The organism is Streptomyces sp. NPDC059255 (genome assembly GCF_042752355.1).
GTDB lineage: Bacteria > Actinomycetota > Actinomycetes > Streptomycetales > Streptomycetaceae > Streptomyces.
In genome coordinates this window covers 115,344-161,461 of the sequence record NZ_JBHYZP010000008.1, presented here as the reverse complement: position 1 = coordinate 161,461, position 46,118 = coordinate 115,344, and the positions used below count along the sequence as shown (strand labels likewise).

General features: G+C 71.7%; 44 protein-coding genes (1 of these 44 only partly in view). 18 read left to right on the top strand and 26 right to left on the bottom strand.

The features are described 5' to 3' along the window. Window positions 1-212: 212 nt before the first annotated feature. A complete protein-coding gene (locus ACFXKG_RS13540) occupies window positions 213-1,565 on the bottom strand; it encodes a M14 family metallopeptidase (RefSeq protein WP_384836904.1) in 1,353 nt (450 codons plus the stop codon). A gap of 239 nt (window positions 1,566-1,804) precedes the next feature. Here ACFXKG_RS13540 and ACFXKG_RS13535 point away from each other — a divergent pair, with 239 nt between their 5' ends. Both ACFXKG_RS13535 and ACFXKG_RS13530 read left to right on the top strand, forming a co-directional pair. Further along, the gene (locus ACFXKG_RS13535; protein WP_384836901.1) at window positions 1,805-2,221 is read left to right on the top strand and encodes an MmcQ/YjbR family DNA-binding protein; all 417 of its coding nucleotides are present in this window, start codon (window positions 1,805-1,807) and stop codon (window positions 2,219-2,221) included. A 113-nt stretch (window positions 2,222-2,334) separates the two neighbouring features. Next, the gene (locus ACFXKG_RS13530) at window positions 2,335-3,069 is read left to right on the top strand and encodes a ribonuclease H (protein ID WP_384836898.1); all 735 of its coding nucleotides are present in this window, start codon (window positions 2,335-2,337) and stop codon (window positions 3,067-3,069) included. 58 nt (window positions 3,070-3,127) lie between these two features. On the opposite strand, the gene ACFXKG_RS13525 is transcribed toward ACFXKG_RS13530, so the two are convergent. From ACFXKG_RS13525 to ACFXKG_RS13510, 4 genes are all read right to left on the bottom strand, one after another. Further along, window positions 3,128-4,276 (bottom strand): aromatic ring-hydroxylating dioxygenase subunit alpha, encoded by a 1,149-nt coding sequence (locus ACFXKG_RS13525; protein ID WP_384836895.1) that lies wholly within the window; start codon window positions 4,274-4,276, stop codon window positions 3,128-3,130. A 14-nt stretch (window positions 4,277-4,290) separates the two neighbouring features. After that, complete coding sequence (solA, locus tag ACFXKG_RS13520) at window positions 4,291-5,451, bottom strand: N-methyl-L-tryptophan oxidase (protein WP_384836893.1); 1,161 nt, start codon at window positions 5,449-5,451, stop codon at window positions 4,291-4,293. A gap of 54 nt (window positions 5,452-5,505) precedes the next feature. Then, the gene (locus tag ACFXKG_RS13515) at window positions 5,506-7,962 is read right to left on the bottom strand and encodes an FAD-dependent oxidoreductase (RefSeq protein WP_384836890.1); all 2,457 of its coding nucleotides are present in this window, start codon (window positions 7,960-7,962) and stop codon (window positions 5,506-5,508) included. Between the two features lie 345 nt (window positions 7,963-8,307). Then, entirely contained in the window at window positions 8,308-9,117 is an 810-nt protein-coding gene (locus ACFXKG_RS13510; RefSeq protein WP_384836887.1) for an IclR family transcriptional regulator, read from the bottom strand. A gap of 149 nt (window positions 9,118-9,266) precedes the next feature. Between ACFXKG_RS13510 and ACFXKG_RS13505 the strand changes: the two genes are divergently transcribed. Then, window positions 9,267-9,665, top strand: coding sequence for a bifunctional 3-phenylpropionate/cinnamic acid dioxygenase ferredoxin subunit (locus tag ACFXKG_RS13505; protein WP_384836884.1), 399 nt, complete (start codon window positions 9,267-9,269; stop codon window positions 9,663-9,665). Continuing rightward, the gene (locus tag ACFXKG_RS13500) at window positions 9,662-10,828 is read left to right on the top strand and encodes an NAD(P)/FAD-dependent oxidoreductase (protein WP_384836881.1); all 1,167 of its coding nucleotides are present in this window, start codon (window positions 9,662-9,664) and stop codon (window positions 10,826-10,828) included. The genes ACFXKG_RS13505 and ACFXKG_RS13500 overlap by 4 nt, the downstream gene beginning before the upstream one ends. A 31-nt stretch (window positions 10,829-10,859) precedes the next feature. On the opposite strand, the gene ACFXKG_RS13495 is transcribed toward ACFXKG_RS13500, so the two are convergent. From ACFXKG_RS13495 to ACFXKG_RS13470, 6 genes are all read right to left on the bottom strand, one after another. After that, window positions 10,860-11,552: a GntR family transcriptional regulator gene (locus tag ACFXKG_RS13495; RefSeq protein WP_382896906.1), complete on the bottom strand. Its 693-nt coding sequence runs from the start codon at window positions 11,550-11,552 to the stop codon at window positions 10,860-10,862. An 85-nt stretch (window positions 11,553-11,637) separates the two neighbouring features. Beyond that, on the bottom strand, window positions 11,638-13,134 hold the full coding sequence (locus ACFXKG_RS13490) for an aldehyde dehydrogenase (RefSeq protein ID WP_384836878.1): 1,497 nt from the start codon (window positions 13,132-13,134) through the stop codon (window positions 11,638-11,640). Then, window positions 13,134-13,967: an alpha/beta fold hydrolase gene (locus ACFXKG_RS13485; RefSeq protein ID WP_384836875.1), complete on the bottom strand. Its 834-nt coding sequence runs from the start codon at window positions 13,965-13,967 to the stop codon at window positions 13,134-13,136. The genes ACFXKG_RS13490 and ACFXKG_RS13485 overlap by 1 nt, the downstream gene beginning before the upstream one ends. Further along, window positions 13,964-14,515, bottom strand: a complete 552-nt coding sequence (locus ACFXKG_RS13480) for an amino acid synthesis family protein (RefSeq protein ID WP_384836872.1) — start codon at window positions 14,513-14,515, stop codon at window positions 13,964-13,966. Before ACFXKG_RS13480 ends, ACFXKG_RS13485 begins: the two co-directional genes overlap by 4 nt. Window positions 14,516-14,575: 60 nt before the next feature. Beyond that, complete coding sequence (locus ACFXKG_RS13475; protein ID WP_384836869.1) at window positions 14,576-15,211, bottom strand: amino acid synthesis family protein; 636 nt, start codon at window positions 15,209-15,211, stop codon at window positions 14,576-14,578. Next, entirely contained in the window at window positions 15,204-16,382 is a 1,179-nt protein-coding gene (locus tag ACFXKG_RS13470; protein ID WP_384836866.1) for an LLM class flavin-dependent oxidoreductase, read from the bottom strand. The genes ACFXKG_RS13475 and ACFXKG_RS13470 overlap by 8 nt, the downstream gene beginning before the upstream one ends. A 212-nt stretch (window positions 16,383-16,594) precedes the next feature. Here ACFXKG_RS13470 and ACFXKG_RS13465 point away from each other — a divergent pair, with 212 nt between their 5' ends. The 3 genes from ACFXKG_RS13465 (at window position 16,595) to ACFXKG_RS13455 (ending at window position 20,320) form a co-directional block, all read left to right on the top strand. Then, window positions 16,595-17,512: a flavin reductase gene (locus ACFXKG_RS13465; RefSeq protein WP_384836863.1), complete on the top strand. Its 918-nt coding sequence runs from the start codon at window positions 16,595-16,597 to the stop codon at window positions 17,510-17,512. 79 nt (window positions 17,513-17,591) lie between these two features. Further along, window positions 17,592-19,034 (top strand): purine-cytosine permease family protein, encoded by a 1,443-nt coding sequence (locus ACFXKG_RS13460; RefSeq protein ID WP_384836861.1) that lies wholly within the window; start codon window positions 17,592-17,594, stop codon window positions 19,032-19,034. Between the two features lie 83 nt (window positions 19,035-19,117). Then, complete coding sequence (locus ACFXKG_RS13455; protein WP_384836858.1) at window positions 19,118-20,320, top strand: cytochrome P450; 1,203 nt, start codon at window positions 19,118-19,120, stop codon at window positions 20,318-20,320. A gap of 41 nt (window positions 20,321-20,361) precedes the next feature. Here the strand turns inward: ACFXKG_RS13455 and ACFXKG_RS13450 are convergent, their stop codons facing one another. After that, the gene (locus tag ACFXKG_RS13450; RefSeq protein WP_384836855.1) at window positions 20,362-20,772 is read right to left on the bottom strand and encodes an organic hydroperoxide resistance protein; all 411 of its coding nucleotides are present in this window, start codon (window positions 20,770-20,772) and stop codon (window positions 20,362-20,364) included. Between the two features lie 107 nt (window positions 20,773-20,879). On the opposite strand from ACFXKG_RS13450, the gene ACFXKG_RS13445 reads away from it, so the two are divergent. Further along, the gene (locus ACFXKG_RS13445) at window positions 20,880-21,383 is read left to right on the top strand and encodes a MarR family winged helix-turn-helix transcriptional regulator (RefSeq protein ID WP_384836852.1); all 504 of its coding nucleotides are present in this window, start codon (window positions 20,880-20,882) and stop codon (window positions 21,381-21,383) included. A gap of 109 nt (window positions 21,384-21,492) precedes the next feature. Here ACFXKG_RS13445 and ACFXKG_RS13440 read toward each other — a convergent pair whose 3' ends face one another. Further along, the gene (locus ACFXKG_RS13440; RefSeq protein ID WP_384836849.1) at window positions 21,493-22,161 is read right to left on the bottom strand and encodes a TetR/AcrR family transcriptional regulator; all 669 of its coding nucleotides are present in this window, start codon (window positions 22,159-22,161) and stop codon (window positions 21,493-21,495) included. A gap of 121 nt (window positions 22,162-22,282) precedes the next feature. Here ACFXKG_RS13440 and ACFXKG_RS13435 point away from each other — a divergent pair, with 121 nt between their 5' ends. Further along, entirely contained in the window at window positions 22,283-22,840 is a 558-nt protein-coding gene (locus ACFXKG_RS13435; RefSeq protein WP_384836846.1) for an NAD(P)H-dependent oxidoreductase, read from the top strand. 152 nt (window positions 22,841-22,992) lie between these two features. Here ACFXKG_RS13435 and ACFXKG_RS13430 read toward each other — a convergent pair whose 3' ends face one another. Then, a complete protein-coding gene (locus ACFXKG_RS13430) occupies window positions 22,993-23,418 on the bottom strand; it encodes an SRPBCC family protein (protein ID WP_384836843.1) in 426 nt (141 codons plus the stop codon). Between the two features lie 120 nt (window positions 23,419-23,538). Between ACFXKG_RS13430 and ACFXKG_RS13425 the strand changes: the two genes are divergently transcribed. Continuing rightward, window positions 23,539-24,993, top strand: a complete 1,455-nt coding sequence (locus ACFXKG_RS13425; protein WP_384836840.1) for a glyceraldehyde-3-phosphate dehydrogenase — start codon at window positions 23,539-23,541, stop codon at window positions 24,991-24,993. A gap of 25 nt (window positions 24,994-25,018) precedes the next feature. Here the strand turns inward: ACFXKG_RS13425 and ssuE are convergent, their stop codons facing one another. The 10 genes from ssuE to ACFXKG_RS13375 all read right to left on the bottom strand — a co-directional run bounded on the left by ssuE (window position 25,019) and on the right by ACFXKG_RS13375 (window position 35,065). Continuing rightward, entirely contained in the window at window positions 25,019-25,576 is a 558-nt protein-coding gene (gene ssuE, locus ACFXKG_RS13420) for an NADPH-dependent FMN reductase (RefSeq protein WP_384836837.1), read from the bottom strand. Between the two features lie 87 nt (window positions 25,577-25,663). Next, on the bottom strand, window positions 25,664-26,431 hold the full coding sequence (locus ACFXKG_RS13415; protein ID WP_384836834.1) for an alpha/beta hydrolase: 768 nt from the start codon (window positions 26,429-26,431) through the stop codon (window positions 25,664-25,666). 1 nt (window position 26,432) lies between these two features. Continuing rightward, window positions 26,433-27,770: an NtaA/DmoA family FMN-dependent monooxygenase gene (locus ACFXKG_RS13410; protein WP_384836831.1), complete on the bottom strand. Its 1,338-nt coding sequence runs from the start codon at window positions 27,768-27,770 to the stop codon at window positions 26,433-26,435. A 51-nt stretch (window positions 27,771-27,821) separates the two neighbouring features. Then, a complete protein-coding gene (locus ACFXKG_RS13405; RefSeq protein WP_384836828.1) occupies window positions 27,822-28,694 on the bottom strand; it encodes an ABC transporter ATP-binding protein in 873 nt (290 codons plus the stop codon). Further along, complete coding sequence (locus ACFXKG_RS13400) at window positions 28,691-29,653, bottom strand: ABC transporter ATP-binding protein (RefSeq protein WP_384836825.1); 963 nt, start codon at window positions 29,651-29,653, stop codon at window positions 28,691-28,693. The genes ACFXKG_RS13405 and ACFXKG_RS13400 overlap by 4 nt, the downstream gene beginning before the upstream one ends. Next, a complete protein-coding gene (locus ACFXKG_RS13395; protein ID WP_384836821.1) occupies window positions 29,653-30,540 on the bottom strand; it encodes an ABC transporter permease in 888 nt (295 codons plus the stop codon). The genes ACFXKG_RS13400 and ACFXKG_RS13395 overlap by 1 nt, the downstream gene beginning before the upstream one ends. A 2-nt stretch (window positions 30,541-30,542) precedes the next feature. Next, window positions 30,543-31,583 carry an ABC transporter permease gene (locus tag ACFXKG_RS13390; protein ID WP_384836817.1) on the bottom strand — a complete coding sequence of 347 codons (1,041 nt, stop codon included), beginning with the start codon at window positions 31,581-31,583 and terminating at the stop codon, window positions 30,543-30,545. 74 nt (window positions 31,584-31,657) lie between these two features. After that, entirely contained in the window at window positions 31,658-33,205 is a 1,548-nt protein-coding gene (locus ACFXKG_RS13385) for an ABC transporter substrate-binding protein (RefSeq protein WP_384836814.1), read from the bottom strand. 511 nt (window positions 33,206-33,716) lie between these two features. Further along, window positions 33,717-34,634: a DsbA family protein gene (locus tag ACFXKG_RS13380; protein ID WP_384836811.1), complete on the bottom strand. Its 918-nt coding sequence runs from the start codon at window positions 34,632-34,634 to the stop codon at window positions 33,717-33,719. After that, a complete protein-coding gene (locus ACFXKG_RS13375; RefSeq protein WP_384836808.1) occupies window positions 34,631-35,065 on the bottom strand; it encodes an RrF2 family transcriptional regulator in 435 nt (144 codons plus the stop codon). The genes ACFXKG_RS13380 and ACFXKG_RS13375 overlap by 4 nt, the downstream gene beginning before the upstream one ends. A 139-nt stretch (window positions 35,066-35,204) precedes the next feature. Here ACFXKG_RS13375 and ACFXKG_RS13370 point away from each other — a divergent pair, with 139 nt between their 5' ends. After that, window positions 35,205-35,711, top strand: coding sequence for a cupin domain-containing protein (locus ACFXKG_RS13370; RefSeq protein WP_384836805.1), 507 nt, complete (start codon window positions 35,205-35,207; stop codon window positions 35,709-35,711). A gap of 51 nt (window positions 35,712-35,762) precedes the next feature. On the opposite strand, the gene ACFXKG_RS13365 is transcribed toward ACFXKG_RS13370, so the two are convergent. Further along, window positions 35,763-36,335 carry a hypothetical protein gene (locus ACFXKG_RS13365; protein WP_384836802.1) on the bottom strand — a complete coding sequence of 191 codons (573 nt, stop codon included), beginning with the start codon at window positions 36,333-36,335 and terminating at the stop codon, window positions 35,763-35,765. A gap of 157 nt (window positions 36,336-36,492) precedes the next feature. On the opposite strand from ACFXKG_RS13365, the gene ACFXKG_RS13360 reads away from it, so the two are divergent. The 3 genes from ACFXKG_RS13360 to ACFXKG_RS13350 all read left to right on the top strand — a co-directional run bounded on the left by ACFXKG_RS13360 (window position 36,493) and on the right by ACFXKG_RS13350 (window position 38,028). After that, complete coding sequence (locus tag ACFXKG_RS13360) at window positions 36,493-36,933, top strand: helix-turn-helix transcriptional regulator (RefSeq protein ID WP_384836799.1); 441 nt, start codon at window positions 36,493-36,495, stop codon at window positions 36,931-36,933. Window positions 36,934-36,943: 10 nt separating this feature from the next. After that, on the top strand, window positions 36,944-37,354 hold the full coding sequence (locus ACFXKG_RS13355) for a VOC family protein (protein ID WP_384836796.1): 411 nt from the start codon (window positions 36,944-36,946) through the stop codon (window positions 37,352-37,354). A gap of 224 nt (window positions 37,355-37,578) precedes the next feature. Beyond that, the gene (locus tag ACFXKG_RS13350) at window positions 37,579-38,028 is read left to right on the top strand and encodes a spore-associated protein (RefSeq protein WP_384836793.1); all 450 of its coding nucleotides are present in this window, start codon (window positions 37,579-37,581) and stop codon (window positions 38,026-38,028) included. Window positions 38,029-38,208: 180 nt separating this feature from the next. On the opposite strand, the gene ACFXKG_RS13345 is transcribed toward ACFXKG_RS13350, so the two are convergent. Then, entirely contained in the window at window positions 38,209-39,330 is a 1,122-nt protein-coding gene (locus ACFXKG_RS13345; protein WP_384836790.1) for a DUF5937 family protein, read from the bottom strand. Between the two features lie 58 nt (window positions 39,331-39,388). Here ACFXKG_RS13345 and ACFXKG_RS13340 point away from each other — a divergent pair, with 58 nt between their 5' ends. From ACFXKG_RS13340 to ACFXKG_RS13325, 4 genes are all read left to right on the top strand, one after another. After that, window positions 39,389-41,260 carry a CocE/NonD family hydrolase gene (locus tag ACFXKG_RS13340; protein WP_384836787.1) on the top strand — a complete coding sequence of 624 codons (1,872 nt, stop codon included), beginning with the start codon at window positions 39,389-39,391 and terminating at the stop codon, window positions 41,258-41,260. After that, window positions 41,257-42,582 carry a CapA family protein gene (locus ACFXKG_RS13335; protein ID WP_384836784.1) on the top strand — a complete coding sequence of 442 codons (1,326 nt, stop codon included), beginning with the start codon at window positions 41,257-41,259 and terminating at the stop codon, window positions 42,580-42,582. Before ACFXKG_RS13340 ends, ACFXKG_RS13335 begins: the two co-directional genes overlap by 4 nt. Before the next feature lie 30 nt (window positions 42,583-42,612). Beyond that, the gene (locus ACFXKG_RS13330; protein ID WP_384836781.1) at window positions 42,613-44,160 is read left to right on the top strand and encodes an AbgT family transporter; all 1,548 of its coding nucleotides are present in this window, start codon (window positions 42,613-42,615) and stop codon (window positions 44,158-44,160) included. Window positions 44,161-44,651: 491 nt separating this feature from the next. Continuing rightward, window positions 44,652-46,118, top strand: partial view of an MFS transporter gene (locus ACFXKG_RS13325; protein ID WP_384836778.1) — the 5' portion only. It continues 72 nt past the right edge of the window; the window shows 1,467 of its 1,539 coding nt (coding positions 1-1,467); the start codon lies at window positions 44,652-44,654; the stop codon falls past the right edge of the window.

Genomic DNA, 46,118 nt, shown 5'->3' with positions numbered 1-46,118 from the left:
GGCTTTAGTGGTGCGGGGGCTGTGCTGCAATCTTCGTGGTGCGGGGGCGGGCCGGGCCGGGTGCCGCGGCGGGGCCGCCCCTTTGACCGCCGGGGGCCCCCCCCGGGGGTGGCCCCACCCCTGCGTTCATCGGGCCGGCCCGTCGGCGTCACGCTGCCGGACGCGCACCGTCAGCAGTACGTTGCCAGCAGCGCGCCGTCAGCAGTACGGCGTCAGCAGTACTGCGACTCCTTGCCGATGGACCGGTACATGCAGTCCGCGTTCTCCAGGAGCTGGAGCACCGCGTCGCGGTTCCTGCTCGTCTCCCGGGTGATCACCTCGTCGGGCGGGTAGAAGCCGCCGCCCGAACTCGACGACGGATACATCTCGAAGGTGTACGCGAAGATCTTCTGCGCACCCCACAGCCAGTCGTCGATCGAGCCGTCCGTGATGTACAGATCGCTGGACTGCTCCGGGGTGTAGCCGTTGCTCGCGGCCATCTTCCGCCCCACCGTGGCGAACGCGTTGCGGTCGTCCGTGGTCATCCCGGTCGTGGTGTCCGCGGTGGTGTAGCCGAAGGGCCACAGCACCAGCTCGCTGTAGGTGTGGAAGTCGATCGCGGCCTTGATCTGCTGGCTGCCGCCGACGACCCGGCTCCGTACGAAGTCCGCCACGACCTTCACCTCGGGCGCGGACTCGGCGGCGGCGCCCCGGTAGGTCTCGGAGGAGGCGCTGCCGGAGGAACCGCCGCAGCAGCCCCAGCGGTAGGCCCAGTTGCGGTTGAGGTCGGTACCGACCGCGCTGGACGAGGAGTTGGGCTGACGGTTCTTGCGCCAGCTCCGGTACGAGCCGGTGGCGATGTCGTACTCCCCGCCGTCCGGGTTGAGGTCCGGGACGATCCAGATCTCGCGGTTGTTCACGATGTCGGTGACGCGCGAGTCGGTGCCGTACCCGGACGTCAGGTTCTTCAGCAGGTACAGCGCCATCTCGACGGTGAGGTGTTCGCGCGCGTGCTGGTGGTGGGTGAACAGGACCTCGGGCTCGTTCTCGTCGGTGGCGACATTGTCGCTGATCTTGATGGCGACGATGTCGCGGCCCTGGTACGAGGTGCCGATGACGCGCCGGCTGACGATGCCGGGGTTCGCCGCGATGACGGAGCTGATCTCGCTCGTCATCTCGGCGTAGTTGTGGTAGTTCGAGTCGGCCGAGGGGAAGTCGAAGGGCACGGCCTCGGCCCCGGCGGAACGGTCGGGCACGGCGCCCAGCGGCGTGGGGTCGTACCCCAGCGCGCGCAGCTTCCGCAGTTCGGCGGCGCGGGCGGAGACGACCACGGTCTCGCTGTCCGACTCGTCGATGGTCACACCGGTCCTGGCGAGCGCCGTACGCGTCGCGGAGGTGGAGTGCGTGCGGATCTCGTACTGCTGGAGGTCCTCGCCGGCGGCGGCCCGGGCCGCGGCGGCCGAGGGGGTGTCGTCGGCGCCGCTGGCCGTGGCACCGGCGCCGAGGGCGAGGGTCAGCGCGAGGGCGGTGAGGGTGACGGTCCGTCTGCGGCGGACGGCACCGCTTCCGCGGATACGCAGTCGCATGGGGGCTCCTGGAGATGGAGGTGTGGGGGAGCGGGAGCCGTGAGGCCCCTTGTGCCGTGCTGGTGGCACGCACGGGCCCGGCCCGTGTGCGGGCCATCCTGAATGCATGACATGAACCGGTCAAGAGCGCGAATGAGGCAACCCCGGTGCGGCGTCCGCCGGCGGGCGGGAGGGGGCCCGGCCGCGGCCCGCTCCCTCAGCCGGCCCCGCTGTCAGTGCCCCCGTCTACGCTGACGAGCGTGATCGATTCTGACGATGTTCGCCGTATCGCGCTCTCCCTGCCGGAGACGGTGGAGAAGGAAGCCTGGTCCATGCCGACCTTCCGGGTCGCGGGAAAGATGTTCATCACGGTCCCGGACGACGAGACGTCGTTCGCGGTCCGCTGCCCCCGGTACGAGCGGGTGGAGCTGATCGCCGCGGAGCCGGAGAAGTTCTGGGTGCCGCCCCACGAGGCGGGCTCCGCGTGGGTCCGGGTGCGGCTGCGCGCCCTGGACGATCTCGACGAGCTGTACGACATCCTGGTGGACTCCTGGAAGCAGGCCGCGCCGCCGCGCCTGCTGGAGTCCTTCCCCGGCCGGGAGCCCGGCCCGGGCGATACGCCGGGGGACGCGCCGGGATCCGGCCCGGGAGCCCCGGAGGGTCCTCGGGCCGGCTGACCCCGGGCCGGTCCTCGGGCCCGCCGCCCCCCGGCCAGGTCCCCGGGCCTGGGGGAGCCGGGCCGCGGGGCGCCCGCCCGGGGGTGTGGCGGTCGGCGGCCCGGAGTCCTGGCATGATCTGCGGCATGGCTGAACGCGTAATCGCCGCGTGTGACGGGGCGTCGAAAGGAAATCCCGGGCCCGCCGGCTGGGCCTGGGTCATCGCCGACGGCGAGGAGACACCCGTCCGCTGGGAAGCGGGCCCGCTGGGCACGGCGACCAACAACGTCGCCGAACTCACCGCGCTGGAGCGGTTGCTGGCCGCCACCGACCCCGAGGTCGCGCTGGAGGTCCGGATGGACTCCCAGTACGCGATGAAGGCCGTCACGACCTGGCTGCCCGGCTGGAAGCGCAAGGGCTGGAAGACCGCCTCGGGCAAGCCGGTAGCCAACCAGGAGCTGGTCGCCCGGATCGACACCCTGCTCGGTGGCCGCTCCGTGGAGTTCCGCTACGTACCCGCCCACCAGGTCGACGGCGACCGGCTCAACGACTTCGCCGACCGCGCCGCCAGCCAGGCCGCTCTCGCCCAGCGGGCCGCGGGCAGCGAGCACGGCTCCCCGCAGCCGCCGCCCGCGCCCGGTCCCGTACGCGCCGGTGGGTCCCGTACGGGACCGGCGTCGAAGACCCGCGGAGAACGCGCGGCGAGATCCGGGTCGAAGTCCGGGGCGAATTCCGGGGCGCGCAGGACCCTCAACGCCAAGTTCCCCGGCCGCTGCCGCTGCGGACGCTCCTACGCGGCGGGCGAGTCCATCGCCAAGAACCCCGACGGATGGGGCCACCCGGCCTGCGCCACCACCCCCGCGACCTGACCCGCCCGCGATCTGATCCGTCCGGTGGCCGTCCCGTCCGGTGGCCGCCCCGGAGCCGTCAGCCCGGTCGGTCCGCCAGCCGCTCCGTCACCCAGTGGTGGAAGGCGCCGATGTGGTGTTCCGACGGGACGAGCACACCGCCCTCGCGGTAGACCCGGGAACTCATCCCCGGCTGGGTGCGCTCACACGCCTCGAAGTCCTGGGCGTTGACCCGGTGGAACAGCTCCACCGACTTGGAGAGATCCGCGCCCCGGGCCACCACCTCGGGCGCGTACAGCCAGTCGCACTCCACCACCGTACGGTCCGCGGCCAGCGGGAACATCCGGTGCAGGATCACATGGTCGGGGACCAGGTTGACGAAGACGGTCGGCTTCACGGTGATCGCGTAGTACCGCCGGTCCTGCTCGTCGGCGATCGACGGAAGCCGGCCCGGCCCCGCGCTGCCGTCCACCGTGAAGCCCCGGGCCTCCGGCGCGAACTCCGCGCCGTGTCCCACGTAGTACTGGGCCGCGAAACCCTCCGCGAACTCCGGCAGGATCTCGGTGAGTTCGGGGTGGATCGTCGCGCAGTGGTAGCACTCCATGAAGTTCTCGACGATGAGCTTCCAGTTGGCCCGCACGTCGTAGGTGATGCGCCTGCCGAGCGCCAGCTCCTCGGTGCGGTACCGCTCGATGGACGCGGCGTCCCCCAGCCGCTCCACCGCCGCGCCGAGCACCGTGTCCTCGAAGGACGGCGGCTCCTCGGCCAGGCACAGCCACGCGTACCCCAGCCACTCCCGCAGATGGACGGGGCGCAGCCCGTACGCGACCCGGTCGACATCCGGCATCCTCACCAGGTTGGGCGCCGCGATCAGCCTCCCGTCCAGGTCGTAGGTCCAGGCGTGGTACGGACACTGGAGGGTGCGGCGCACCTCGCCCGACTCCTCCGTGCACAGCCGGGCCCCCCGGTGTCGGCACACATTGAGGAAGGCGCGCAGCTCACCCGTTCTGTTCCGGGTGACGAGCACCGACTCCCGCCCGATCCGTACGGTACGGAACGCGCCGGGTCCCGCGAGATCGGCGCCGCGCACCGCGCAGAACCAGAGCGACTCGAAGATCCTCTCCTGCTCCAGGGCGAAGATCGCGGGGTCGGTGTAGCAGGGGCCCGGGAGCGTGGAGATCAGGCTCGGGGCCGTGCCGCTCCGCACGGACGGAGGCGTGGTCGTCATGGCGGTTCTGCCTCTCAGGTGGCCGCGGCGGAGAGCCGGCGCGGATCGAACAGCTCGATGGGGTGACCGGTGGTGCCGGTGAGCGCCAGATCGGCGAGGATCTCGCCGACCACGGGGACGAACTTGAAGCCGTGCCCCGAGAATCCGCAGGCCACGGTCACGGTCGCCGGATGGGCCGGATGCCGGGTGATGACGAAGTGCTCGTCGGGGGTGGTGGAGTACATGCACGTCGCGGCCTGCAGGAAGGTGCCCGGCAGGGCCGGGATGTGGCGGCGCATGTGCGCGGCCATCGCCTCGGTCTCCTCCTCGCGCACGGTCCGGTCGATGGTCTCCGGGGTGCACACCGTGCCCTTGCGGAAGAAGGCGACCTTGGCGCCGCCGCCGGGGCCGTCGATGGCGGGGAAGCCGTACACCTGCACACCGTCGGCGTCCTCCCAGATGTAGATGGGATGGTTCTCGGGGAGGAAGGGAGTGATCCCGCCCTCCGGCCGGAACCAGTACATGACCTGCCGCTCGATGGTGAACGGCACCCCCAGGTCGGCCAGCAGCTCCGGCGCCCACGCGCCGGGGCAGATCACCAACTGGCCCGCGGTGTACGCGTTCTCCGGTGTGTGCACCCGTACGCCCGCGCCGCCCGGCAGCTCCTCCCAGCGGGTCACCGGCTCCTCGAAACGCAGCTCCGCCCCTGCCTGGGTGGCCAGTTGGACATGGACGGCGACGGTGTTCTCCGGGCGGACCAGGCCCGCGCGTGCCTCGAACAGGGCGACCTCGTCGTCGCGCGGTGTCAGGGTCGGGAAGCGCCGCCGGATCTCCTTCGCGTCGAGCATCTCGTGCGGCAGATCCCACTGCCGCGCCGAACGCAGCGAACCCGACACGGCGAGACTCTCCGGACGGCCCACCATCACACCGCCGCACAACGTCGCCACCCGGCGCCCGGTGTCCCGCTCCAGCCGCTCGTACAGCTCGTAACTGCGCAGCAGCAGCGGCACGTACGCCGGGTCCTCGAAGTAGGACTGCCGGGTGATCCGGGAACCGCCGTGGCTGGAGCCCCGGTTGTGGACCGGACCGAACTTCTCCAGGCCCAGCACCCGGGCGCCGCGCGCGGCGAGGTGGCAGGCGGCGGCCGAACCCATACCGCCGAGTCCGAGAACGATCACGTCATACGTCGGTGCCATGGGTTCCTCCAGGGACGAGCGGGGGCGAGCGGTGCGGGCCGGGGCGTCGGCGGGTCAGCGGCGGATACGGGACATGCCCGGGTCGAAGAGCGGCTCCGCCGCCACCGTCGCGGGGATCTTCTCCCCGAAGTACTCGACGGACACCGCCGTCCCCGGCACCGCGTGGGCCGCGGGCAGCCAGGCGTACGCCACGGTCCTGCCGATCGAGTAGCCGTACCCGGCGCTGGTGACGTACCCGACCACCGTTCCGTCCACCTGCACCGGCTCTTTGCCGAGCACCACCGCCGCGGGATCGTCCAGTGTCAGACAGGCCAGGGCGCGTGTGCGGCTCTCCGGGGAGCGGCCCACCAGGGCGTCCCGCCCGGCGAAGTCGCCCTTGTCCATCCGCACGGCGAAGCCGAGGCCCGCCTCGTACGGGTCGTGTTCGGTGGTCATGTCCCGGCCCCAGGCGCGGTACCCCTTCTCCAGCCGCAGGCTGTCGAAGGCGCTGCGCCCGGCGGCGACGGCCCCCAGCTCCCGGCCCGCCTCCCACAGTGTGTCCCACAGCCGCAGCCCCGTGTCGGCGCCGGTGTACAGCTCCCAGCCCAGCTCCCCGACATAGCTCAGCCGCATCGCGGTCACCGGTACGTCCCCGATCCAGGTCCGCCGGGCCCGGAAGTAGCCGAACGCGCGGTGCGAGAAGTCGTCGCGGGTCAGCGGCTGGACCAGCGCGCGGGCGAGCGGTCCCCAGACCCCGATGCAGCAGGTGCCGGAGGTGATGTCCCTGACCTGGACACCGTCCGGCGCGTGCCGCAGCAGCCGGTCCAGGTCCTGCCCGCTGTTGGCACCGACCTGGAAGTGCCGTTCCCCGAGACGGGCGACGGTCAGATCGCTGCGGATCCCGCCGGCCTCGTCCAGCAGCAGGGTGTACGTGACCGCCCCCGGCTTCTTCGCGAGCTGGTTGGTGGTCATGCGCTGGAGGAAGTCCAGGGCCCCGGCGCCGGTGACCTCCAGCCGCCGCAGCGGTGTCATGTCGTACAGGGCCACCCTCTCGCGGGTGGCGCGTGCCTCGGCCGCCGCGACGGGCGACCAGTGTCTGGCCGACCAGGCGTCGCGTCCGGGCAGCTCCACCGAGGCGGCGAGCGGCGCGTTCGCCTCGTACCAGTGCGGCCGTTCCCACCCGCCGCTCTCCAGGAACACCGCCCCCAGCTCCCGCTGTCGGGCGTGGAAGGGCGAGACGCGCAGCGGCCGGGGCCGCTCGGCGGGCTGGAGCGGATGGACGATGTCGTAGACCTCGGCGAACTGCCGCGCGCCGCGCTCGGCCACGTAACCGGGCGAGAGCTGGACCTCCTCGAAGCGGTGGAGATCGCACTCGTGGACGTCGATCGAGGGCCGCCCGTCCGTCAGCCACTCGGCGACGGCCTTCGCCACCCCGGCGGAGTGGGTCACCCACACGGCCTCGGCCAGCCAGAATCCGCGCAGCTCACGGGATTCGCCGAGGATCGGCATTCCGTCGGAGGTGAACGAGAAGACCCCGTTGAAGCCCTCCTCGACACGGCTCGCGGCGAGCGCGGGCAGCAGCCGCGCCGCCTCCGCCCAGCCGCGGGCGAAGTCGTCCTCGGTGAAGGCGAGCGAGGACGGCATGACATCGGCGTCGTCGTACGCGGGCAGCGTGAACGGGTCGACGGGCAGCGGCCGGTGGTCGTACGAGCCGATGCCGATGCGGTCGGTGTGTTCGCGGAAGTAGAGGTCGGCGTCCTGGAAGCGCAGGATCGGCCGATCCGTCTCCGTCCGCGGGTCGTTGGCACCGGCCAGCGCGGGCAGCGGCGCGGTCCGTACGTACTGGTGGGCGAGTGGCAGCAGTGGTACGGGCACCCCCGCCAGTTCGCCGATGACCGGCCCCCAGAAGCCCGCCGCCGAGACCACGACATCGGCGGGGAAGCTCCCCCGGTCGGTGACGACCCCGGTGACCCGGCCGTCCGCCCGGTCGATCCCGGTCACGGTGTGCCGCTCCAGGAAGCGGGCACCACGCTGCTTGGCCCGGCGGGTCTGTGCCCGGCAGGCGAGCACGGCGCGGACCAGCCCGTCGCCGGGGGTGTGGAAGCCGCCGAGCACCTGACCGGGATCGAGCAGCGGCCACAGCTCCGCACACCGCTCCGGAGTGATCAGTTCACCGGCCACGCCCCAGGAGGCGGCGTAACCGGCCTTGCGGTGCAGATCGGCCCACCGCTCGGGTGTCGTGGCCACCTCCACCCCGCCCACCCGGTGGAAACAGGGCAGCCCGTCGACGTCGAGACCGGCGAACTTCTCGGCGGTGTACCGGGCGAACTCGGTCATGGTCTTCGAGGGGTTGGCCCGGAACACCAGGCCGGGGGCGTGCGAGGTGGAGCCGCCGGGGGCGGGCAGCGGCCCCTGCTCCAGTACGGTGACGTCGCGCCAGCCGCGGGCGGTGAGCTCGTCGGCGAGGGAGCAGCCGACGATGCCGGCCCCGATGATGACGACACGCGCTGCGGGGTCGAGCGTGCGGGACATACCCCTCCTCGGATCGGTGCGGTCAGGGGTGTGCGAGGTACGGGCTGTGCGGGGTACGCGATGCGAGGTGTGCGGTGGGGCGTGCGATGCGCGGTATGCGGTGCGATGCGTGGTGTGCGGCGTGCGGTATGCGGTGCGGCGAGGGCGGGGTGGTGTGGCCGGACAGCGGGGACCGGCCACACCTCCCCGCCCTGTTGCGCGGTGCGGTGCGCGTTGCGCTATGTGAGACATCCTGGGAACGGCGGCAGGGGGTGTCAAGAGCGCCCGGTTAATGACAGGTAAAGGCCCCCGGGGAAGCGCTGCTCACCGGTCCCCGCGTGGCGGCAAAGAAAATCTGACGTGCCGTCAGGCGATGTCCCGGGCGCTGTGCCCCAAGCGGCGGGACAGCTCCTGGGCCGCCTCCACCACCTTCTTGACCGCCTCCGGCAGCGCGTCGCCGGTCATGCGGTACGCGGGCCCGGAGACCCCGATCGCCCCGATGACCGAGCCGTCGTGCGCCCTGACCTCGGCCCCGACGGCGTTCAGCCCGCTCTCCAGCTCCTCCGTCGTGCAGGCGTACCCCTGCTCGGCCACGACCGCCAGCTCCGCCCGCAGGACCGCCCGGTCGGTGATCGTCCGCTCGGTGAAGCGCTCGGGCGGGTCCGCGAGCAGCGCCTCGCGCCGCTCCTTCGGGAGATGGGCCATCAGGACCTTGCCGGTGGCCGTCGCGTGCAGGGCGAAGCGCCGCCCCAGCCAGTTGTGCGCGGTGACGGCGGCGGGGCCGCGAGCCTGCATGATGTTGACCGCCGCGTCGCTGTCCAGGATCGCGATGTTGGCCGTCTCGCCGGTCTCCTCCGCCAGCGCCCTGATCACCCCGACGCCCTCCTGGGAGATGTCCAGGCGCAGTGCCGCCGCGCCGGCCAGACGGAGCACGCCGGCGCCGAGGTAGTACTTCCCGCGGTCCTTCTCCTGGCCGACCAGCCCCCGGCTCTCCAACACCCCGAGCAGCCGGAACGCGGTCGACTTGTGGACGCCCAACTCGTCGGCGATGTCGGTGACTCCGGCCTCGCCCTGCTGGGCGAGGATCTCCAGCACGCTCACCGCCCGGTCGACCGACTGGACGGAGCCCGAAGGGCCCCGCTTTCCCGCGTTCGTCTCTTCAGTTGTGTCCGCCACGTTTCCGATCCCATCCACCGGCGTTCCGTTCCGGCCGTCGTTTCTGGAAGCCCTTGACGGCCGGGCGTTCGGCCAGGATTCTGTTGCGCATCGCGCCTCGCGATGCGTCATGTACAACCGTACGATATTGATTCGCGTGAGGGGGGCCTGTGATTCCTGTCTGCCGCCTTGAGGATCTGCCGGAGGGCGAAGCCATACGCATCGACACAGAACCGCCCATCGCCGTGTTCCACGCCGAGGGTGAGTTCTACGCGATCGATGACACCTGTACCCACCAGGATGCCTCGCTTTCCGAGGGCTGGGTCGAGAACTGCCAGGTCGAATGCCCGCTGCACGCCGCCTCGTTCGATCTGCGCACGGGTGCGCCGAGCTGCCCGCCCGCGCGCAGGCCCGTCCGGACCCACCGCGTCGAGATCGTCGACGGTGTGATCCATGTACGGGTGGCCACACCGGCCCCTGCCGTGGCCGTCGTCGCGGTACCGATGGCCGTGGCGGCACAGGTGGCGTCCGTGCCGGTGGCTGTCGCCGTCGAAGGCGGCGCCGTATGAGGTCGGTCGCCGTGGTCGGCGGCTCGCTGGCAGCGGTGCACGCCGTACGGGCACTGCGCGACCAGGGGTTCGACGGGCGCGTCACCGTGATCGGCGAGGAGCCCCACCGCCCCTACGACCGCCCGCCGCTCTCCAAGCGGTTCCTCACCGCCGCGGCCGAGCCCGCTCCCGAGGCCCTGCTCGAACCCGGCGACGACGAGGCGCTCGACGTGGAGTGGCTCCTCGGCGCGCGCGCCACGCACCTCGACCCGGCGGCGCGGGAGATCACCCTGGCCGGTGGGCGCAGGCTTCGCGCCGACGGCTTCGTCCTCGCCACGGGCGCCGCCGCGCGGGACCTCCCCGGCGCCACGCGGCGGCCGCCGGGCGTCCACACCCTGCGCACCCTCGACGACGCCGTGGCACTGCGGGCCGATCTGCACGCGGGGCCCCGCCGGGTGGTGGTGATCGGCGCGGGCTTCATCGGCGCCGAAGTCGCCTCCTCCTGCCGGGAACTGGGCCACGACGTCACCGTGGTCGAGGCCGCCGCCTGGCCGCTGCTGCCCCAGCTCGGCACGGAGATGGCGGCGGCGCTCGCCGCGCTGCACGCTCTGCGGGGCACACAACTCCTGTGCGGCGCGGGGGTGGTGGCGTTGCGCGGCCGCACCCGGGTGGAGTCGGTGGAGCTGGCCGACGGGCGCACACTCCCGGCCGAGGTGGTCGTCGTCGGTATCGGTGTCACCCCGCGCACCGGCTGGCTGGCCGGCTCCGGGCTCGGTGTGGACGACGGTGTGCTCTGCGACGCGGGGTGCGTGACCGCGGCGCCGCACATCGTCGCCGTCGGCGATGTCGCCCGGGTCCACCGGCCCGAACTGGGCGCACCCGTACGGGCGGAACACTGGACCAGCGCGGTCGAACAGCCGGCCGTGGCCGTCCGCAACCTCCTCGCGGGGCGCACCGTCGACACGTACACGGGGCGGCCCTACTTCTGGTCCGACCAGTACGGCGTGCGCGTACAGTTCGCCGGCCACCGCGCGCCGACCGACACCGTACGCGTCGTGGAGGGCGAGGCGGCGCTGGGCGACTTCCTCGCCGTGTACGAACGCGACGGCAGAACCACGGCCGTCCTCTCCGCGAACCGGCCGCGCCCCTTCACCCGGCTGCGCCGCCAACTCGCCCGAGCGTAGCGAATCTTGTGTAGGGCCGGCTCTCGGGGCCCTACAGCAGTTCCTCGCCCCGCCGTTCGTCGATCCCGGCCATCAACGCCTGGTGGCTGAGCCGGACATGCTCGCGCATCACCCGCTCGGCGCCGTCGCCGTCCTTGGCGACGATGAGGCCGAGCACCCGGTGGTGCTCGCTGTCCGACGCGTTCAGCCTCCCGGGCCGCGACAGCGAGGTGCGTACCAGGCGCGCGTAAGCCAACTGGTTCATCAGGGTGCGGTAGTGGGCCTCCAGCTTGCCGTTGTCGGCCCCGCTGACGATCAGGTCGTGGAACTCGTGGACGAGCGAGGCGTAACGGTCGGTGTCGCCGTCCCGGACGGCGTCGTCGGCCGCACGCATGTTCGCCTCCAGCGTGGCCAGTTCCGGAACGTTCCCGCGGAAGGCCAGCAGCCGGGCGGCGGCGCCCTCCAGCAGCTCCTTCATCTGGAACAGCTCGGTCAGCTCCCGCCGGGACGGCACCGCGACAAAGGTGCCCACCCGGGGCCGCACCTCGACCAGCCCCTCGATCTGAAGCTGCTTGAGGGCCTCGCGGATCGGGGTGCGGCTCACACCGAAGGTCTCCGAGAGGGCCATCTCGGAGAGGCTGGAACGCGGCGCCAGCTCACCCGTGATGATCATCTGGCGCAGTTCCTCGGCCACCTTGGCCTGCATGCTCGTCTGCTGGAGACGCTTCGCTGTGGGTTCTTGCATGGTACGTGACACTAGAGCCGGGGTCGTCCGCCGTCAAATGCCGCGGACGGTGGGACTGCCTGCCATGCAAGAGCGGGGATTGGTGTCAGGACTTCAGAATGAACGGGTCACCCGCCGGCTCCTCACTCGTGTTGATCCACACGCTCTTCAGCCGCGTGTACTCGCGGATGACCTCCGTGCCGTGCTCGGTACCCACCCCACTGTTCTTGAACCCGGCCCGCGGCGACATCGGCGACATGGAGCGGTAGGTGTTGACCCACACCGTCCCCGCCTCCAGACGCGACGCCATCCGGTGGCTCCGGTTCAGGTCCCGGGTCCACACGCCGGCCGCCAGCCCGTACGGCGAGTCGTTGGCGATCGCCACGGCCTCGTCCTCCGAGCCGAACGGCATGACGGTCGCGACCGGTCCGAAGATCTCCTCCTGGCAGATCCGCATCGCGTTGTCCGTACCTGTGAAGACGGTCGGTGTGTAGAACCAGCCGCCGAGCCCCGTCTCCGGCCGGGCGCCGCCGCAGGCCACCTTCCCGCCCTCGGCGCGCCCGAGCTCCACGTACGACTCGACCTTCGCGAGCTGGTCCGCGAGGGCGAGCGGCCCCAGCTCGGTGGTGTCCTCCAGGGGGTCGCCGATCCTGATCGTCGCGGCCCGCGCGGTCACCCGCTCCAGGACCTCGTCGTACACGTCCCGGTGCACCAGCACCCGGCTGCCCGCCACACAGGTCTGCCCCGCGGCGGCGAAGACCCCGGCGATCACCCCCATGGCGGCCGACCCCAGATCGGCGTCGGGGAAGATGATGTTCGGCGACTTCCCGCCCAGCTCCAGCGTGCAGCGGACGAACCGGTCCGCGCAGGTCCTGGCGATCCGGCGGCCGGTCTCGGTGGAGCCGGTGAAGGTCACCTTCGCCACGTCGGGATGGGCGGTGAGCGGGGCGCCCGCCGAGGCGCCGTGTCCGGTCACCACATTGACCACGCCGGGCGGGAAACCGGCCCGCTCGAAGAGGGGCACGAGGGTCAGCAGCGAGGCCGAGGTGTGCTCGGACGGCTTGACGACCACGGTGTTCCCGGCGGCCAGCGCCGGCGCGAGCTTGGTCGCGGTCAGCAGGAGCGGCGAGTTCCAGGGGGTGATGGCGCCGACCACACCGACCGGCTCGCGCAGTGTGTAGTTGAGCAGTTCCCGGCTCGCGCCCGGGATCACCTCCCCGTGGATCTTGTCGGCGAGGCCCGCGTAGTAGTGGAAGTACTCGGGCAGCCCGGCGAGCTGGGCACGCATCTCGCGCAGCAGCTTGCCGTTGTCGAGTGTTTCCGTACGGGCCAGCTCCTCGGCGTGCTCACCGATCAGATCCCCGAGCACGCGCAGCAGCCGACCGCGCCGCGTCTGGCTCAGATCGCGCCAGGCCGGGTTCTCGAAGGCCGCTCGGGCGGCGGCGACCGCCCGGTCGACATCGGCGGCCGTGCCGTCGGCGGCCTCGTACCAGGGCAGCCCGGTGGTGGGATTGAGGCTCTCGAAGTACCCGCCCTCGGCGGGTTCGGTCCACTCGCCGCCGATGTAGTGCTGGTGGCGGGGGAGTCGGGGCGTGTCGTTCATCAGCGAGAACACTCCTGTCCGGTGGACGGGGTCGTCGACGGCGGTGTGTGCGATGTGGATCCGGTACGCGCGAGCGCCGCGCGTCCGGTGTGCGCGAGGATCGCCGAGGCCAGCGCGTCCGGTCGCTCCAGCGGCAGCAGATGCCGGGCGTCCGGTACGACGATGCCCCGGCCGCCGGGGATCCGCGCGGCCAGCCGCCGGGTCATCTCCGGCGTGGAGCCGGGGTCGTCGGCCGCGGTGATGGCCAAGGTGGGCGCGCCGACCCCGGGGAGCAGCGGCCACAGATCGGCGTCGCCGGTGGCGAAGATGTCGTAACAGGCCAGGTAGGAGGCGAGGTCGGTGGAGAGCAGGGTGTCCAGCACCGCCCGCGCCGTCTCCGGCTCGCGCGCCCGCCACTCCGGGGTGAACCAGCGGTCGACCGCGGCCCGCGCCGACGCCCCGAAGTCCTCGGCGGCCCGCCGCCGGCGCCCCGCCACCGCGGACCGCTCCGCCGCGGAGCGGTCCGCGACCGAGCTGACCAGGGTGAGGGAGGCGACCAGCTCTGGCCGGTCCACCGCCAGCCGCTGCGCCACCAGGGCGCCCAGGGAGAACCCCACGAGATGCGCGCCGCCCGCCAGCAGAGCGGCCACGTCGTCCGCCAGGGCGGCCAGGGTGGTGCCCTCCCCGGCGGGCGGCGAGGCCCCGTGCCCGCGCAGATCGGCCAGGACGACCCGGTGCGCGGCGGCGAGCCGGGGCAGGCACCGGTCCCACATGCGCCGGTCGAGACCGACCCCGTGCAGCAGGACGAGCCGGCTCCCCGCTCCGTGCGTCTCGTGGGCGAGCCGGACGCTCACCGCTCGGTCGACAGCGGGGCCAGCCGGGCCTGCGGCCGTCCCTGCGCCGCCGCCGCGAGGCCGATGACGATCTCGTCCGCGCGCGGTCCGTCCGGCACCCGTACCTCGATGCTCTGGTGGTGCGAGCGGATGGTCGCGTCCGTGACGTGCTTGAGCGGGATGTCGAAGACGGTGCCCGCCGCGGCCCGCTTCTCCACCGCGGGGAGCAGCGTGGTGGCGTTGGCCGCCGTGCGGAAGAAATCGCCGAACTTCAGGGTGTGGATCAGCCCGGAACCGTGCTCGACCTCCCCGTCGAGCCCCACGATCGCGGCCTTCCCGTACGCCTCGACCGGCGCCCCCAGCGCCTCGGTCACCCGCGGTGCCAGCAGCGCCCCCAGCTCGGGCGCCGCCGCGTCGATCCCGGGCAGCAGGTCCTCGACGAAGCCCTGCCCGGCCCACGGGTTCTCGATCACGGCGAGTACCACCGCCGTACGGGCCGGCGGGTCCACGGGGCGCCCGCCCTCGGTGTGGATGTCCTCGGTGAAGGTGATGATCTTCCGGATGTTCATGTCTCGGGTCCTTCTGTCGTTCGGGTACGCGTGGTCGTCGAACAGGGGGAGGAGGTGGGCTCAACGGCTCCGGGCGGGCGGCGCCGTCTCCAGATCGGCCAGCCGGACGAGGGGGTCGGATCTCCGGTCGCCGATCCGGGCGTTGGGCCGGGGCCCCGACGCCCCCGCCGCCACGACGACGATCTCGTCGGGGCGCGGCGCGTCCGGCACCCGGATGTGCGCGGTCTGGTAGTGCGACCTGGTGGCCGCCGCGGTCTTGTGCCACAGCGGTACGGTCAGCGGCTCACCGGCCGGCAGCCGGTCGTCGCTGAAGACGATGATCGAGGTGCCCTCGACCAGTTCCCGCAGGACATTGCCGAAGAACGGAGTGTGGATCAGCGCGCCGCCGTGCTCGATCTCGCCGTCGAGCCCGACGACCGCCGCCTTGCCGAAGGACTCGACGCGGTCCGCACCGCCCAGCGCCCGGGTCACCCGGTCGGTCAGCAGCCGCGCCAGCCCCGGGGCGATCCGCTCGACCTCCGGCTGGAGATCGGCGACCACCCCGCGTCCGGCCCACGGGTTACGGATCACGGCCGCCGCCGCGACCCGGCGCACCGGCACCGCGACCGGCCGGCCCAGTTCCAGCAGCACCTCGTCGACGACGGTCACCACCTTCCGTACCCCTGGCACCACGGGCACCGCCGACGGCTCAGACACCGGAGCCGCCGGCGCCGTCCGAGGCCCCTGGGCCGTCGGAGCCGTCCGCGCCCGCGAAGCGCGGCATGACCTTCTCCGCGAACAATTCCAGGCTGCGCATCGCCTTGCGGTGCTCCAGGCCCGGGTGCGTGGTCCAGAGCAGGAGGTGTTCGAGGCCCACCTCGTCCCGCAGCTCGGCGATCTTCTCGGCGACGTACTCGGGCGTGCCGACCAGCAGATTGCGGGAGTGGAGGAAGTCGAAGGACAGCTCGTGCGCGTCGGTCAGCTCCTCGCCCGCCTCCATCAGGTTGGCGAGTCCGCGCCAGTGCATGATCCACCGGTACGTGGTCATCAGCGCCTCCTCGAAGTCGGCGCGGGCCTGTTCCATGGTGTCGGCGACATAGACGTCCCGCACCAGACCGATGCCCTCGCCGAGCGCGTACGGGCGGCCGGACGCGGCGCTCGCCGTGGACCGGTACAGCTCGAAACGCTCCTTGAGCGCGGAGACCGGGGGCAGCCAGAACATGCCCTGGACCCCGTCGGCCGCCGCGGCCCGGATGGAGCGGGGACTGTCGATCACCTGCCAGAGTGGCGGATGGGGCCGTTGCAGCGGGGCCGGCGTGACCTGCATCTTGGTGATCACCCCGTCTTCTGTGTAGGCGGAGGTGGCGGGGGAGAGGGGGTGGTTCCACCGCACACCGGGGGCGGGGAACTCGTAGAACTGCCCCTGGTGCGAGAAGAACTCGCCGCTCCACGCCTTGCGCAGCACCTCCACGGTCTCGTCGTACAGCGCCCGGTTGCGCTCCTGGTCGCGCGGGTCGGCCGCCGCGTTCAGGTTGAGCGCCTCCCGGCCGTAGAGCCCGCGGCCCAGCCCCACCTCGACGCGCCCTCCGGAGAGCTGGTCGAGCAGGGCGACGTCCTCGGCGAGCCGCAGCGGATGCCAGAACGTGGCGATGTTCGCCGCCTGGCCGATCCGGATCCGCTCCGTGCGGGCGGCGATGTCGGCGCCCATGAGGACCGGGTTCGGGGTGATCTCGATCGCTTCGTGCCCGAAGTGGTGCTCGGTGTACCAGGTGGACCAGAATCCGGCCGCTTCCGCGGCGACCGCGAACTCCCTTGCCTCGTCCATGACCTGGGCGTACTCCCCGAGCCGTCCCGGCGCCCCGAGGTTGTGGAATATCGAGAATCGCATCCGATGTCCTTCCAGCTCGCGCTGTGCCATGGCAGCGAGGCTAGGAGTCCGGTTTCGCTCCGTCAAGAGCTGGCGGCCGGGCAGCGACGATGACCTGTGTATTTGACCTCTCAACAGAGCCGGGCCAGGGGATTTGCGCAGAGGTGTTGACACCGGCTGGTGCTCTCCTTAGCGTCCTCTGCCATGCAAGAGCCGCACTCAGGGAGCTGTCGATGACGAAGACCCTTGACCGCACCGTCCGTATCCGCTCCGCCTGGCGGGCCGCCTGGGACCATGGCCGGTTCGAGGCGCTCGACGGACTGCTCAGCCCGCGCTACGTACGGCGCCGGGGCCCCGCCGCCACCGCGCAGGACCGCGACACCTTCAAGGACTCCATCCGCGCCGTCCGCCTCGCCTTCCCCGATCTGCGCACCGAGATCGAGGAGATCGTCGAGGACGGTGACCGGATCGCCGTCCGCTGGCGCAGCACCGGCCACCACACCGCACCGTTCCTCGGCGTCCCGCCCACCGGACGGCCGGTGGAGGTGGCGGGCGCGACGTTCAGCCGCTTCGACGGCCCGGAGGTGGCCGAGGAGTGGGTGACGTGGGATCCGCGCCAGCTCCTCGAAGTCCTCGGGGTCATCACCACCACCAAGGAAGCCGCGGTCGACGCCGACCTCGTCCGCGGGGTGCACCGCAAGTTCATCACCGGTGTGACCGTGGTGACCACCGACGACGGCGGCACGCCCAAGGGCCTGGCCGTGAACGCGTTCTCCAGCATCTCCCTCGACCCGCCGATGGTCCTGGTCTGCGTACAGAACAGCTCCAGCACCCACCCGGCGCTGCACCGCGCGAGCCACCTCGGCATCAGCATCCTCGCCGCCGACCAGCTCGACGTCGCCAGGACCTTCGCCTCCAAGGCGGAGGACAAGTTCGCCGGGCTGGCCTGGACCCCCGGCCCCCACGGGGCGCCGCTGATCGGCGGCTCCTGCGCCCAGTTGGAGGTGGAGATCGGCGAACGCCTCCAGGCCGGCAGCCACACCGTCTTCACCGGCCGGGTCGTCTCCGCCCGCCACGACGACCTGGCCCCGCTGGTCTACAGCGGGGGCGGATTCTTCGACATCTCGCAGACGGCGCCCCTGCCGTGGTGAGCCACCGGACCCGCCGCCCGCCCCTCACCCCACCCCCCGCACCTCCGCTCATGCCTCCCTCTGTTCCCAGGAGCACGCCATGACGCACGACGCCCCGCCACCGGTGTACGGGAGCGCGGTCACGAAGGTGGAGCCCTTCGGGGTCGACCACATCCCCGACAGCGAGCGCCACGGGAAGCCCAGCTCCCAGTTCTTCGTCTGGTTCGCCGCCGGACTCAACTTCCCCATCATCCTGCTGGGGTTCAGCGCGGCCTGGTTCGGACTGAGCTTCGGCGCCGCGGTCACCGCGATCGTCGCCGGCGCCGGCCTGGGCTCGGTGCTGATGGCCGTCATGTCCCGGATGGGCGTACGGCTCGGCGTACCGCAGCAGATCCAGGCCCGGGGCCCCCTCGGCTTCTACGGCAACTTCCTTCCCGTGGCGTACATCAACGTCTTCGCCGGCATCGGCTGGGCCGCGGTCACCGTGATCCTCGGCGGGAAGGCGCTCGCCGAACTCACCCATCTGCCGTTCTGGCTCTGTGCGCTGATCCTGACCACCGTCGAGCTGATCGTGGCCATATTCGGCTACAACATGATCAATTACCTTCAGCGGGTGCTCACTTACGTGCTCACCCCGCTCTTCGTGATGATCACCGTGGTGGCCGTGGTGCGCGGCGGCGGCACCTTCGGGGCCGACCCGGGTGCCGACGGATACGTCGGCGCCACCGGCGGCTGGGTCACCTTCGGCGGCTGGTTCCTGTCGTTCCTCGTCGCGTGGGTGCCGTTCGCCTCGGACTATTCACGCTATCTCCCCGACACGGACCACGTGGTGCGCCGTACGGCCTGGTACACCGGCCTCGGCAACTTCGTCACCATCTGCTGGCTGGGCATCCTGGGCGTCCTGGTGGGCTCCAGCGCCACGAGCACGGACTCCATCACGGCACTCCACCAGCTCGCGGGCCCCTTCGCCGTCCCCGCGCTGATCGCCATCGCGCTCTCCGCGCTCGCCCAGAACTTCCTCAACGTCTACGGCGGCGCCATCTCCGTCCAGACGCTCAAGGTGCCGGTCAGCCGGACCCAGGCGGTGACCATCATCTGCGCCCTCGCGTACGGGATCAGCCTGTGGGGCGAGACGGGCACGGAGGAGAAGTTCAAGGTCTTCCTCAACCTCACCGCGAACTTCATCGCGCCCTTCGCGGCCGTGGTCCTGCTGGACTACGTGCTCGGCGGCCGGGCCGACCCGGCGAGGATCGCCGAACTCTACGACCGGAACCGGATCCTCGACTGGGGCATCGTCGTCTGGGTGGCCGGGGTGCTGGCCTCGGTGCCGTTCTGGCAGTCCAGCGTCTTCACCGGCCCGTTCGCGGCGGCGTACCCGGGCGCGGGCGACCTGAGCATGTTCGTCGCCGCCGGCACCGCCGTCGTCCTTTACCTGCTGACCTACCGGCTGAAACCGCTGTGGACGCGCACCCCCGGCACCGGTTCGCCGCCGGACGCGCACGCCGCGGAACGGGAGACGGCGGTCACCGGTCCGACGGGCTGACGTCGCCTTCCGGAAGGAGGTGCGCCCGGAGCCGGACACGGGCGCACCTGGTGCCGGACCCCCGCTCCCGTTACGGTCCTGGAATGCCGGACTTCGACCCAGGGTCTCCCGCCTTCCTCGCCGACCCGTACCCCGCCTACGCCGAACTGCGGGCCCGCGGCCGGGCGCACTACTACGAGCCGAGCGACCAGTGGCTCGTCCCGCACCACGCGGATGTCGCGGCGCTGCTGCGCGACCGCCGTCTCGGCCGCTCGTACGGACACCGCTTCACCCACGAGGAGTTCGGCAGGACCCCGCCGCCGGCCGGGCACGAACCGTTCCACGAGCTGAACGACCAGGGGATGCTGGAGCTGGAGCCCCCGGACCACACCCGGATCCGGCGGCTGGTGTCGAAGGCGTTCACCCCGCGCACCGTCGAGCGGCTCGCCCCGTACGTACGGCAGCTCGCCCGTACCCTGGTGGCGCGGCTGGTGGAGCGGGGCGGCGGCGATCTACTGACCGCCGTCGCGGAGCCGCTGCCGGTCGCGGTCATCGCGGAGATGCTGGGCGTGCCCGAGGCGGACCGCCCGCTGCTGCGGCCGTGGTCGGCGGCGATCTGCGGGATGTACGAGCTGAACCCGCCGGAGGAGACGGCCCGCCGCGCGGTCACCGCCTCCGTGGAGTTCTCCGCGTATCTGCGGGAACTGATCGCGGCCCGCCGGGAGAAGCCCGGCGACGACCTCGTCTCGGGGCTCATCGCCGCCCATGACGACGGTGAGAAACTGACGGAGGCCGAGATGGTCGCGACCTGCGCGCTGCTGCTGAACGCCGGACACGAGGCGACGGTGAACGCCACGATCAACGGCTGGCACGCGCTCTTCCGCAACCCCGGCCGGCTCGCCGAACTCCGCGCGGACCGGGCCCTGCTGCCCACGGCGGTGGAGGAGTTGATGCGCTACGACACCCCGCTCCAGCTCTTCGAGCGCTGGGTGCTCGACGAGATCGAGATCGGTGGGACGAGGGTGCCGCGCGGCGCCGAGGTCGCGCTGCTCTTCGGCTCGGCCAACCACGACCCGGCCGTCTTCGCGGCCCCGGAGACCCTGGACCTCTCCCGTCGCGACAACCCGCACATCTCCTTCAGTGCGGGCATCCACTACTGCATCGGCGCCCCGCTGGCCCGTATCGAACTGGCGGCCTCGCTCTCCGCGCTGCTGGACCTGGCCCCCGGCCTGCGCCCGGCGGGGGAGCCGGTGCGCAAGCCGAACTTCGTGATCCGGGGGCTGGAAGGACTGCCGGTCCAGGTGTGACGGAACGGGGCCCGCGGGGCGCCCGGCGGGCGCTTGCCCGACTACTCGACGACGAGCTCGACCGGGATGTTGCCCCGCGTCGCCTTGGAGTAGGGGCAGACCTCGTGGGCCTGCTTGACCAGGAGTTCACCGGTCTCGCCCGCGAGCGACTCGGGCAGCTCGACCCGCAGCGTGACGGTGAGGCCGAAGCTGGTCTCGTCCTTGCCGATGCCGACCTCGGCGGTCACCGACACGTCGCTCGTGTCGACCTTCGCCTTGCTGCCGACCAGTCCCAGCGCGCTGGCGAAGCAGGCGGCGTATCCGGCGGCGAAGAGCTGCTCGGGGTTGGTGCCCTCGCCGGAGCCTCCCAGCGCCGGCGGCATGGCCAGCGGCAGGTCCAGCCGGCCGTCGGAGCTGACCGCACGTCCCTCCCGGCCGTTGGCGGTCGCCACAGCGGTGTACAGCGCGTCCATCGAAACCCTCCCTCTCGTCGTCGGCGGCCCGGTGTGCCGCCGTCAGCATCAGAGTACACAATTAAGTTGTGCACAACCTAATAGTCCGGCCGGGCTATCCTGGATCCATGACCGCGACGCCGACGCCGACCGCTGCCGTGCCCGAAGGGGACTTTCTCCGCCTGGACCGGCAGATCTGCTTCTCCCTGAACGCCGCCTCGCGCGCCTTCGGCGGCCTCTACCGCGTGCTGCTCAAGGACCTCGGGCTCACCTACCCGCAGTACCTGGTCCTGCTCGTGCTGTGGGAGCACGGCACGCTTCCGGTCAAGGAGGTGGGCGCGCATCTGCGGCTCGACTCCGGCACGCTGTCCCCGCTGCTGAAGCGGATGGAGGGTGCCGGGCTCGTCCGGCGCGAGCGCGACGCGCGTGACGAGCGCTCGGTGCGGGTGCACCTCACCGAGCGGGGCACGGCCCTGCGGGAGCGCGCGCTGAGCGTGCCGCGCAGGATCGCGGCGGCCACCGGGTTCGGCCTCGACGAGATCGACGACCTGCGGTCCCGGCTGGACCGGCTCACCCGCGCGCTGGACGCGGTGGAACTCGACGACGGCCCGCGCGCCGATCCGGGGCGCTGAACCCGGAGCTCCGAACGGCCGGGCCGCAGGCCCGGCCGCGCCCGTACGGCCCTACGTGTCCCGGCTGCGCGGGTACGGTCCTATGTGTCCCGCCCGCGCGGATACGGCCCTACACGTCCCGCTCGTCGTGTGCGCGGGCCGGTGCCGGGGGCACCGCTCTGGCGGCCAGCTCCCGCCAGCCCTCCTCGATCCGGGCGCGTGAGAGCCCCCGCTGTACATGGAGGTGGTGGAGCAGTGCGGTGTCCAGGTAGTTGAGGAGAGCGTGGGCGAGCATCTCGATGTCGCCGCTCGCCCCCGCCTGGCGCAGCAGCTCCATCACGTGCGTCAGCCGGACCGTCAGGGCGGGGACCAGATGGCGCCGCTCGGTACTGGGCTCGGCGGCGAGGAAGAGGTCCAGGTGGTCCAGGGTGAGGCGGATGGTGGCCGTGCCGAACGCGGTCAGCCGCTCGGCCGCCGGGGCGCCGGGTCCGAGGGGCGGGGGCCCGCTCAGGAACCTCCGCTGGTACTCCTGCTCGGCGTGGTCCACCAGCGCCAGCATGAGCCCCGCGCGGTCCCCGAAGCGGCGGAACAGTGTGCCCTTGCCCACCTGGGCGGCCGAGGCCACCGCCTCCATGGTCACGTTCCGCGCGCCGAGGTCGCGCACCAGCGTGGCGGCCGCGTCGAGCAACCGGACGCGGTTCTGTGCGGCGTCCGAGCGTTCACGGGCGGGCTGGCCGAGAACAGGCAGGTCCCGCAGGCCTGTTGATCGGTTCTCCGGAGGGGCGCTGTCCGCGTTCATGAGTCTCACCTTAGCGGGCTCCGGGCGAAAGTGGACCCTGGTCCGCTTGGGGTGTTTAATGAGGGAAACGAAGCGGACCGTGGTCCACTTCGATCTCCCCCACTCTGCTCAGGAGCCCGTCATGTCTGTACGTGTCCTCGCCCTCGTCGGCAGCCTGCGTGCCGGTTCGCACAACCGCCAGCTCGCCGAGGCCGCCGTCAAGCTCGCCCCCGCGGGTGTCGAGGTCGTCCTCTACGAGGGTCTCGCCGAGGTCCCCTTCTACAACGAGGACATCGACGTCGAGGGCGCTGTCCCCGCCGGTGCCGCCGCCCTGCGTGAGGCCGCCGGACAGGCGGACGCCTTCCTGCTGTTCTCGCCGGAGTACAACGGCACCATCCCCGCCGTGCTGAAGAACGCCATCGACTGGCTGTCCCGCCCCTTCGGCGCGGGCGCGCTGACCGGCAGGCCGGCCGCCGTCGTCGGCACCGCCTACGGCCAGTTCGGCGGCGTCTGGGCCCAGGACGAGGCCCGCAAGGCCCTCGGTATCGCGGGCAGCGCGGTCCTGGGCGACGCGAAGCTCTCCATCCCCGGCTCCGTGGTCCGCTTCGCGGAACTGCACCCGCAGGACGACGCCGAGGTCACCGAGCAGCTCCCCGCGATCCTCGCCCAGCTCGCCTCCGCCACCCCCGTGGCCGCCTGACCCGGCATCGGCGTCCGGCACCCCGCGCCGCCGGCGCCTCCTCCGTCACCCGCACGCCCCGCCCCGCACCGGACCACCGGCGCGGGGCGGTGTCGTATCCCCTCCGGTCGTATCCCCTCAGGGTGAATCCCCTCCGAGGGGCGAAGCGGGGTTCACCCGGACCGGTCGCCGCCCCGCTCCAGCACCCGTTTCAGCCGCGTGAGATCGGCGGACACCGTCTCCGCGTCGCGCCGGAACTCCTCGTCACTCATTCCCGGCGCCCGGCGCAGCGTGAAGACCACCTCGCACCCGATGCCGTCGGCGATCACCCGAAACGGATTGTGGACGGTCTCGCCCGAGGGCAGCGTGACATCGTGATCGAGCACGCCGAACTCGTTCGGGGGCGCGAACGCGACCACGACCCGCCCCATGGGCGACGATTCCGCGATCCACTGCCCGTCGATCCTCTCGATGGAGTCCCCCAGCCCCCGCGCCCACTCGGGCAGATGGGCGGGGTCCGAGGCGTAGTCGTACACCACCTCGGCGGGGCGGTCGATATGCGTGCCGATGTGCCGCGACTCCGCGGCGAAGCTCTCCATGGCCGTGACGGTACCGAGCCTCCGGTGCCGTGGTCTTGAACGAATCGGTCATCTCCGTTCGAAGGGTCGAACAATCGGTGGGTTAACATATGAGCGCCTCCTAGCTCGAAAGATGTGTCTGTGACTGTCATTGAGGATTCGTTCACCAACTGGAACAACCGCGAGAGGATCGCGGAATCGATGATCCCGATCATCGGGAAGCTGCATCGCGAGCGGGACGTCACGGTCCTGCTCCACAGCCGCTCCCTGGTGAACAAATCGGTCGTCAGCATTCTCAAGACCCACCGGTTCGCCCGGCAGATCGCCGGCGAGGAACTCTCGGTCACCGACACGCTGCCGTTCCTGGAAGCGCTCACCACGCTCGATCTCGGTCCTTCCCAGATCGACCTCGGCATGCTCGCCGCGACGTACCGGAGCGACGACCGCGGGCTCTCCGTCGCCGAGTTCACCGCCGAGGCCGTGGCCGGAGCCACCGGCGCCAACAAGACCGAGCGCCGCGCCCCGCGGGACGTCGTCCTCTACGGCTTCGGCCGCATCGGCCGCCTCGTCGCCCGCCTGCTCATCGAGAAGGCCGGCTCCGGCAACGGCCTGCGGCTGCGCGCCATCGTCGTCCGCCAGGGCGTCGGCCGGGCCGCCGACGACCTCGTCAAGCGCGCCTCGCTGCTGCGCCGGGACTCCATCCACGGCCAGTTCCAGGGCACGATCAGCGTCGACGAGGCGAACAGCAGGATCATCGCCAACGGCAACGAGATCAAGATGATCTACTCCGACGACCCCACGTCGGTGGACTACACGGCATACGGCATCAAGGACGCCATCCTCATCGACAACACCGGCAGGTGGCGCGACCGCGAGGGCCTGTCGAAGCACCTGCGCCCCGGCATCGCCAAGGTCGTCCTGACCGCGCCCGGCAAGGGCGACGTCCCCAACGTCGTCCACGGCGTCAACCACGACACGGTCAAGCCGGACGAGCGGATCCTGTCCTGCGCGTCCTGCACCACCAACGCGATCGTCCCGCCGCTGAAGGCGATGGCGGACGAGTACGGCGTCCTGCGCGGCCACGTCGAGACCGTCCACTCGTACACCAACGACCAGAACCTGCTGGACAATTACCACGGGTCCGACCGCCGCGGCCGCTCGGCGGCGCTCAACATGGTCATCACCGAGACCGGCGCCGCCTCCGCCGTCGCCAAGGCGCTGCCCGACCTCGACGCACCGATCACCGGCAGCTCGATCCGGGTCCCGGTGCCGGACGTCTCGATCGCGATCCTCAGCCTGCGGCTCGGGCGCGAGACCACCCGCGAGGAGGTCCTCGACCACCTCCGGGAGGTCTCGCTCACCTCGCCGCTCAAGCGCCAGATCGACTTCATCAGCGCCCCCGACGCGGTGTCGAGCGACTTCATCGGCTCGCGCCACGCCTCGATCGTCGACGCCGGCGCCACCAAGGTCGACGGCGACAACGCGATCCTCTACCTCTGGTACGACAACGAGTTCGGCTACTCCTGCCAGGTCATCCGCGTCGTGCAGCACGTCTCCGGGGTGGAGTACCCGACCTACCCGGCCCCGGCCGTCTGACCCGGGGCGCCCGGGCCGGCCGTGCTCACCCGGTCGGCGCGAGCACGGTCGTACGGCCTCCCAGCGCGGCCGAGAACTGGTCCGTGACCTGCGCCAGCGCCTGAGCGGCGGCGGGCGCGACGACGGCGCCGCCCTCGCCGCCGGCGGTGATGTCCTTGTCGAGGGTGAACCAGCCGGGCACGATGTGCCCCGCGCCCATGGAACTCAGCACCGGGCGCAGGGCGTAGTCGATGGCCAGGACATGGGCCGTGCTGCCGCCGGTCGCCAGCGGCAGCACGGTCTTGCCGGCCAGCGCGTACTGGGGGAGCAGGTCGAGCAGCGACTTCAGCAGTCCCGAGTACGCGGCCTTGTACACGGGAGTGCCGATCACCACCCCGTCGGCCTGTTCGAACAGGGCCGTGGCGGCGACGATCGCCGGATGGCCGAAGTCGGCGCCGAGCAGCGCGTCGGCGGGGAGGGTGCGCACCTCGAACGGGGTCACGTCGTGGCCCTGGCGGCGGAGCCGGTCGTCCAGGTGACGCAGGAGCCGGGTGGTGCGGGAGGTGGGGGAGGGGCTTCCGGAGACGGACAGGATGACGGCCATGGCAAGACCTTCCGGGTTCGGGGTTCGTACGTACGGAGCGGGCGGGCGGGGCCGGGTGGTGCCCCCTGCCGGGCGCTCACCAGGGGCTCACCACGGGCTGGACCGCACCGTGATCAGCGGCCGCAGTTCGTTGCGCAGCGTCTCCAGGAAGGTGACGACCTCGGCCGCCACCGAGCGGTGCTGGAGATCGTTGAGGACATCGTGGTGGGCGCCGTGGACGACCGAGAGCCGGGCGCGCGGCCATGACGTCGCGGTCCGTACGAGCGCCTCGTGATCGGCGAGAGGATCGGCGTCGCCGGTGAGGAGGAGCACCGGGACCGTGACCTCGCCCTCGTCGGCGGCGGCCAGCAGGGACTCCGGCACCGCCTCGTCGAGCGCGCCCCGCCGGACCCGGGGATCCTGGGTGAGCACCCCGCGGTGAGCGGGGCAGGCGGTGCGGACGTCGAGCTCGCGGTCCCAGGCGCCGGCGGTGCCGCCGGTCCGGCCGGGCAGGCCCGCGAGGACGAGGGCGTCCGGCGGCCGGACGACCGGAGCACCCGCCCGGCCGAGGAGCGCGGCGAGGGCGGCGGCCCCCGAGTCGGCCCCGACGAGGACGACGGGCCGTGCGGCGCCGTCCGGCGGCCCGGTGTCCTCGACGGCGTCGGAGAGTTGGACGGCGAGCCGGTCCAGGGAGGCGGCCGGGTCACCGGCGTCGAGGACCGGGGTCTCGACCACCCGGACGCGGTAGGCGTCGGCGGCGAGCCGCCTGCCGAAGCGGGCGTAGGTGGCCGGGGTCTCACCGCGGCCGGGAACGACGAGGACGGTGCCGCGGGTGCGCAGCCCCTCGGGGCCGTGGTGGTCGGCGTACCGGGTCATGTCACACTCCCGCGGATACGGGCTCGGTGTGCCGGTTGGGCGGGACGGGCAGGCCGAGGTTGCCGCGCAGGGTCTCCGCCGCGTACTCGGTGCGGAACAGGCCGCGCCGCTGGAGGATCGGCACGACGCCCTCGACGAAGAGGCCGAGGTCGTCGTCGGTGCGGAAGGCGAGGTTGATGCCGTCGAAGGCGCCCGCGGCGAACCACTGCTCGATGGTGTCGGCGACGGTCCCCGGCGCCCCCACGAACGGCGAACGGCGGAACTGGGCGACGGACTCGGCGACCTGACGCAACGTCAGTCCCTCGGTCCGGGCCCGCTCGATGATCCTGGCGGCGCCGGTGCGGCCGCCCTTCTCGGCGAGGTGCACCACGTCGGGGAAGGGCGCGTCCAGGTCGTGCGCACGGAAGTCGTACGCGCCGCAGGAGCGGCCGAGCAGGGCGAGATTCCGGTCGAAGTCGTTGTCCTCCTCGAAGATCTCCCGTTCGCGCCGCCGGGCCTCCCCGTCCGTGGCCGCGACGACCGGTCCGCCGTGGATGAAGATCTTGATGTGGTCGGGGTCGCGGCCGTACGACGCGGTGCGCCGCTTGATGTCGGCGTAGTACTCCCGCGCCTGCTCCAGGGTGCCGCCCGGCGCGTAGATGCCCTCGGCGACCCGCGCGGCGAGATCACGGCCCTCCTCGGAGACCCCGGCCTGGAAGATCACCGGCTGACCCTGCGGGGAGCGGGAGAGGTTCAGCGGCCCGGCGACCGTGAAGTGCTCGCCCACGTGGTTCAGTTCATGAAGTTTGGCCGGGTCCAGGAAGACATTGCCCGCCACGTCGGCGGGGAAGGCGTCCTCCTCGTACGAGTCCCACAGCCCGCGGGCGACCTGCACGGACTCCAGGGCGCGGCCGTAGCGGGTGGCGTAGTCGAGGTGCTCGTCGAACCCGTAGTTCCTGGAGGTGCCGGTGTCGAAACTGGTGACGACGTTCCAGCCGGCGCGGCCGCCGCTGATGTGGTCGAGCGAGGCGAACCGGCGGGCCAGGTTGAAGGGCGAGTTGTACGTGGAACTCGCCGTGCCCACCAGCCCGATGTGCCGGGTGTGGGTGGCGACCGCCGACAACAGGGTCAGCGGTTCGAGGCGGTTGAGGTAGTGCGCCGGGTAGGTGGCGTTGATGAACTGGCTGTCGACGACGAACAGGGCGTCGAAGAGGGCGTGTTCGGCGGCCTGGGCCTGGCGGATGTAGTAGCCGATGTCGATGCTGGCGTTCTTCGCGACCCGGGGGTCCTTCCACAGGCCGTGCTGGCCGGGGCCGCCGACACCGTAGGGGTGGAGCGCCAGATGGATGGTGCGGGACATGACGGGTTCCCTTCTTCTTCTCGGGCTGAGGTCTCGTGGCGTGTGTCGGGCTCAGGGGGGCGACAGGGCGGCGCGCAGGGCCTCGCGTTCGGATCGGTCGGCCGGTCCGGAGCGCAGGGTCGGCGCCGAGCTGACGAGGAGGCGTGTGTAGGGGTGGCGCGGGCGGCCGATGACGTCGCGGGCGGTACCGGTCTCGACCAGCTCCCCCTGGTACAGCACCGCGATCCGGTCGGCGACACCGGCCACGGACCCGAGGTCGTGGGAGATGAGGACGAGGGCCACCCCGGCCGCCCGCAGTTCCTTGAGGATCTCCAGGACCTGTACGCGGTTGGCCGAGTCCAGGGCGCTGACCGGCTCGTCGAGGAGGACCACCCGCGGTTCGGTGACCAGCGCCCTGGCCACCGCGACCCGCTGGCGCTGGCCACCCGAGAGCTCCCCGGGCAGCCGGTCGAGCAGATCCTCGGAGAGCCGGACCCGGTCGAGGAACACCCGCACCCGGCGCGCCGCCTCGTCGCGCGCCACGCCCTGGACGAGCAGCGGTTCGGCCAGCGAGGTCCCGACGGTGAGGTCCGGGTCGAGGCTGCGCAGCGGGTCCTGGAAGACGTACTGGATCACGCCGCGGCGGCGCAGGGCGCGCCACTGACGCGGGCCGTACGCGCCGACCTCCTCCCCGGCGACGACCACCGACCCCGCCGAGGCGCGCACCAGGCCGAGGGCGGTCCGGGCGAGCGTGGACTTGCCCGAACCCGTCTCGCCGATGATGCCGACGGTCTCGCCCGGCGCGACCTCCAGCGAGACCCGGTGCAGGGCGCGCCGGCGCCGGCGCCCCCGCCCGTAATGCACATCGAGGTCCCTGACCTGCAGGACCGGGACCGTGATCCGCCCGCGGCCGGCGGGCTCCTCCCGCGGCAATGCGGTGGTCACGCGTCCTCCTCGGGGGTGAGGAACTTCTCCAGCCCGTACTGCTCGTGCTCGGCGATCAGCAGCCGCGTGTACGCGTGGCTCGGACGGTGGAGCACCTCACGCGTCGGGCCGTGTTCGACCACCTCGCCCTCCCGCATGACCAGGACCTCGTCGCACAACTGGGCGACGACGGCCAGGTCGTGGGAGACCACGACGAGCGCCAGCCCGGTCCGCTCGCGCAGGTCGGCCAGGAGATCGAGGATCTCGGCCTGGACGGTGACGTCGAGTGCGGTCGTGGCCTCGTCGGCGACGAGGATCCGCGGCCCGGCGGCGATCGCCGCCGCGATGAGGACCCGCTGGAGCATTCCGCCGGACAGCTCGTAGGGGTACTGGTCCCGGACCAGCTCCGCGTCGCGCAGACGCACCGCGCGCAGCAGCTCGGTCGCCTCTCGGCGGGCCTCGCGCCGCTTCACACCCTTCTTGACCCGGATGACCTCGGCGATCTGCGCGCCCACCCGGATCGAGGGGTTGAGGTAGGACGCCGGGTCCTGGAAGACCGCGCTGATCGTGGCACCCCGCAGCGCCGTCCACCGGGCGGGTGTCAGGGCCGCGATGTCACTGCCGTCGATCTCGATCGAGCCGCCGGTCACCTCGAAGTGGGCGGGCAGGATGCCCAGCGTGGCGCGGCAGGTGAGGGTCTTCCCGCTGCCCGACTCGCCGACGATGCCGACCGCCTTGCCGGGCGTGAGCGTGAAGCTCACCCCGTGGACGATCTCCCGGTCGCCCGCCCGGTCGCTGATCCGGACGTCGCGCACCGACAGCACCGGCGCCGCGGGGCCGGCCGGACTGCCGGCGCCCGTGGCCCCGGCCCCGGGCCCGGGGCCCGTCGTGGCCCGGGCCGTGACGTGGGCCTCGGATTCGGCCTCGGCCTCGGCTCCGGCCTCGGATTCGGTGTCGAGCTGGTCGGACAGTGTCGTCATCACGCACCTCCGGCGGGGGCGGGGTCGGTCTGGTCGAGGCGGTTGGCACGGGCCTTGCGGCTGTTGACGAGCGCGCGGCCCGCCTCGCCGGACACATCGCGGATCGCGTCGGCGAGGAGATTGCAGGCCCAGACGGTGATCATGATCAGCAGGGCGGGGGCGAACGGTGCCCAGGGCCGGTGGCTCAGGTATCCGAGGTCCGAGGCGAGCAGTCCGCCCCACGTGGGCGCCGGCGGCTGGACGCCGATCCCGAGGAAGGTCAGGCTCGACACGATGACGAAGCCCACCCCGATGGTCTGCGCGAGCGCGACCGCGATGGGCGGGAGCACCTTGGCCCACACGTGGCGGCGCACGATCCAGCCGGTGGAGGCACCGGCGACCAGTGCCGCCTCCACGTACTGCGAGCGGGCCACGGCCAGCGTGGCGGCGCGGGCGACCCGGTAGAACAGCGGCGACACCAGCGCGCCGGTGACGAGCATCGCCTGGGTGATGCCGTTGCCGAGCAGTGCGATGACGGCGACGGCGAACAGCAGGAACGGCAGCGCGACGAGTGTGTCGGCCAGCCGCAGGGTGATCCACTCGAAGGCCCGCCCCAGATGGACCGAGAGGATCCCGGGGATCGCTCCGACGACCAGCGCGGTGAGCGCGACTTCGAGCGAGCCGAGCACACTGACACGGGAACCGTCGAGGAGCCGGCTCAGCACGTCACGGCCGAGATGGTCCGTCCCCAGCCAGTGGGCGCCCGAGACGCCGGCCAGGGTGTTGTCACCGGCGGCCAGCGGGTCCTGGGGAGCGAGCAGCGGACCGAACAGGGCGAGCAGGGCGATCGCGGTGAGGACGGCCACGGCGATCCGGCCGGACGTCAGGGAGAGCACGCGGCGCACCATGGTCACACCCCCCGCCGGGCTGCCGGAGTCACCCGTGCCAGCACCAGATCGACGATCAGGTTGAAGGCGACGACCAGGACGATCGACACCACGAGGACCCCTTGCACGGCCGGTACGTCACCGGCCTGGGCGGAGTCGTTGGCGAACCGGCCGAAACCCTGCAGACCGAAGATCCACTCCGTGACGACGGAGGCGCCGACCAGGGCGGGGAACTTCAGGCCGAGGGTCGCGAGCGTCGGGCCCAGGCCGTTGCGCAGCACATGGCCGAAGAAGATCCGCCGCGTACCGAGCCCTCGTACCACCGCGCCCGTGACGTAGTTCTCGCGGTACGCGGCGATCAGGCTGGTGCGCAACTGGCGGGCCACATCGGCGATCACGTCGAAGCTCAGCGCGACGGCGGGCAGCGTGATGTGGGCGAGCCACGGGCCCACGCCCTGTTCCACCGGGACGTAACCGGCGGAGGGGAACAGCCCCAGCCCCACCGCGAAGACGGCGACCAGCACGATGCCGACGACGAAGGCTGGCATCACCGATATCACCGTGACGAAGCCGGTGACGGCGCGGTCCACCCAGGTGGTGCGCCGCAGCGCCGCGACCGTGCCGAGGGCGAAGCCCACGACCACACCGATGAGCAGCGCGAGGGCCGCCACCGACAGACTCACCCCCAGGCCGAGGCCGATGAGGGTGGAGATGTCGGCCCCGTTGGTCCAGCTGGTACCGAGCTGTCCGTGCAGGACACCGGTGAACCAGTCCCCGTACTGCGTCAGGAAGGGCCGGTCGAGACCCCACTGGGCCTCTACCCTGGCGATCGCCTCGGGTGTCGCCTCCTCGCCCAGCTGGATCCGCGCCGGACTGAGCCCGCTCAGTGACCGCAGCGCGAACGTCACGAACGTCGCGACCAGGAAGACCGGCACGAAGATCGCGACCGACCGGGCGAGCGTGACCAGGACACGGCCCAGCACCTGCCGGGCCCTGGGGCCGTACGCCGCCGCCGCGGGCCCGCGCCGGGGAACGGGCGTGGCCTCGGCCTCTGCTGTCGTCATGATGTACCTCCTCTCTGTGGTGGACCCTGTGGTGGCCCTGTGATGAACCTGGTGACTTCGTGGTGGACGGCGGGTCAGTTGCCGCCGGAGATGGTCACGCCGGTCCAGTCGATGTGGGCGGGGTTCTTCGGCAGGTCCGAGACCGATGTGCTCTTGGCGATGAGGTTCGGCTGGGAGTACGTGAAGACCAGCGCCCGGCTCTCCAGCCCGGCCCGGGTGGCCGCCCGCAGGACCTCCGCGTACTCCGGCGAATCCAGCGGGGTGCGGCGGACCTTGGCCACGGCCGCCTCGAAGCCCGGCGGCTCGTAGGGTGAGCTGAGGTTGAGCGGACCGTCCGGGCCGAAGTGCGCGGTGAGGGTCTGGGCGGCGGAGTCACGACCGGTGGTCGAATAGAGCGAGAACGCCAGGTCCTTGGCGAAGAACGGGGTGGCCCAGTTCTTGTCGATCTTGATGTCGACGGTGATGCCGGCCTTCGCCAGCTGCGACTGCACGATCTCCGCCTGGGGATCCTCCGACGGGATGACGAGGTTCAGCTTGAGTTCGCCGGGCCGGTAGCCCGCTTCGGCGAGGAGTTTTCTCGATGCCGCCGGGTCGTAGGCGTACGCGTTCTCGGACCGTGGGTCGTAGGCCACGTACCCCTTCGGGAACGGCTGGTCGGTCACTTCGCCGTAGCCGAAGGTCAGTTTGTCGACGAATTCCTGACGGTTGATCGCATGGCGGACGGCGTCGACGACCTTGTCGTTGTCGAAGGGTGCCTTGTTGACGTTCAGGCTGATGTTCGAGGCGTTGAACCCCGGCTGGACGAAGACGTCGAGGCCCGCCTTCTTGGCGGCCCGTGCCTGGCTCGGGTCGATGTCGGCGAAGTTGTAGACGCCGGTCTGCAGGCCGGAGACCACCGTGGACGCGTCGGGGGCCGAGGTCAGCTCGACGTTGTCGATGTGGATGTTCTTCGCGTCCCAGTAGTCCGGGTTCTTCTTCAGCACCGCCTTGGTGCCGGGGACGAGCTGCGTGACGGTGAACGGGCCGGCGCCGACCGGGCCCCGGTCCAGTTTCTCCGGGGAGGCCGCGGCCTTGGGGCTGGCGATCTGCAGGACGCGCTGCCCGAGGAGCTGCGGGATCTGGTGGTCGACCTGGCTGAGGTGGACCACCGCGTCGAGCCCGTCGGCCTCCACCGAGCTGATCGATGTCAGATCGCCGAAGAGCGCCGAGTTCCGCTGTTTCTTCGCCCGTTCGATCGCGGCCTTCACCGCGGCGCCGTCGACCGGCTCACCGTCGCTGAACTTCAGCCCGGGGCGCAGGTGGAAGGTGATCCGGTCGCCCTTGTCGTTGTACTCCCAGCTCTTCGCGAGATCGGGGACGGCCTTGCCGGTCTCGTCCGTACGGGTCAACGACGCGTACACCAGGGCGAGTTCGCGAAACTGCGCGCCGCTGCCGCCGACCACCGGGTCCCAGTGCGAGGGGAAGTAGGAGGAGGTCCACTTCAGTGTGGCCCCGCCGTTCGCCGACGCGGCGTCGCCGCCGCAGGCGCTGAGGGCGGGGACCAATACCGTGACCAGGGCGGTTCCCAGGGCCGCGGCGCGAAGGCCCCGGGCGGGGCGGCGGGGTGTGAGTCGTCCGGACATCTCAATTCTTTCTTCGAAGGCTCCGGCCCGCGTGCGGCAGCGGTCCGGCCCCGCGCCTGACACGTCCGGCACCCGGAGGGGCACGCCGGTGCGTGCCGTGGCGCGCACGATGGCGTGCCGCGCCCGGGGCATGAGGCGTCGGCGGGTTCACGGTGAGGCCGGGAGTACGGGGGAGTACGGAAGCGCGCGGCAGGCCTGGAGTACGGGAGTACGGGTGGAGAGGAAGCGCGACATGAGAAGAAGGGCGGCGCGAGCGGCCCGTGGCCCGGTGGCCGGTGCGACAAGGCGGACCGGTGCCGGCGGGAGCGGTCAGGCGCCCGTGAGCCGTGGGTGGCGGGCGGTCAGCGACAGAGAGCGCTACAGGTGCGCCGCAGGTCCACGTAGCGGCACACCACGCCGGGGTGCGTCGTGAGCATGCTGCACATCCTGGGGCCATCCGTCAGCCGGTGTCAATGGACACCAATTGGTGTCTCATTCGGCGGGACGGACCCGACCGCAGATCAGAGGCCTGTCACGGCCTGAGGGGCGCGCCGCCGTCGGTGGCCGGGTGCGTCGCGGCCTCCTCGGCGTGCAGCCACAACGGACCGTTTCCGGTCGCCACCCGGACCGCCCCCGCCACGGGCCACGGGCCGTGCGTCAGCGGCCCGCGCTCGGGATCCGTCAGGCTCCGGTACCGCGCCAGTGCCTCCGCCGCGGGCAGGGTCACGGGAGCCCGCGGCAGCCCCGGGCACAACTCCTCGACGGCCGAGGCGTACTCCTCGTACGTCCGCCAGCCCGGAACGGCGCGATGCCCGGCCGCGGTGCGGACCAGCAGCGTCGGCAGCGCGTAACGGAACCCGCCGTCGAGGGTCTCCTTGGCGGTCCCGGGGTGCGGCGATCCGCCGCGCACGGACAGCACCTCGCGCACCGGCCGGCGTGCCTCCGCGCGGTCGGCGCGCACCTCCTCCAGCACCGCGTCCGACGCCGCGTCACCGGCCAGCCGCTCCCCGTCCAGGCCCGGCACGCCCCGTACCGCCGCCAGCGCCAGCGCGAGGGTGTCCGCCGGCTCCCCGAGGACGAACACGGTCTCCCGCAGCCGGCGCAGCACGCGCGCGCCGACCTCGGCGCCCTGCCGTTCGGCGGCCTTCGCCACCAGCGAGGACGGCCACGAACTCGCCGCCACCCGGCTCAGACGCACCGCCCTCGGGGCGTGCGTGTGACCGCTGATGTCCTCGACATACCGCGCGTACCAGGCGGTCTCCGCCGCCGGATCGGGCGCCGGATCGTCGTCGTGGTCGAAGAGGACGCAGTACACGCGGCGCCAGCGGGCCCGGCCGGCCAGCGCTGCCCGGAGCCGGCGGAACACCGGCTCCGAACCCCAGGACCAGGGGCAGAGCGGATCGGTGTACTCCACCACCTCCACCGCCGGCCGGTCCGGCGGCGCCGTCACGCGGCTCCCTTCCGGCCGGTGTGCCCGCCCACCCCGGCGGGCAGCAGCGCGGCAACCGTCGTCCCGCCCAGCAGCGCGGCGGCGTCCGCCTCGACCTGGCGCCAGACGCCGGGCAGCCCGGAGGCCGCACCGGGGTAGTCGAGTTCGGCCAGCGGCTCGCCCCGCAGGGAGAGCAACTCGCCGTCCACGGCGCGCACCACGTCCAGAAGCGTGATCCCGTCGGCGGGCCGGCCGAGCCAGTACCCGCCCTCGCAGCCGCGCTGGCTGCGCACCAGACCGGCTCTGCGCAGCTCACCCACCACGGACTTCAGGAACCGGAACGGGATCTGCTGTGCGGAGGCGATGGCCTCGCACGTGAGCGGGCGGGCAGGTTCGCGGGCGAGCTCCAGCAGGGCCCGCGCGGCGTAGTCCGCCTTCGCGGAGATATGCATATCCACATCATGCCCGACGAGATGCCCGGGGCGAGGGCCCCTCGCGCTTCCCTCCCTCCATTGCGGGAACATTGCCGCAGGTGAAAGGTAATGGACACCTCTTGACATCCTTTTCCCGGCGGCTCTAGCGTCGCCCACCATGAGCGAGCCGCTGACCACCCCCGGCGAAGGTTTCCACCCCCATCTCCACGGTTCCGCCGAGCGGTCGGCGGCGCCCCTGGGCACCCGTCTGCACCACATCCGCGCCGACGCGCTGGACGGCGACACGGCGCAGACCACGGGTATGCGGAGGTTCGCCGCCGTCAGCGGAAGGACGGTGGGCTCCGAGAAGCTGTGGATGGGCCAGACCCATGTCGCCCCCTCGACCTCCTCCTCCGACCATCACCACGGGGAGTCCGAGACCGCCATCTACGTCGTCGGCGGACACCCCGAGTTCGTCTTCCTCGACGACTCGGGTCCGCGGCCGGAGGAGGTGCGGCTCCGCACGTCCCCCGGTGACTACATCTTCGTCCCCCCGTTCGTGCCGCACCGCGAGGAGAACCCCGACCCGGCCGAGGAGGCCGTGGTCGTCATCGCCCGCAGCACCCAGGAGGCGATCGTCGTCAACCTCCCGCGGCTGTACGCGCTTCCGGCCGACGACGCCTGACGGTCCCGCCGGGGCGCGGCGTTCGCGGCCGGGCCCGGCGGGGGAGGGGCCCTACGCGCCGTACTCCCGCTCCCGTACCACCCGGCGCTCGATCGCCTCGACCTCGAACCGGCCCTCCGGGCTGCCGTCGCGCGCGCGGATCGCCGCGCGGACCAGCGCGAGATGGAAGAGCGCCGGGGCGCACGGGGTCCACCGCTCGGCGGGCTCGTCCAGCAGGAACCGCAGGACGCTCTCCGGGTCCGCCGGGACGAACGCGTGGCCGTCGTGCTCCCACCTGTCCTCGATGCCACGGCTCCACCGCGTGCGGAGATCCTCCTCCGTGAGGTCGGTGAGGACCGCCCGGAAGAACGCCGCCCACTGGTTGTTGCGCACATCGAGGCCGAAGCCGAGGAGTTCGAGGTCGACCGCGTCGGACCCCTGGACGGCGAGCTCCTCGCGCAACGCCCGGCGGGCCACGGCGTGCAGACTGACCCGGCCGTCGGCCGAGAGATCGTGATCGCGGGCGAGACCCTCGTTCGCGGACGAGTTCCACTTGGAGCTGTTGGGCCCCGCCACCCGGGAACTGCGGTGTGTCGCGACCGGATCCTCGGCGATGTCGGTACGCGCGACGGCCAGACGTTCCACGGCGAAGCGCGGGTTGTTGGAGGCGGACCGGCCGCGGGTGGTGTGCCGGGACCTCGTGACGGTCGTGGCGGAGGTGTAGCGCGGCGGCGGCGCGGCGTATTACTGCACGTTCTCGCAGGTCAGCAGTGCTCTCCGGGCCCGGTGGTAGCCTCGGCGCATGGACTCGCACGATCTCGCCAACCTGGCGCATCTGCGGCGGGCGCGGGATCTGATCGACCGGGAGTACGCCCGTCCGCTCGACGTACCGACGATGGCCCGCCACGCGCTGATGTCGCCGGCGCACTTCTCGCGGCAGTTCCGGGCGGCCTACGGCGAGACCCCTTACAGCTATCTCATGACCCGCCGGGTCGAGCGGGCGATGGCGCTGCTGCGGGCGGGTGCCACGGTGACCGAGGCGTGCATGGCGGTCGGCTGTACCTCGCTCGGCTCGTTCAGTTCGCGTTTCACCGAACTCGTGGGGGAGACCCCCAGCGCCTACCGCGGCCGGGAGCATCACGCGGTGTCGGCGATGCCCCCGTGTGTGGCGAAGGCGTGCACACGGCCGGCCAGAAACACACCGAGCAGGATTCGAGAAGCGGGCGGCGAGGCCGCCGCCTAGCGTGGATCCCATGACCATCGCACTCCAGTACTGCCACATCACCGTCAACGATCCCGACGAGGCGCTCGGCTTCTACCGCGACGCACTCGGCCTCGAAGTGCGCAACGACGTCGCCTCCGGCGGCTTCCGCTGGGTCACGCTCGGCAGCCCGGCCCAGCCCGGCCTTGAGATCGTGATCTCGGAACCCCACGCCGGCCGGTCCCAGGCCGACGGCGACGCCCTGCAGGAACTGCTCACCAAGGGTGTCCTGCCCATGACCGTCTTCCGCGCCGACGATCTCGACGCGACCTTCGAGAACGTGCGCACCTCCGGCGCCGAGGTGCTGCAGGAGCCCATGGACCAGCCCTGGGGTCCCCGCGACTGCGCGTTCCGCGACCCCTCGGGCAACATGGTGCGGATCTCGCAGGCGCCGAAGGGATAGCGGCGACGGAAACGCTGTACGGCGGCGACGCCGGAGAGGGCTTCCCCGGGCCGTCCGGCGAAGCCCTCTCCGCCGTGCCGCCCCTCCCCGCGCGCGGAGCGGTATCCCGCCGGCTTCCGGCGACCGAAGCCAACATCTCCCCGTGAATCCGGCGCAACCATCCGTGCCGCTCGCGGGTCACATCAAGTAGGAGCAACCCGCTCTCAGGGATACAAAGGGGAGATATGAGAATCAAGCGCAACATCGCGGTCGCCGGGGCGTTAACCGCACTGGCGCTGGGCACCACGACCGCGGTCGCCACGACCGCCTCCGCCGCACCCAACGTCACACCACAGGGCGTCTGCGGCAGCGCGTACAAGACCGTCAACTCGGCGCCCATCAGCTCCCTGGGCACCGTCTACCTCACGTACAACTCGTCGAACGGCAAGAACTGCGTCGCGACCATCCGCGCCAACCCGGGCAAGGCCACGTACGTGTCCGCGTACCTCTACGTCCCGGACACCGACGAGTGGGCCGGGGACGACGGCAACTACACGTCGTACGCGGGACCGGTGTACGCCTACGGCAAGGGCCACTGCGTGAGCTGGGGCGGCAGCATCAACAACGTGTACGTCTCGGTGGAGAACTCCAACTGCGCCTCCCTGAAGGAGCACCGGGTCACCGAGATCCGCTGATCCGGTCCCTCACCCGGCTGCGAGGTCCCGCGCCGCGGGTGGCGCGGGATCTCGCAGTGGGCACTCTTACGAACCGATACGCAATTCGGAACGGTCACGCGTACGCGTCATCGAAATTCCGCACCGCACCGAATTCCCGCACCTTATCGAAATACCCGTACGTCATCCACATCCCGCACCTCACCGGACTATCACCCGGAGAAGTTCCACACCGATCTGCATGAGGTGTTGTACATCGACGCGGTGATAGACGTACCGTCCACTTCTCTCCGATGTCAGCAGCCCTGCGGAGCGTAGTTGCGCGAGATGCCGGGAGACCTGTGGCCGCGTCATATTTGTGCGGCGGGCCAGATCCGACGTCGTGATCGCCTCGTTGACCAGGTGACGGCACAGGTTCAGGCGCGCCGGGTCGGAAAGGACCGTCAGTCGTCGGCGTACCTCGTCGATGGACGGGGGCTGGCCACGCCAGGCCACCGGATAATTCACCACCACCGGGAATCCCGGTTCGCCACGGACGATGAGGTGCGGGCGGCCGTGAACGCTCGGGACGAGAAAAATATGGTTCCCGCGGAGCGGGACGGTCAGGTTCTGCAGCTTGTCGAAGCGCACTCCCCTGCCGTCCTGCACCGGCCGCGCCGCCGGGCTCACCGAGGAGATCAGCTCCGCGAGCGGCAGCCCGTGCAAACGGGAACGCGTCTGGTCGGCCTCGTCCCGCAGCCGGGACTGAATACGCCCCCATTCCTTCGCGAAGAACTCCTCCACGGAGTCCTCCAGCGTCCGGACGAGAATTCCGCGGAATGCCTCCGGATCGTCGGTCAACGACCGTGCCAGCTCGCCGCGGGAGAACGAGCGCGCCTCGCACGCCGCGATGAATTCGTCCGGCCGCGTGACCGCTCCCCGGGGATCGAAGGACCCGCCCTGAATCGCGTAGGCGGCGGCCTCGACAAATGCCTGCTCGGGGAGGTGTGCGACGCGATCGATCTCCGTCTCCACCTCTACGTCGAGCGGCGGACTGAGCGGCAGCAGGAGGCGGCAGCGGCGACGTGCCCAGAGCGGCGCGAACCGCGTCAGCCTGTGCCGCAGTTCCCGCGGCAGCGATGCGTCGATCTTCATCAGCCACGACTGGGAGTCGAGGTGGTGGTCGGGTTCGGCCAGCGAGTGCAGACAGGCCTGGAGCTCTGAGATCGGTGACGTTCCGATCGTCACGTCCGAGCTCTTCGCGCCCCTGAGATCGAGCAGCACTGGCATCCGACGACTGTAGTCAACAGTTGTCGCCCTCGCGGTAACGATCGCGCTCACCACGGCGAACGCGACCTACAGTCCCGGCTCATCGGTGAACACAACGACGCGAGGAGCGGACGTGGTCGAGAGCCCGGGCAGGGACGACGGCTGGCAGGCGGTCCCGGAACCAGGATCCGGATGGCGCCAGGTGGTCCAGGTGCCGATGCGCGACGGAGCCGCACTCGTCGCGGACGTCTACGCGGCCGGGCCCGACCCGGCCCCCAGGCCGGTACTTCTGGAGCGCACGCCCTACGGCCGCCGCACGGCACGCGGCTCGGACGGCGCCTTCGAGTCCTGGAACCCGCCCCCGCCGGAGGCGGTGTGCCGGCGCTTCGTCGAACGCGGCTACCACGTGGTCCGGCAGGACTGCCGCGGCCGTGGTGACTCCGGCGGTACGTTCGTCAAGTACCTCAACGAGGCCGAGGACGGATACGACACCGCCGAGTGGATCGCGGCGCAACCGTGGTGCGACGGCCGGGTGGCCACGATGGGGGTCTCCTACGCGGCCCACGCGCAGAGCGCGCTCGCCTCGCTGGGCACCCCGTCCCTGTCGGCGATGTTCCTCGACTCCGGCGGCTTCGCCAGCGCCTACGAGACCGGGGTCCGGCTGGGCGGGGCCTTCGAGCTCAAGCAGGCGACCTGGGCCTTCGCCAGGGCCAGGACCAGCGCGGCGACCCTGGGCGACCCGGTGCGGGGAGCCGCGCTGGAGAGCGAGTCGATCGAGGAGTGGTTCCGGCATCTGCCCTGGCGGCGGGGGCACTCACCGCTGCGGCACGCGCCCGAGTACGAGGACTACCTGTTCGAGCAGTGGGAGCACGGCCGGTTCGGGCCGTACTGGCAGCAGCTCGGCATCTACGGCCGAGGGCGCTTCGACCGCTTCCCCGACGTGCCGAGCCTGCACATCTCCAGCTGGTACGACCCGTACATCCGGACCGCGGTCGAGAACTTCCACGAACTCGGCGCCCGCAAGACCAGCCCGGCATATCTGGTCCTCGGACCCTGGACCCACGGCCGGCGCAGCGTCTCCTACGCGGGAGACGTCGATTTCGGCCCCGAGGCGCCCCTGGACGGCAACCTGGCGGCGGACTACGCCGAGTTCAGGGCGGACTGGTTCGACGCGCGGCTGTCCTCCGGGCCGTCGCGGGACCCGGCGGTCCGCTACTTCCGGATGGGCGGCGGATCGGGCAGGCGCACCACCGAGGGGCGGCTCGACCACGGCGGACGCTGGCTGGCCGGCTCCACCTGGCCGCCGGAGGACGCGCACACCGCGGAGTTCCGGCTCACCGCCGACGGGGGGCTCACCCCGGAGCCGGAGGCGCTCGCCGGGTACCTGGAGTACGACCACGATCCCCGCGACCCGGTCCCGACGATCGGCGGGCAGGTGACGTCCGGCGAGCCCGTGATGGCGGGCGGGGCCTTCGACCAGCGCCCCGACGACCGGACCTTCTCCCTGACGGGGTCGCGGCTGCCGCTCGCCTCCCGGCCCGACGTCCTCACCTTCCAGACCGCTCCGCTGGAACGGGACGTCGTGGTGGCGGGCCCCGTCGTCGCCCGGCTCACGGTCTCCTCGACCGCCGTCGACACCGACTTCACGGTGAAGCTGATCGACGTACACCCGCCGAGCGCCGACTACCCGGCCGGCTTCGCCATGAACCTGACCGACGGCATACTGCGCTGCCGGTACCGGGACTCGTTCGAGTCGCCGTCGCCGCTGGAACCGGGACGCCTCTACGACGTGACGGTCCACGCTCCCGACACGGCCAACCTCTTCGCCCGCGGCCACCGGATCCGGGTCGACATCAGCTCCAGCAACTTCCCCCGCTTCGACGTCAACTCCGGCACCGGCGCGCCCGAGACCACCGACCGGCGCCGGGTCGTCGCCACCAACCGGGTGTACGTCGACGGACGCTCCACGGTCACCCTGCACGTCCTCACGGAGGAGCCGGCGTGAACGACCGTACGGACATCACCCTCGCCGCCGTCGGCGACCTCGTCCTCGACGACGACGTCCTGACCCCCCGCCTCGAAGCGACCGCACCCCGGCTCCTCGACACCCTGCGCGGCGCCGACGCCACCATCGGGAACTTCGAGACGACCGCGATCGACTTCGACCGTTTCGACGGCTGGCCGGAGGCCGAGCCGGGGGGATCGTGGCTGGTCACCTCGGTCCGCAGCGGTGCCGATCTGCGCGCCATGGGCATGGACATGGTGTCGCGGGCCAACAACCACGCCACCGACTGGGGGGTGGCCGGGCTGCGCTCCACCAGCGCCGTCCTCGACGCGGCCGGACTCGTCCACGCCGGCGCCGGCGAATCGCTCACCGCCGCACGGGCCCCGCGCTACCTCTCCACCCGCCGGGGGCGGGTCGCGCTCGTCTCGGCGGCCAGCCGCTACCAGGCCATGTCGCTCGCCAGTGACCCGTTCGGGATGGTGCCGGGCCGCCCCGGCATCAACGGCCTGCGCACCAGGAAGTGGTTCGCCGTCCACCCCGACGAGCTCCGGGCCATGGCCGCGATCCGCGACGGTCTCCCGCCCGCCTCCCTCCACCACCTGGCGCGCAAGGCCGACGCGCGGGACGGCTCCGTGACCCTCGGAGGGACCGCGTTCGTCTCCACCGACCGCACCGAAGGCCGGGCCGGACCGCACTGGCAGGTCGAGGACGAGGACATCACAGCCCTGCGCACCGGTGTGCGACAGGCCAAGCAGAGCGCCGACCTCGCCGTGGTCGCCCTCCACACCCACGAGCCCGGCAACTACAGCACCGAGCCGCCGCCCTTCCTGCACGACCTCGCGCACGCCGCCGTCGACGAGGGCGCCGATGTCGTCCTCGGCCACGGTCCGCACCAGCTCCGCGGCATCGAGGTGTACCGGAACCGGCCGATCTTCTACTCGCTCGGGAACTTCGTCTTCCTGCAGAACCGCCAGTTCCCGCTGACCCGCGAGGCCTGGCGGCGTACCGGCCTGGACCCCTCCCGGCACACACCGGGCGAGATGCTCGAACAGAAACGGATCAAGGGACCCTTCGCCGGTCCGGTCTGGTACGAGAGCGTCGCTGTCACCCTCACCTTCACCCGGCACGGTGTGCTCGACATCGCCCTTCTCCCCCTGACGCTCACCTTCGACACACCGCACCACTCCGACCGGGGAACACCGCGGGTCGCGGACGCCGCCGCCGGGGCCCGCATCCTCGGCCGACTCCGCATGCTGTCGCGGGCGTACGGTACCGAAATCCTCCTCGACCAGGGTCAAGGCACCCTCCGCATCGATCTGTGAGCGCGACCCTCCGGTAAAGGAACCAGAAAAATGATCACCACGTCCGATCCCACGCACACCCCGGAAGGGCTCACGCGCTTTCTGGACAGAATCGAACGAGTGGGCAACAAGCTGCCCCACCCGTTCTGGCTGTTCTCGATCCTGTTCGGGGTCGTCGCCGTCACCAGCGCGATCCTGGCCGCCGCCGGTGTCTCGGTCCTGGACCCCGCGACCGGCGATCCGTCCCCCGTCAGGAACGCGCTGTCGGTCGACGCGATCCGTGAGCTGATCCTCGGCGCCGAGGAGTCCTTCCTGACCTTCGGCCCGCTGGGCACCATGATGATCATCATGCTCGGCCTCGCCGTCGCCGACCGCTCCGGCATGCTGGAGTCGCTCGCCCGGCACGCCCTGGGCCGGGTGAGCCCCGGGTACGCCGTGTTCACGGTCTGCCTGGCCGGCGCGCTGTCGAAATTCCTCTCCTACAGCGCCTACGTCATCCTCATACCGCTGGCGGCGATGGTCTTCAAGGCGGTCGGCCGATCCCCCATGCTGGGCATGATCGTGGGCTTCCTGTCGATCAACGCCGCCGGGGACGCCAACCCGTTCATCGCGCCCGGCGATGTCATCTTCGCCAAGATCGCCACCGAGGCGGCGCGGATCGTCGACCCGGACACGGTCGTCCGGCCCACCGACAACACCTACTTCACCACCGTCTCCGCGGTCGTCCTCGCGATCGTGCTCACCGTGGTCACGGAGAAGATCCTCGCCAGGCGTGAGCACGAACTCGTCCCGGACAGCGACGCCGCCGGCCCGACCACCGGAGCCCGGGCCGGCGCCGTCCCCGAGGAGACCGAACTCCGCGCGCTGCGTTCGACCGGCGTCGTCGCCGTGCTCTTCCTGGGCCTGCTGATCGTCGGGATGATCCCGGCCGGCTCCCCGCTCCGCGGCGAGCACGGCGCCATCCTCGACTCCACACTGTTCAACAGCATCGCCCTCGTGCTGAGCCTGTTCTTCCTGGTCATCGGAGCCACCTACGCGTACCGGACCGGCCGGCTCACCCACTCGTCCGATCTGCCGAACTTCATGGCGGACGGCATCAAGTCGGTCGCGCCGCTCCTCGTGCTCTTCTTCGCGGTCTCGCAGTTCCTGGCCCTGTTCCAGTGGACCTCCATCAGCACCGTCGTCGCGGTACGGGGAGCGGAGGTCCTGCGGGGGCTGGACGCCCCGGTCTTCCTCGTCCTCATGCTGCTCATCGCGGGCATCGCCGTGCTGAACCTGCTCATCACCAGCGGGACCGCGCTGTGGGCACTCCTGGCGCCCGTGATCATCCCCATGACCATGCTCATCGGCGCCTCCCCGGCGACGGTGATGGCGGTCTACCGGATCGCGGACTCCTGTACCAACTCCATCACCCCGATGAGCGCGACCTTCATGCTCACCGTCGGCTACCTCCAGACGTACCGGAAGGAGGCGGGCATCGGCACCCTGGTGTCGTTCACGCTTCCGGCCGCGCTGGCGATGATGGTCGCCTGGACCGCGCTGTTCGCGCTCTGGTACGCCCTGGGGCTGCCGCTGGGTCCCGGTGCCCCGGTCCACTGACCCCAGGGTCCCCGGGGCCGTCGCGGGAGACCGTGTCACGGAGGATCCGGATCAATTCTCCGTAGTGTCGACGAAAATCGGCGGGCCTTCGCATGCTGTACGGAATGCCACCCCGGAACGGCTTTCCGGTCGCGCACCGGCGTCCTGGACGACGGAGAGGGACGTGACTGCTGATCAGTTCCGAGAACGGACCGCACGTCGGCCGGCGGTCCTTGCCGGCCGGCGCCGCCGGATCCCTCGCGGTGACGGCGACACTGCCCGCGGCCACCGCGCGGGCCGACGGACCCGCGCGGCCCGCCGTCCCGCGGGCCGCGCCCGGGTGGTCCGCTGTCCCGCGGGCCGCGCCGGGCGGGCGGTACCCGGAGAACTGGCCCGCCCTCATGACGTCGTTACTGTACCTTCTGGAATGTATAGTTACTGTCTTCGGTCGCGCGGGTGTGTCACGGCGCGGCGAAGGACGGAACGGTGACGACAGATGAGGGAAAACGACTATGAACGGCAGCGCGAGGCGCTGGTGGCTGCTGGTGACCGTGTCGGTGGGTCTGCTGCTGATCAGCCTGGACATGTCGGTGCTGTACACGGCACTGCCGAGACTGACGGAGGATCTCGGGGCGGACGCCTCGCAGAAGCTGTGGATCATCAACGCGTACCCCCTGGTCATGGCGGGACTGCTGCTCGGGGCGGGCACGCTGGGTGACCGTGTCGGGCACAAGCGGATGTTCCTCACCGGGCTCGTCCTCTTCGGCGCCGCCTCCGCGCTGGCGGCGTTCGCCGCCACCCCCGCCCTGCTGATCGGGGCGCGGGCCTTCCTCGCGGTGGGCGCCGCGGCGATGATGCCCGCCACGCTCTCGCTGATCCGCGTCACCTTCGACGACGAGCGCGAACGCACCATGGCCATCGGAGTGTGGGGCTCGACATCCGTCGTGGGAACGGCGCTCGGACCGATCGTCGGCGGACTGCTCCTGGAGTACTTCTGGTGGGGGTCCGTCTTCCTGATCAATGTGCCCGTGGTGCTGCTCGCCCTGATCGCCGGCGCCGCCCTCGCACCCGGCGACACCCACCGCTCGGACAAGCCCTGGGACCTCGTCGCCTCGCTGCTGGTCATGGCGGGACTGGTCGGCCTGGTCTACGCCGTCAAGGAGGCCACCAGGCCGGGCCCGCAACCCCTGCACGTCGTGGCCGCGCTCCTCGTGTCGGCCGCCGGGTTCACGCTGTTCGTCCGCAGGCAGCGCCGCCAGGACCATCCGCTGCTCGATCTCGCCCTGCTGCGCCATCCGCACATCCTGTCCGGCATCGTCGCGGCGGCACTGGCCATGTTCGGCACCGCGGGCGTCCAACTGGTCCTCGCCCAGCGGCTGCAACTGGTCGTCGGCCTCACCCCGCTGCACGCCGGAGTGCTGGTGGCCGCCTTCGCCCTCGGCTGCCTGCCCGCCGGCATCGTCGCGGGGAGCCTGGCCTGGCGCACCGGTCCCCGTCCGCTGATCATCGGCGGTCTGCTGACCGCGGCGGCGGGTGTCCTCCTGACGCTGCTGCTCACCCCCGGCGCGCTGCCGGTCCTCGACGTCCACCCCGACCACCCGGTCTGGGTCGTCCCCGGACTGCTCGTGGCGGGCGCCGGGACGGGCCTGGCCATGACCGCCGCCTCCGCGGCCATCATGGGCAACGCGCCCGCCCACCGCGCCGGCATGGCCGCCTCCGTGGAAGAGGTCTCCTACGAACTCGGCAGCCTCTTCGGTGTCGCCGTCCTGGGCTCCGCCCTGACCTCCCTCTACACGAACACGGTCCGGCTGCCCGAGGGCAGTCCCGCGGCCGCGAAGGACAGTCTCGACCAGGCGCTGACGGCATCCGGCAGGCTGCCCGAGGACCGGGCGGGCAGCCTGCTGGACGCGGCCCACGCCGCGTTCGACAACGGCTACGTCGCCGTCCTGCTCGTCGTCACCGCCGCCCTGGCGATCGGC

Excerpts from the sequence above, each read along its gene's own strand:
- ACFXKG_RS13540 (WP_384836904.1), bottom strand. The coding sequence starts at position 1,565 with ATGCGACTGCGTATCCGCGGAAGCGGTGCCGTCCGCCGCAGACGGACC.
- ACFXKG_RS13530 (WP_384836898.1), top strand. The coding sequence starts at position 2,335 with ATGATCTGCGGCATGGCTGAACGCGTAATCGCCGCGTGTGACGGGGCG.
- ACFXKG_RS13525 (WP_384836895.1), bottom strand. The coding sequence starts at position 4,276 with ATGACGACCACGCCTCCGTCCGTGCGGAGCGGCACGGCCCCGAGCCTG.
- solA (WP_384836893.1), bottom strand. The coding sequence starts at position 5,451 with ATGGCACCGACGTATGACGTGATCGTTCTCGGACTCGGCGGTATGGGT.
- ACFXKG_RS13515 (WP_384836890.1), bottom strand. The coding sequence starts at position 7,962 with ATGTCCCGCACGCTCGACCCCGCAGCGCGTGTCGTCATCATCGGGGCC.
- ACFXKG_RS13500 (WP_384836881.1), top strand. The coding sequence starts at position 9,662 with ATGAGGTCGGTCGCCGTGGTCGGCGGCTCGCTGGCAGCGGTGCACGCC.
- ACFXKG_RS13495 (WP_382896906.1), bottom strand. The coding sequence starts at position 11,552 with ATGCAAGAACCCACAGCGAAGCGTCTCCAGCAGACGAGCATGCAGGCC.
- ACFXKG_RS13490 (WP_384836878.1), bottom strand. The coding sequence starts at position 13,134 with ATGAACGACACGCCCCGACTCCCCCGCCACCAGCACTACATCGGCGGC.
- ACFXKG_RS13480 (WP_384836872.1), bottom strand. The coding sequence starts at position 14,515 with ATGAACATCCGGAAGATCATCACCTTCACCGAGGACATCCACACCGAG.
- ACFXKG_RS13470 (WP_384836866.1), bottom strand. The coding sequence starts at position 16,382 with ATGCGATTCTCGATATTCCACAACCTCGGGGCGCCGGGACGGCTCGGG.
- ACFXKG_RS13465 (WP_384836863.1), top strand. The coding sequence starts at position 16,595 with ATGACGAAGACCCTTGACCGCACCGTCCGTATCCGCTCCGCCTGGCGG.
- ACFXKG_RS13460 (WP_384836861.1), top strand. The coding sequence starts at position 17,592 with ATGACGCACGACGCCCCGCCACCGGTGTACGGGAGCGCGGTCACGAAG.
- ACFXKG_RS13455 (WP_384836858.1), top strand. The coding sequence starts at position 19,118 with ATGCCGGACTTCGACCCAGGGTCTCCCGCCTTCCTCGCCGACCCGTAC.
- ACFXKG_RS13450 (WP_384836855.1), bottom strand. The coding sequence starts at position 20,772 with ATGGACGCGCTGTACACCGCTGTGGCGACCGCCAACGGCCGGGAGGGA.
- ACFXKG_RS13445 (WP_384836852.1), top strand. The coding sequence starts at position 20,880 with ATGACCGCGACGCCGACGCCGACCGCTGCCGTGCCCGAAGGGGACTTT.
- ACFXKG_RS13440 (WP_384836849.1), bottom strand. The coding sequence starts at position 22,161 with ATGAACGCGGACAGCGCCCCTCCGGAGAACCGATCAACAGGCCTGCGG.
- ACFXKG_RS13435 (WP_384836846.1), top strand. The coding sequence starts at position 22,283 with ATGTCTGTACGTGTCCTCGCCCTCGTCGGCAGCCTGCGTGCCGGTTCG.
- ACFXKG_RS13430 (WP_384836843.1), bottom strand. The coding sequence starts at position 23,418 with ATGGAGAGCTTCGCCGCGGAGTCGCGGCACATCGGCACGCATATCGAC.
- ssuE (WP_384836837.1), bottom strand. The coding sequence starts at position 25,576 with ATGGCCGTCATCCTGTCCGTCTCCGGAAGCCCCTCCCCCACCTCCCGC.
- ACFXKG_RS13415 (WP_384836834.1), bottom strand. The coding sequence starts at position 26,431 with ATGACCCGGTACGCCGACCACCACGGCCCCGAGGGGCTGCGCACCCGC.
- ACFXKG_RS13410 (WP_384836831.1), bottom strand. The coding sequence starts at position 27,770 with ATGTCCCGCACCATCCATCTGGCGCTCCACCCCTACGGTGTCGGCGGC.
- ACFXKG_RS13400 (WP_384836825.1), bottom strand. The coding sequence starts at position 29,653 with ATGACGACACTGTCCGACCAGCTCGACACCGAATCCGAGGCCGGAGCC.
- ACFXKG_RS13395 (WP_384836821.1), bottom strand. The coding sequence starts at position 30,540 with ATGGTGCGCCGCGTGCTCTCCCTGACGTCCGGCCGGATCGCCGTGGCC.
- ACFXKG_RS13390 (WP_384836817.1), bottom strand. The coding sequence starts at position 31,583 with ATGACGACAGCAGAGGCCGAGGCCACGCCCGTTCCCCGGCGCGGGCCC.
- ACFXKG_RS13385 (WP_384836814.1), bottom strand. The coding sequence starts at position 33,205 with ATGTCCGGACGACTCACACCCCGCCGCCCCGCCCGGGGCCTTCGCGCC.
- ACFXKG_RS13375 (WP_384836808.1), bottom strand. The coding sequence starts at position 35,065 with ATGCATATCTCCGCGAAGGCGGACTACGCCGCGCGGGCCCTGCTGGAG.
- ACFXKG_RS13370 (WP_384836805.1), top strand. The coding sequence starts at position 35,205 with ATGAGCGAGCCGCTGACCACCCCCGGCGAAGGTTTCCACCCCCATCTC.
- ACFXKG_RS13360 (WP_384836799.1), top strand. The coding sequence starts at position 36,493 with ATGGACTCGCACGATCTCGCCAACCTGGCGCATCTGCGGCGGGCGCGG.
- ACFXKG_RS13355 (WP_384836796.1), top strand. The coding sequence starts at position 36,944 with ATGACCATCGCACTCCAGTACTGCCACATCACCGTCAACGATCCCGAC.
- ACFXKG_RS13350 (WP_384836793.1), top strand. The coding sequence starts at position 37,579 with ATGAGAATCAAGCGCAACATCGCGGTCGCCGGGGCGTTAACCGCACTG.
- ACFXKG_RS13330 (WP_384836781.1), top strand. The coding sequence starts at position 42,613 with ATGATCACCACGTCCGATCCCACGCACACCCCGGAAGGGCTCACGCGC.